This is a genomic window from Stenotrophomonas sp. YJH_SMC_110 (assembly GCF_059369255.1).
The window spans coordinates 1-55,751 of the sequence record NZ_JCAFSM010000002.1 but is presented as its reverse complement, the minus strand read 5'-3'; the positions used below and the strand labels follow the sequence as shown (position 1 = coordinate 55,751).

General features: G+C 67.4%; 51 protein-coding genes and 1 pseudogene (1 of these 52 running past the window's edge). 24 read left to right on the top strand and 28 right to left on the bottom strand.

Annotation, left to right across the window (positions count from 1 at the left end):
* Nucleotides 1-118, bottom strand: partial view of an RNA polymerase sigma factor gene (locus AC5P6H_RS04885; RefSeq protein WP_032958649.1) — the 5' end (the start) only. The gene continues 461 nt to the left of window position 1, outside the view; the window shows 118 of its 579 coding nt (coding positions 1-118); its start codon is at nt 116-118; its stop codon lies off the left edge, out of view.
* A 126-nt stretch (nt 119-244) separates the two neighbouring features.
* On the opposite strand from AC5P6H_RS04885, the gene AC5P6H_RS04880 reads away from it, so the two are divergent.
* Both AC5P6H_RS04880 and AC5P6H_RS04875 read left to right on the top strand, forming a co-directional pair.
* On the top strand, nt 245-424 hold the full coding sequence (locus tag AC5P6H_RS04880; RefSeq protein WP_262093176.1) for a hypothetical protein: 180 nt from the start codon (nt 245-247) through the stop codon (nt 422-424).
* Nucleotides 425-459: 35 nt separating this feature from the next.
* Nucleotides 460-1,053: a mechanosensitive ion channel family protein gene (locus AC5P6H_RS04875; protein ID WP_014647973.1), complete on the top strand. Its 594-nt coding sequence runs from the start codon at nt 460-462 to the stop codon at nt 1,051-1,053.
* Between the two features lie 429 nt (nt 1,054-1,482).
* On the opposite strand, the gene AC5P6H_RS04870 is transcribed toward AC5P6H_RS04875, so the two are convergent.
* Nucleotides 1,483-1,749, bottom strand: a complete 267-nt coding sequence (locus AC5P6H_RS04870) for a DksA/TraR family C4-type zinc finger protein (protein ID WP_014647974.1) — start codon at nt 1,747-1,749, stop codon at nt 1,483-1,485.
* 170 nt (nt 1,750-1,919) lie between these two features.
* The gene (locus AC5P6H_RS04865; RefSeq protein ID WP_014647975.1) at nt 1,920-2,477 is read right to left on the bottom strand and encodes a DUF2058 domain-containing protein; all 558 of its coding nucleotides are present in this window, start codon (nt 2,475-2,477) and stop codon (nt 1,920-1,922) included.
* 62 nt (nt 2,478-2,539) lie between these two features.
* Between AC5P6H_RS04865 and AC5P6H_RS04860 the strand changes: the two genes are divergently transcribed.
* From AC5P6H_RS04860 to AC5P6H_RS04850, 3 genes are all read left to right on the top strand, one after another.
* The gene (locus tag AC5P6H_RS04860) at nt 2,540-3,040 is read left to right on the top strand and encodes a M48 metallopeptidase family protein (protein ID WP_014647976.1); all 501 of its coding nucleotides are present in this window, start codon (nt 2,540-2,542) and stop codon (nt 3,038-3,040) included.
* Nucleotides 3,041-3,087: 47 nt separating this feature from the next.
* Nucleotides 3,088-3,786 (top strand): RNA pseudouridine synthase, encoded by a 699-nt coding sequence (locus tag AC5P6H_RS04855; protein ID WP_495202359.1) that lies wholly within the window; start codon nt 3,088-3,090, stop codon nt 3,784-3,786.
* Nucleotides 3,787-3,894: 108 nt separating this feature from the next.
* Nucleotides 3,895-5,487 carry a phospholipase D family protein gene (locus AC5P6H_RS04850; protein ID WP_495202358.1) on the top strand — a complete coding sequence of 531 codons (1,593 nt, stop codon included), beginning with the start codon at nt 3,895-3,897 and terminating at the stop codon, nt 5,485-5,487.
* A gap of 3 nt (nt 5,488-5,490) precedes the next feature.
* Here AC5P6H_RS04850 and AC5P6H_RS04845 read toward each other — a convergent pair whose 3' ends face one another.
* On the bottom strand, nt 5,491-6,567 hold the full coding sequence (locus tag AC5P6H_RS04845; RefSeq protein WP_262088033.1) for an HDOD domain-containing protein: 1,077 nt from the start codon (nt 6,565-6,567) through the stop codon (nt 5,491-5,493).
* 278 nt (nt 6,568-6,845) lie between these two features.
* On the opposite strand from AC5P6H_RS04845, the gene AC5P6H_RS04840 reads away from it, so the two are divergent.
* Nucleotides 6,846-7,943 carry a Glu/Leu/Phe/Val dehydrogenase dimerization domain-containing protein gene (locus tag AC5P6H_RS04840; protein WP_008264553.1) on the top strand — a complete coding sequence of 366 codons (1,098 nt, stop codon included), beginning with the start codon at nt 6,846-6,848 and terminating at the stop codon, nt 7,941-7,943.
* Nucleotides 7,944-7,990: 47 nt separating this feature from the next.
* Here AC5P6H_RS04840 and AC5P6H_RS04835 read toward each other — a convergent pair whose 3' ends face one another.
* Complete coding sequence (locus AC5P6H_RS04835; protein ID WP_495202357.1) at nt 7,991-10,834, bottom strand: S8 family serine peptidase; 2,844 nt, start codon at nt 10,832-10,834, stop codon at nt 7,991-7,993.
* Between the two features lie 182 nt (nt 10,835-11,016).
* Between AC5P6H_RS04835 and AC5P6H_RS04830 the strand changes: the two genes are divergently transcribed.
* The 3 genes from AC5P6H_RS04830 to AC5P6H_RS04820 all read left to right on the top strand — a co-directional run bounded on the left by AC5P6H_RS04830 (nt 11,017) and on the right by AC5P6H_RS04820 (nt 13,225).
* Nucleotides 11,017-12,192, top strand: coding sequence for a thiolase family protein (locus tag AC5P6H_RS04830; protein WP_495202356.1), 1,176 nt, complete (start codon nt 11,017-11,019; stop codon nt 12,190-12,192).
* Nucleotides 12,193-12,316: 124 nt separating this feature from the next.
* Entirely contained in the window at nt 12,317-12,658 is a 342-nt protein-coding gene (locus AC5P6H_RS04825) for a hypothetical protein (protein WP_005418203.1), read from the top strand.
* A 156-nt stretch (nt 12,659-12,814) separates the two neighbouring features.
* Nucleotides 12,815-13,225 carry a hypothetical protein gene (locus tag AC5P6H_RS04820; protein WP_014647982.1) on the top strand — a complete coding sequence of 137 codons (411 nt, stop codon included), beginning with the start codon at nt 12,815-12,817 and terminating at the stop codon, nt 13,223-13,225.
* Nucleotides 13,226-13,337: 112 nt separating this feature from the next.
* On the opposite strand, the gene AC5P6H_RS04815 is transcribed toward AC5P6H_RS04820, so the two are convergent.
* Nucleotides 13,338-14,975 carry an acyl-CoA dehydrogenase family protein gene (locus tag AC5P6H_RS04815; RefSeq protein WP_046431928.1) on the bottom strand — a complete coding sequence of 546 codons (1,638 nt, stop codon included), beginning with the start codon at nt 14,973-14,975 and terminating at the stop codon, nt 13,338-13,340.
* 113 nt (nt 14,976-15,088) lie between these two features.
* Here AC5P6H_RS04815 and AC5P6H_RS04810 point away from each other — a divergent pair, with 113 nt between their 5' ends.
* From AC5P6H_RS04810 to pdeM, 4 genes are read left to right on the top strand one after another with little or no spacing between them, the layout of a single operon-like run.
* Nucleotides 15,089-16,087 (top strand): ligase-associated DNA damage response exonuclease, encoded by a 999-nt coding sequence (locus AC5P6H_RS04810; RefSeq protein WP_046431930.1) that lies wholly within the window; start codon nt 15,089-15,091, stop codon nt 16,085-16,087.
* The gene (locus tag AC5P6H_RS04805) at nt 16,084-17,691 is read left to right on the top strand and encodes an ATP-dependent DNA ligase (protein WP_014647985.1); all 1,608 of its coding nucleotides are present in this window, start codon (nt 16,084-16,086) and stop codon (nt 17,689-17,691) included. The genes AC5P6H_RS04810 and AC5P6H_RS04805 overlap by 4 nt, the downstream gene beginning before the upstream one ends.
* Nucleotides 17,688-20,147, top strand: a complete 2,460-nt coding sequence (locus AC5P6H_RS04800; RefSeq protein ID WP_495202355.1) for a ligase-associated DNA damage response DEXH box helicase — start codon at nt 17,688-17,690, stop codon at nt 20,145-20,147. Before AC5P6H_RS04805 ends, AC5P6H_RS04800 begins: the two co-directional genes overlap by 4 nt.
* A complete protein-coding gene (pdeM, locus tag AC5P6H_RS04795) occupies nt 20,137-20,778 on the top strand; it encodes a ligase-associated DNA damage response endonuclease PdeM (RefSeq protein WP_014647987.1) in 642 nt (213 codons plus the stop codon). The genes AC5P6H_RS04800 and pdeM overlap by 11 nt, the downstream gene beginning before the upstream one ends.
* 1 nt (nt 20,779) lies before the next feature.
* On the opposite strand, the gene AC5P6H_RS04790 is transcribed toward pdeM, so the two are convergent.
* The 9 genes from AC5P6H_RS04790 to rlmD all read right to left on the bottom strand — a co-directional run bounded on the left by AC5P6H_RS04790 (nt 20,780) and on the right by rlmD (nt 28,135).
* The gene (locus AC5P6H_RS04790) at nt 20,780-21,049 is read right to left on the bottom strand and encodes a hypothetical protein (protein ID WP_014647988.1); all 270 of its coding nucleotides are present in this window, start codon (nt 21,047-21,049) and stop codon (nt 20,780-20,782) included.
* A 180-nt stretch (nt 21,050-21,229) separates the two neighbouring features.
* Nucleotides 21,230-22,498: an FAD-dependent oxidoreductase gene (locus AC5P6H_RS04785; protein WP_014647989.1), complete on the bottom strand. Its 1,269-nt coding sequence runs from the start codon at nt 22,496-22,498 to the stop codon at nt 21,230-21,232.
* A 125-nt stretch (nt 22,499-22,623) separates the two neighbouring features.
* Complete coding sequence (locus AC5P6H_RS04780; protein WP_005410590.1) at nt 22,624-22,830, bottom strand: cold-shock protein; 207 nt, start codon at nt 22,828-22,830, stop codon at nt 22,624-22,626.
* Nucleotides 22,831-22,918: 88 nt separating this feature from the next.
* Nucleotides 22,919-23,665 (bottom strand): S-methyl-5'-thioinosine phosphorylase, encoded by a 747-nt coding sequence (locus AC5P6H_RS04775; RefSeq protein ID WP_006461208.1) that lies wholly within the window; start codon nt 23,663-23,665, stop codon nt 22,919-22,921.
* An 82-nt stretch (nt 23,666-23,747) separates the two neighbouring features.
* On the bottom strand, nt 23,748-24,302 hold the full coding sequence (locus AC5P6H_RS04770) for a hypoxanthine-guanine phosphoribosyltransferase (protein WP_014038078.1): 555 nt from the start codon (nt 24,300-24,302) through the stop codon (nt 23,748-23,750).
* Nucleotides 24,302-25,309 carry a beta-N-acetylhexosaminidase gene (gene nagZ / locus AC5P6H_RS04765; protein ID WP_075077049.1) on the bottom strand — a complete coding sequence of 336 codons (1,008 nt, stop codon included), beginning with the start codon at nt 25,307-25,309 and terminating at the stop codon, nt 24,302-24,304. The genes AC5P6H_RS04770 and nagZ overlap by 1 nt, the downstream gene beginning before the upstream one ends.
* 160 nt (nt 25,310-25,469) lie before the next feature.
* Nucleotides 25,470-26,165, bottom strand: a complete 696-nt coding sequence (locus tag AC5P6H_RS04760; RefSeq protein ID WP_049442334.1) for a DsbA family oxidoreductase — start codon at nt 26,163-26,165, stop codon at nt 25,470-25,472.
* A 115-nt stretch (nt 26,166-26,280) separates the two neighbouring features.
* Nucleotides 26,281-26,766, bottom strand: coding sequence for a CYTH domain-containing protein (locus tag AC5P6H_RS04755; protein WP_042359274.1), 486 nt, complete (start codon nt 26,764-26,766; stop codon nt 26,281-26,283).
* A 34-nt stretch (nt 26,767-26,800) separates the two neighbouring features.
* On the bottom strand, nt 26,801-28,135 hold the full coding sequence (rlmD, locus tag AC5P6H_RS04750) for a 23S rRNA (uracil(1939)-C(5))-methyltransferase RlmD (protein ID WP_032959001.1): 1,335 nt from the start codon (nt 28,133-28,135) through the stop codon (nt 26,801-26,803).
* 127 nt (nt 28,136-28,262) lie between these two features.
* On the opposite strand from rlmD, the gene AC5P6H_RS04745 reads away from it, so the two are divergent.
* Nucleotides 28,263-28,991 carry a response regulator gene (locus AC5P6H_RS04745; protein ID WP_014647994.1) on the top strand — a complete coding sequence of 243 codons (729 nt, stop codon included), beginning with the start codon at nt 28,263-28,265 and terminating at the stop codon, nt 28,989-28,991.
* Between the two features lie 521 nt (nt 28,992-29,512).
* Here AC5P6H_RS04745 and recO read toward each other — a convergent pair.
* From recO to rpoE, 9 genes are all read right to left on the bottom strand, one after another.
* Nucleotides 29,513-30,232 carry a DNA repair protein RecO gene (gene recO / locus AC5P6H_RS04740; protein ID WP_014647995.1) on the bottom strand — a complete coding sequence of 240 codons (720 nt, stop codon included), beginning with the start codon at nt 30,230-30,232 and terminating at the stop codon, nt 29,513-29,515.
* A gap of 18 nt (nt 30,233-30,250) precedes the next feature.
* Nucleotides 30,251-31,147, bottom strand: coding sequence for a GTPase Era (gene era, locus AC5P6H_RS04735; protein WP_005410599.1), 897 nt, complete (start codon nt 31,145-31,147; stop codon nt 30,251-30,253).
* Entirely contained in the window at nt 31,144-31,824 is a 681-nt protein-coding gene (gene rnc / locus AC5P6H_RS04730) for a ribonuclease III (protein ID WP_046431951.1), read from the bottom strand. The genes era and rnc overlap by 4 nt, the downstream gene beginning before the upstream one ends.
* Nucleotides 31,814-32,197: a DUF4845 domain-containing protein gene (locus AC5P6H_RS04725; RefSeq protein ID WP_014647998.1), complete on the bottom strand. Its 384-nt coding sequence runs from the start codon at nt 32,195-32,197 to the stop codon at nt 31,814-31,816. Before AC5P6H_RS04725 ends, rnc begins: the two co-directional genes overlap by 11 nt.
* Nucleotides 32,198-32,249: 52 nt before the next feature.
* A complete protein-coding gene (lepB, locus tag AC5P6H_RS04720; protein WP_014038087.1) occupies nt 32,250-33,044 on the bottom strand; it encodes a signal peptidase I in 795 nt (264 codons plus the stop codon).
* Between the two features lie 55 nt (nt 33,045-33,099).
* Nucleotides 33,100-34,893: a translation elongation factor 4 gene (lepA, locus tag AC5P6H_RS04715; protein WP_032958997.1), complete on the bottom strand. Its 1,794-nt coding sequence runs from the start codon at nt 34,891-34,893 to the stop codon at nt 33,100-33,102.
* A gap of 180 nt (nt 34,894-35,073) precedes the next feature.
* Nucleotides 35,074-36,606 (bottom strand): DegQ family serine endoprotease, encoded by a 1,533-nt coding sequence (locus AC5P6H_RS04710; RefSeq protein WP_014648000.1) that lies wholly within the window; start codon nt 36,604-36,606, stop codon nt 35,074-35,076.
* 74 nt (nt 36,607-36,680) lie between these two features.
* Entirely contained in the window at nt 36,681-37,556 is an 876-nt protein-coding gene (locus AC5P6H_RS04705; protein ID WP_495202354.1) for a sigma-E factor negative regulatory protein, read from the bottom strand.
* A complete protein-coding gene (gene rpoE / locus AC5P6H_RS04700) occupies nt 37,553-38,173 on the bottom strand; it encodes an RNA polymerase sigma factor RpoE (protein ID WP_014038091.1) in 621 nt (206 codons plus the stop codon). Before rpoE ends, AC5P6H_RS04705 begins: the two co-directional genes overlap by 4 nt.
* 235 nt (nt 38,174-38,408) lie before the next feature.
* Between rpoE and AC5P6H_RS04695 the strand changes: the two genes are divergently transcribed.
* The 4 genes from AC5P6H_RS04695 to AC5P6H_RS04680 all read left to right on the top strand — a co-directional run bounded on the left by AC5P6H_RS04695 (nt 38,409) and on the right by AC5P6H_RS04680 (nt 43,427).
* Nucleotides 38,409-40,472 carry a 3-hydroxyacyl-CoA dehydrogenase NAD-binding domain-containing protein gene (locus AC5P6H_RS04695; protein WP_014648002.1) on the top strand — a complete coding sequence of 688 codons (2,064 nt, stop codon included), beginning with the start codon at nt 38,409-38,411 and terminating at the stop codon, nt 40,470-40,472.
* Nucleotides 40,473-41,064: 592 nt separating this feature from the next.
* Nucleotides 41,065-41,928: a pirin family protein gene (locus tag AC5P6H_RS04690; RefSeq protein WP_005410608.1), complete on the top strand. Its 864-nt coding sequence runs from the start codon at nt 41,065-41,067 to the stop codon at nt 41,926-41,928.
* Nucleotides 41,929-42,049: 121 nt separating this feature from the next.
* Entirely contained in the window at nt 42,050-42,769 is a 720-nt protein-coding gene (gene aqpZ, locus AC5P6H_RS04685; protein WP_142235301.1) for an aquaporin Z, read from the top strand.
* A 199-nt stretch (nt 42,770-42,968) separates the two neighbouring features.
* Nucleotides 42,969-43,427, top strand: coding sequence for a hypothetical protein (locus AC5P6H_RS04680; RefSeq protein WP_049441929.1), 459 nt, complete (start codon nt 42,969-42,971; stop codon nt 43,425-43,427).
* A 128-nt stretch (nt 43,428-43,555) separates the two neighbouring features.
* Here AC5P6H_RS04680 and AC5P6H_RS04675 read toward each other — a convergent pair whose 3' ends face one another.
* Nucleotides 43,556-44,407, bottom strand: coding sequence for a pirin family protein (locus AC5P6H_RS04675; protein WP_014648005.1), 852 nt, complete (start codon nt 44,405-44,407; stop codon nt 43,556-43,558).
* A 215-nt stretch (nt 44,408-44,622) separates the two neighbouring features.
* On the opposite strand from AC5P6H_RS04675, the gene AC5P6H_RS04670 reads away from it, so the two are divergent.
* Both AC5P6H_RS04670 and AC5P6H_RS04665 read left to right on the top strand, forming a co-directional pair.
* A complete protein-coding gene (locus AC5P6H_RS04670; protein ID WP_014648006.1) occupies nt 44,623-46,704 on the top strand; it encodes a carbon starvation CstA family protein in 2,082 nt (693 codons plus the stop codon).
* Nucleotides 46,704-46,928 carry a YbdD/YjiX family protein gene (locus AC5P6H_RS04665; RefSeq protein ID WP_032958992.1) on the top strand — a complete coding sequence of 75 codons (225 nt, stop codon included), beginning with the start codon at nt 46,704-46,706 and terminating at the stop codon, nt 46,926-46,928. Before AC5P6H_RS04670 ends, AC5P6H_RS04665 begins: the two co-directional genes overlap by 1 nt.
* A 117-nt stretch (nt 46,929-47,045) precedes the next feature.
* Here the strand turns inward: AC5P6H_RS04665 and AC5P6H_RS04660 are convergent, their stop codons facing one another.
* Nucleotides 47,046-48,296: a DUF819 family protein gene (locus tag AC5P6H_RS04660; protein WP_014648008.1), complete on the bottom strand. Its 1,251-nt coding sequence runs from the start codon at nt 48,294-48,296 to the stop codon at nt 47,046-47,048.
* A 158-nt stretch (nt 48,297-48,454) separates the two neighbouring features.
* Here AC5P6H_RS04660 and AC5P6H_RS04655 point away from each other — a divergent pair, with 158 nt between their 5' ends.
* Nucleotides 48,455-48,844 (top strand): VOC family protein, encoded by a 390-nt coding sequence (locus AC5P6H_RS04655; RefSeq protein ID WP_014648009.1) that lies wholly within the window; start codon nt 48,455-48,457, stop codon nt 48,842-48,844.
* Nucleotides 48,845-48,930: 86 nt separating this feature from the next.
* Here AC5P6H_RS04655 and AC5P6H_RS04650 read toward each other — a convergent pair whose 3' ends face one another.
* Nucleotides 48,931-50,217 carry a sensor histidine kinase gene (locus AC5P6H_RS04650; RefSeq protein WP_014648010.1) on the bottom strand — a complete coding sequence of 429 codons (1,287 nt, stop codon included), beginning with the start codon at nt 50,215-50,217 and terminating at the stop codon, nt 48,931-48,933.
* A complete protein-coding gene (locus AC5P6H_RS04645) occupies nt 50,204-50,917 on the bottom strand; it encodes a response regulator transcription factor (RefSeq protein ID WP_014648011.1) in 714 nt (237 codons plus the stop codon). Before AC5P6H_RS04645 ends, AC5P6H_RS04650 begins: the two co-directional genes overlap by 14 nt.
* A gap of 113 nt (nt 50,918-51,030) precedes the next feature.
* On the opposite strand from AC5P6H_RS04645, the pseudogene AC5P6H_RS04640 reads away from it, so the two are divergent.
* The 3 genes and pseudogenes from AC5P6H_RS04640 to AC5P6H_RS04630 all read left to right on the top strand — a co-directional run bounded on the left by AC5P6H_RS04640 (nt 51,031) and on the right by AC5P6H_RS04630 (nt 55,277).
* Nucleotides 51,031-52,752, top strand: a pseudogene (locus AC5P6H_RS04640) (ArnT family glycosyltransferase).
* A 111-nt stretch (nt 52,753-52,863) separates the two neighbouring features.
* Nucleotides 52,864-53,631: a phosphatase PAP2 family protein gene (locus AC5P6H_RS04635; RefSeq protein ID WP_032960034.1), complete on the top strand. Its 768-nt coding sequence runs from the start codon at nt 52,864-52,866 to the stop codon at nt 53,629-53,631.
* Nucleotides 53,628-55,277, top strand: coding sequence for a phosphoethanolamine transferase (locus AC5P6H_RS04630; RefSeq protein WP_014648014.1), 1,650 nt, complete (start codon nt 53,628-53,630; stop codon nt 55,275-55,277). The genes AC5P6H_RS04635 and AC5P6H_RS04630 overlap by 4 nt, the downstream gene beginning before the upstream one ends.
* Nucleotides 55,278-55,751: the final 474 nt, after the last annotated feature.

Here is a 55,751-nt window from a genome sequence, read left to right as displayed (position 1 = left end):
GCCGCCGGTACAGCAGTTCATAGGCCGAGGTATCGCCGGCGGCGGCCGCCCGCACCAGGGCGGGTTCATCGACGGCGTCGTGGGCGGCAGGCGGCGCGGGCATGGTGGTGTCGAGCATATCGCTTGGATGCGGCGGCCCGGGAAAAGGTTTAGAGCCGGACGACGTTCACTGCCGTGCAACCTTTTCGACACCTGCTGCATCCATGCAAGGTCCTTCGCGAAATTGCCGTCCAGGAGTCCTGCCATGTCCAGCCCAACCTGCGCCGCCCTGCTGGTGATCGCCGCCTGCGTCGTGCTGCAGGCACTGGGCCTGTCGCTGCAGCTGCACCCCGGTAACGGCCGTGCCTGCCTGCAACAGCATCGCCAGGCGCTGATGTGCCTGGCCTGGGCCCCGGCGGTCGAATCCCCGGCACGCGCCGGGTAACATCGAAGGTCGTTATTGCCACCTGTTGTCGCCCCATGATGTTGTCGCTGAAGGATCACCTGCCGCCCTGGACCCACCCGTGGTTGAACTACGCCGGCGTCGCCCTGCAGATCGTAGGGGTGCTTCTGGTCGCGTGGCTCCTGCGCGTGCTCGCCCGGCGCCTGATCCGCCGCTTCGCCGAGCACTACACGTTGCCGCCCGAGATGGTGATGGGCGCGCGCCGGATCACCAGTTTCGTGGTCTATTTCAGTGCCCTGCTGTACATCCTCAGCCTGCTCGGCGCGAAGCCCTCGGTGCTGTGGACCGCGTTCACCGGCTTCGCGGCCGTGGGCGCGGTGGCCTTCTTCGCGGCCTGGAGCGTGCTGTCCAACATCTTCTGCACGCTGCTGATCTTCACCACCCGCCCGTTCCGCCTGCACGACTACATCGAGGTGCTGGAGAACGGCGAGAAGCCGGGCCTGAAGGGCCGGGTGATCGACGTGAACCTGATCTACACCACGCTGCAGGAGACCGGCGAGGGCCACGAGGGCACGGTGCTGCAGCTGCCGAACAACCTGTTCTTCCAGCGCACGGTACGGCGCTGGCGTGACCCGGCGCAGGCCCCCGGCGGCATCCAGGGCGACGGTTGAGGGTGGAGTTTTCGGCAGGGCTGCACCCTGCACCTGCAGAGGCCGAAGCCGAAGCCGAAGCAAGATCAAGAGCGGCATTCCGTGGGATGGCGGGGCGGTGTGGGTGGTCAGGACCGTTGGCGCCATCCATGGCGCCAACGGTCCTGACCACCCCCCCCCACCTCTGACAGATTCCGCGCGCTGTTGGTGGGTGCCGACCGTTGGTCGGCACATCTGTCAGATATCGATAGTCAAAATTGGATCCGACCCCGTGCCGACCAACGGTCGGCACCCACCATCAGCAGCAGGTTCCAACAGATCGCGGAAATCTGTCGAAGGCGGGGTGGGTCCGGTTGAGGGGGGCCAGATCAGTGAGCGCCATGGATGGCGCCTTTGATGTTGACGTTGCTTCTGCAGGTGCAGGGCGCAGCCCTGCAATAAAACACCCCTTTACCTCAGCTGGCTGTCCTTGCTGCCACGCCGGTTGTACCCGGCATGCGCCTGGTCTTCGTCGTCCCGCGCCTGCTGGCACGCAACGCACAACCGCACACCAGGCACAGCCTGGCGCCGCGCCAACGGGATCGGCGCGTCGCATTCCTCACAGTGTTCCAGACCGGGTCCCTCGCGCAGCTGGCGCCGCGCGCGGGCGATCGCGTCGTCGACGGTGGCGTCGATCTGGTCCTGGACCGCGCCGTCTCCTGCCCAACCGGTGGCCATGGCTATCCTCCGCAGGTGTGTCGCCCGATATGGGGACGATACACCCCGGCAAAAAGGAAGGCCTTCATGTAGAGCCGAGCCATGCTCGGCTGCTCTTCAGGATGCCAAACAGAACGCCGACGGATCCGATCAGGCCGATTGCGGCTTAATCCCCTCCGTCCCCTTTTTGCTTACCAGACCAGGTCGTCGGGCACCTGGAACTGCGCGTAATAGGCGTCGTCTTCTGCGTTGCCGGTGGAGATCTCGGCGGTCGAGCCCGGCTGGCCGTGGTCGACGATGATTGCTTCGGGTGCGCGTTCACGCACCTTTTCGGCGGCGGCGCGGGGCAGCAACGCATAGCCCTCGCCGTGGGCGACGATGACCAGCACGCCCACCGACAGCGCCTTGCGCAGCTTGGGGTCGATCAGCAGGGTACGGATCGCTGCGCCATCGCTGAAGCGGTACTCGTCGTCGCCCTTGTGGGGTACGGCATGGGCCGTGATGATCTGCCTGGCCTGGGCCTTCTGTTCAGCCTGCCTGGCCTGGGCATTGCGTTCGGCGGCCAGTGCGCGGTCGCGCTCGACCTTCTCGGCGCGGGCACGTTCAGCCTCGCGCTGGACCTCGGCCGAGGTCGATTCGGCCTTGCCCTGGCGGGCCTTGGCCTGCTCGCGTGCGGCGGCGCTGGCCTGCGACTTCTTGGCCAGGCCGGCCTTGAGCAATTGTTCCTGCAGCGCGTTGGGCTTTGCCATGGTCGGTGCGTACCGCGTGTAATCTTGGATGCCCCATTCTACCGACGCCCCGCCGGCCCTGCATGGCAGTCCTGAAGTACCTCACCGGTTATCCCGAACCCCTGGTTGCCCAGGTCAGCGAGCTGCTGGCGCAGGGCAGGCTCGGCCCCTGGCTGCAGCAGCGCTACCCCGACCCGCACGAGGTGCGCAGCGACCGCCAGCTGTACGACTACACCCAGGAGCTGAAGGACCGTTACCTGCGCAAGTCGGTGCCGCTCAACAAGGTCTGCTACGACAATACGCTGGAAGTGATCAAGCACGCGCTGGGCACCCACACCGCCATCTCCCGCGTGCACGGCGGCCGCCTCAAGGCCAGCCGCGAGATCCGCATCGCGACCGTGTTCCGCCAGGCACCCGCGGCATTCCTGCGCATGATCGTGGTGCATGAGCTGGCCCACCTGAAGGAAGCCGACCACAACAAGGCCTTCTACCAGCTGTGCCAGCACATGGAGCCGGACTACCTGCAGCTGGAGTTCGATACCCGCCTGTACCTGACCGAGCTGGCCAACCGCGGCCAGCGCTGACCGGCCGCAGCAGCTACACTGCGCGCCCCCTGCCCGACCTGCCTGCCATGGAACCGATCCGTCTCGACAAACGCCTGTCCGCCCTGCTCGGCATCCCGCGCGGCGAAGCGCGGCGCTACATCGAAGGCGGCTGGGTCACGGTCAACGGCGACGTGGTGGAGCAGCCGCAGCGCCCGGTCGATGGCAGCGCGTTGATCGTGGTGGCCGAACAGGCCAGCGATGAAAAGGCCGAGCGGGTCAGCATGCTGCTGCACAAGCCGGCCGGTGTCGCCGCCGAAACCCTGTGTGCCCTGGTCAGCAGTGACAGCCGCAGCGAACTTGATGCCAGCGACATCCGCCCGTTGCAGCGTCACTTCCACGGCCTGCAGCTGGCCGCCTCGCTGCCGGCCAGCGACAGCGGGCTGGTGGTGGTCAGCCAGGATCCGGCCACGCTGGCCCACCTGCAGCGCAACCTGGGCCGTACCGAGCAGGAATACCTGATCGAAGTGGCCGAAGGCGGTCCCGAGCGCGGGCCGTGGCTGATGGCGCGGCTGCAGCAGGAATCGGGCGGCGCCAAGGTCAGCTGGCAGAGCGAGCAGCGCCTGCGCTTCGCCGGCAAGGGCCTGACGGCCAAGGGGCTGCGTGTGGCGGTCAGCGCCGCCGGCCTGCAGGTCACGGCCGTGCGCCGCCTGCGTATCGGACGCGTGGCGCTGGGGCCGCTGCCGCCGGGGCAGTGGCGCTACCTGGGCAGCGACGAGCGGTTCTGAGGTGTGCGGGTCAGGGCCCTTTCCCGTGGAGAGGGATCCGGGGGTCGGATCCCGTGCCGAAGGCAGGGGCTCTGACCCCCTGTCGATCCTGCAGGCATTCCTTCACGCATGGCGTGGCTCTACCATCGGGGCATGAGCCTGCCCAAGCCGCTGTGGCGACGCCTGCTGCGTGTTGCCGCGATCATCCTCGCCGTGCTGGTGCTGCTGGTCCTGTCCGGGCTGCTGCTGGCCGACCATCTCACGCCGCAGGCGCATGGCGCGCCTTCGCACGTGCTGCCGCTGCAGCCGGCACAGACCCGCATCGACCAGCAGATCGTGCCGCTGCAGGCGGCCCATCCCGGCCAGTCGGGCGTGGCCTTCCTCAGCGATGGCATGGATGCCTTCGCCGCCCGCGCGATGATCACCACCCAGGCCGGCCGCAGCCTGGACCTGCAGTACTACATCTGGCAAGACGACCTGATCGGCCACCTGATGGCCAAGGCGCTGTACGACGCCGCCGAGCGCGGCGTGCGCGTGCGCATCCTGCTCGATGACATGAATGCCAAGGACAAGGACGCGCTGATGATGGCGCTCGATGCCCATCCGAACATCGAGATCCGCCTGTACAACCCGTTCCGCAACCGGACCGGCATCCTGCGCATGGTGGAGATGGTGCAGCGCTTCTTCAGCGTGAACCACCGCATGCACAACAAGAGCTGGATCGCCGATGGCCGCGTCGCAATCGTCGGTGGCCGCAACATCGGCGAGGAGTACTTCAGCGCGCGCACCGACGTGAACTTCCAGGATCTGGACCTGCTGGTCGCCGGCCCCGCCGTGGAGCAGGCCAACCGGATCTTCGACGACTACTGGAACAGCGAAACCGCCATCCCGGTATCCGCGCTTGCCTTCCATACCGACGCACAACTGCGCCTGCTGGTGCGCGAATCGGACCACGAGGCGCAGCGGGACGTGGCCCGCCCCTACCTTGCGCGCGTGGCCGAATCACGCCAGCGGCAGCGCCCGAGCCCCGAGCCGTTGCACTGGAGCGGTGCCGTGCGCATCGTGTCGGACCCGCCGATGAAGCACCGCAGGGATGATCGCGCCACCTGGCTGGTGTCGACCCTGATCAGCGAGCTGCAGGCCGCCCGGCACAAGGCCCTGTTGATCTCGCCCTACTTCGTGCCCGGCAACGAGGGCCTCGATGGCTTTTCGGCAATGGCCGGGCGGGGCGTGCAGGTGGGCGTGGTCACCAACTCGCTGGCCGCCAACGACGTCGCCGCCGTGCACGGGGGCTACATGGGCTACCGCGTGCCACTGCTGGAAGCCGGCGTCCACCTGTACGAGCTGAAGGCACAGGGTCAGTCGGGCGATGCCGGCGTGTTCGGCAGCAGCGGCGCGAGCCTGCACACCAAGGCATTCCTGATCGATGACCGCCGCGGTTTCGTCGGCTCCTTCAACCTGGACCCGCGCTCGGCCTACCTGAACACTGAAATGGGTGTGCTGTTCGACGATCCGGTGCTGGGTACACAGCTGCGGGACGAATACCTGCGCCTGGCTGACCCCAGGCACAGCTGGTGGCTGGCACTGGACGACCACCGCCGGTTGCGCTGGCTGGAGCGCGAACCGCCACCGCACTGGGTGGAGGCCGAGCCAGGGGCAACGGCGCGCAAGCGCTGGTTGTCGCGGGTGATCAGCTGGCTGCCGGTGGAATCGCAGCTGTAGCGCTCAGGACGCCGGAGTGGCCTCATCCTGTCCGGCCTCGTCCAGCGTTTCCACGTTGCGCCCATGCAGGCGCCGCCAGATCCAGCGCAATGCATGCGGCGGTGCCGAAGGCAGCTGCTCCAGCAGGGCCAGCATGCGGCTCTGGCTGGCATGCCCATGGCGGCACAACAGGCTGGCCGCTGCGGCCGCGCTGGCCAGGCGCAGGCTGTCGGCCAACGGTCCTTCCGCATCCACCGCCAAGGCCTGGTGAACCGGCTCAGGCAACTCCCATGCGGCAGCGACCCGCTGCGCAAGTGGCAACGACCACTGCTGCAACAGCTGCAGGGCCAACGCCGGCTCCACGGGCTCGCCACGGGCCTGTGCCTCCTGCAGCAACTGGCGCATCACCAGCGCCGCACCCAGCCCCTGCACCAGGCCCAGCCACTGCGCGGCGAAGGCATCGCCGAAGGTGACCGTGCGTGCGTGGTCGGCCGCTGCACGCGATGCCAGCAGTGCGTGCTCCCAGATGATCGCGCTGAACTGCGGGAACACCTCGCATTGCACCTGCATCACCGGCTGCACCAGTACCGCACTGATGATCTGGCGCACGCCCTCGGTGCCGACCAGGGTCACCGCCCGCTGCAGGCTCTCTACCGGGCGCTCGTGGACCTTGTAGGCCGGGCTGTTGGCGATGCGCAGCAGGTTGCCGGTCAGCACCGGGTCCTGGCCGATGATCGCGGCCATCACCCGGGCCGAGGCGGCATCGTCGTTGACGGTCTGGATCAGCTGCGGCAGCAGCTGCGGCCGGCGGGGCAGCTGCCTGGCCGCCCAGTCGCGGTCCTGCAGCGCGCGCGCCACCGCCTCGCCCAGGCCTGGGTCCTGCACCGGCGTTGGCTCGCCGGCCAGCCGTGGGTACAACGCAAGCGCATGCAGCCCGCGTTGCAGGTGAGCGGCGATCTCCGGCGACGGCAGCGCCTCGCCCTGCAGGCTTGCGGCTGCGGCGGCCACCGCCTGGCGGGATGCGGCAACCAGCCGCGCCGGTGCCGCCCCGGTCGAACGTGTCAGCCAGCCGCGCAGCGATCGCCACCATGCCGCTGTCATCGCCGCCCGTCCTGTCGTTGTGATGCCCTTGCCGTCACTGACCGCCCTGCCTCTTCACGCCCATCCGGCCACCCGCCGTCGTCGCAGCATCGGCCGCACTTTCATCTTCTTTAACCTGCCGGCCGCCGACGTCGACGGCAACGGCCGGGCGAATGGACTAGAATGGCGCCGCGCGACCCGTCCCCCAGCCATGACGACGTCGCTTTTTTTGTTTTGGGACCTTACCGTTCACTGGCCGTTCGCTGCAGTTCGCCGCTGTTCGCGCCATCGGAGACGCCATGCTATTCGAAACCCTCGCCACCACCGGCCACGAACAAGTGGTGTTCTGCCACAACCACGATGCCGGCCTGAAGGCGATCATCGCCATTCACAACACCACCCTGGGCCCGGCCCTGGGCGGCGTGCGCATGCGCCCCTACGCCAGCACCGACGAGGCACTGGCCGACGTGCTGCGGCTGAGCCGGACGATGACCTACAAGAATGCGCTGGCCGGCCTCAACGTCGGTGGCGGCAAGGCGGTGATCATCGGCGACCCGAAGGTGGACAAGACCGAGGTGCTGTTCCGCGCCTTCGGCCGTTACGTCGACTCGCTGGGCGGCCGCTACATCACCGCCGAAGACGTCGGCACCGACGTCAACGACATGGAGAACATCTACCTGGAGAGCCAGTTCGTGACCGGCGTGCACCAGGTCCATGGCGGCTCCGGCGATCCGGCCCCGTTCACCGCCTACGGTGCGCTGCAGGCGCTGATGGCGGCGATGCGCTTCAAGTTCGGCCACGAGGAAGTGGGCAAGACCAGCATCGCGGTGCAGGGCCTGGGCCACATCGGCATGGAGCTGGTGAAACTGCTGCGCGACCGCGGTGCCAAGCTGTATGTCACCGACCTGGACAGCGCACTGGTTGATCGCGCGGTCAGCGATTTCGGCGCCGAAGCGGTCAAGCCCGACGAGATCCACGAAGTGAACGCCGACGTGTTCGCACCGTGCGCGCTGGAAGGCGCCATCAACGCCGACACCCTGCCGCGGATCAAGGCCAAGATCATCTGCGGTACCGCCAACAACCAGCTGTCGAGCCTGGAAATCGGCGATGAACTGCACGCGCGCGGCATCCTGTATGCGCCGGACTATGCGGTCAACGCTGGCGGCGTGATGAACGTGTCGCTGGAGATCGATGGCTACAACCGCGAACGCGCGATGCGCCTGATCCGCAGCATCTATCACAACCTCACCCGCATCTTCGAACTGTCGCAGCGCGAGAACATCGCGCCGCAGCGTGCGGCCGACCGCATCGCCGAAAGCCGCATCCTGTCGATCGGCAAGCTGAAGATGCCGCTGGGCCGCAGCACCCCGCGCCTGGGCAACCTGCGCGGCGGCTGAGCCTGCCGATGTCGCGCCGGAGCTGACGTCCCGGCGCGACCTCCCGCTCAGAACCCGGTGCTGTAGCGCAGCGCCGCCTGGCGCGCGCCCTCGCCACCGACGCGCTGGTCGAAGCCCAGGCTCAGGCGGCCATTGCGGCCCCACCACGACTCCAGCGCCACGCCGAACAGCGCACTGCCACGCGGTGCGTCCCATCCCGCCAGGGGTGCCCAGGCATCGACACCAACGAAGCTGGCCTGCCAGTCCGCATCGGCACCGTCGAGCCGTTGCTGCCACTCGGCGTGCCCGCGCAGCGTCCAGCGCCCCCAGCCGCGCTCGCCGCGGATACCGGCCAGCATCTTGCTGCGCTGCACGCGGTTGGCGTCGCCACGCAGGCCGAAGCCGAAACCACCCAGCTCATTGAAGGCATCGGTATCCACGCGCGTGGTGCTGGCACCCAGATACGGTGTCAACGACGCGCCCGCGCGGCCAAAACGATAGCCGCCTTCGACGCTGGCACTGCTGAAGCGTCCGCCGTAACGTGCGGAAACACCATAGGCACCGGCACCCAGCAGCAACTGGCGATCCAGCGCACGGGTGAACTGGCCGCTGCCGACCTGCGCCAGCGCATAGCCCCGGCCCAGGTTCCAACCGGCGTACAACTGTGCCTGCGCCTGGCGATCACGCCCACGATCGCCGCCGAAGCTGCTGCCACCATTGCTGCGGGTCTCGCCAAAGGCCACGCCCATCAGCCCATTGCTGCCCAGCGGCAGGTCCTGGCCGGCCATCCAGCCACGGCTGTCGGCGGCATTGCCGGCAAAACTGCCCTGCCCGGCCTCACCGAGCGCGCTCTGCCAGGCCCCGCGCAGGCGCGGCGCCGCCTGCACGCGATCGAAGCGCTCGGCGATCGCACGGCGCGACATGTCGATGCTGTCGAAGGTGGCCGACTCGGCCCGCGCATGCGCCTGCCCGGACAGGCTCTGCAGGCTGGCTGCCAGGCCCTCGCTGCCACCGCCGGTCCACTGCAGCGCACCGGCCGCCGTGCCGAAGGCCGAGCCCTGCAGCGCAGGACTGCCATCGAGTGCGCTGAACGCACCTTCCAGTCGTTGCGCCGCGGACTGCGCCGAGGCCGCGAGCCCGGTCGCCGCCGCCGTCACGCTCACCTGGGTCAGGTTCAACCAGGCAGTGTTGCTGTCATAGCCATAGCTGCTCTGCAGCAGCGACAGGCCCTGCAGGCCGCTGGAGGAGGCCGGGCTGCTGAAGGTGCCGCTCAGGCCACCGGCCGCATGGACCAGGTCCTGGCGGCTGCCGTTCTGCGGCACGTAGCCGGAGACGAAGCCATGCACGCGCACGCCACCATTGATCGAGGCCGTGCCGGTCACCTGCAGCGCATTGGCACCGAGCGCGATCATCAACTGGCCACCCGCCTGCTGCGTGTAGTTGCCCTCGATGGTGCCGGTGGTGCTGCCGGTGGTCAGGAACACGCTGCTGCCGTTGACCACGTTGCCGATCACGCGCGGCGTGCCGCCATTGAACTGCAGGCCGGTCGAATCCGGGTCGGGCTGGCCGAGGATGGTCACGTTGGAACGGATGACACCGCCGTTCTGCAGCGACAGGATGCCGCGTTCGATGCGGGTGGCGCCGCTGTAGCTGTTGTTGCCTGCGAGCACCAGGGTGCCCCCGCCCTGCTTGACCAGGCCGCCGCTGCCGACGATGTCGTTGCTCCACAGCGAGCCGCTCGATGGCGCATCGACATTGGCCACTACATCACCCCAGTCGAAGCGGCCCGGGCCCTTGATCGCCCGCGAGATGTCGAGCAGGCCGTAGCCGAACACCGCATCCACGCCGGGCGCGCCGATGTCCTTGGCCGTGCCCAGCAGGGTCTGCCGCACCAGGTTGTTGTCGAAGTACGGGTAGCGCTGCCAGACCAGCGCGGCGGCGCCGGAGATCAACGGGGCGGCGAAGGACGTCCCGTAGTTCCAGTAGTAGGTGCTGCCATTGGCATCGGGATAGACCGCGCTGCCCGGCGCCGCCAGGCAATAGCGCGCCGCCTGCCCGCAGGCATTGGCGTAGCTGGCCAGCGTGCCCGGTGCATAGGGATCCACTGCGGTCGCCACCAGCCAACCGCGCTCCAGGTCGGCCGCCGGCAGCGAGCCGGCAACGCCCAGCTGGCTGGGCAGGGCGGCCAGGCTGCTCGGTTCGGTGCGCGCATCGTTGCCGGCCGCGAACACCACCAGGCCGCCATGGTTGATGACGAACGGACGGTACTCGGCCGCCACCTGCGCGGTGGTCGGCAGGTCGGTCCAGTACAGGCCGCCCCACGAGTTGTTCATCACCTTCACGTTGTAGCTGATCAGGTCCTGGTGGACCTGCGCCACGCCCAGCGGACCGCTGAAGGAATTGCCCTTGCCGCTGCCGTCATCGACCGGCGGCTTGTCGGCGATGATCCGCGCCGAAACGATCTGCGCACCGGGGGCGATGCCGCCCGGCCAGGTTCCCACCGGCGCGCCGGCGGCCAGGCTGGCTACCGCCGTGCCGTGGCCCACCACGTCGTCCACCAGCAGGTTGTTGCGCGCCGGATCAATGTAGTTGAGGTTGCCCACCACCCGCCCGTTCAATGCCGCTGCGTTGCGCTGCACGCCCGAGTCGACGATGCCGATGCGCACGCCCTGCCCGGTCAGGCCGACGGCCTGTGCGGCACGCGCATTGGTCACTGACAGGTGCGCGTCGAAGGCCGGTTCCTGCGGCTTGGCCGGAGGCGGTGCCGTCGGAGGGGGCGTCGTTGGGGGTGTGGGGGTGGTCGGAGGGGGATCGATGCGGACGTTGCCGCCGCCTCCGCCGCCGCCACATGCCGTCATTGCCATCGCCAGCGCCGTTGCCAGCGCGGACCTAACCATCGTCGTGCGTTCCATCGATTCCTTCCCATGAACGTTGACCTGCCTACATCCCGGCAGGCGTGCGGTGCCGCCCAGCGGCGGCCCTCCCCGACCCTCTATACTTGGGCCGACCCCCACGCAGTCTGCCGGGAAACCGGGGCGCTTCCAACGTCCGCGGTCTCCTTTCCGAACATTGCTTACGCATCAACGAGATTGCCATGTCCAACATCGTCATCGCCGCCGCCAAGCGCACCGCCATCGGCTCCTTCCTCGGCCAGTTCAACGGCGTGCCGACCCCCACCCTCGGCGCGGCCGCCATCGCTGCCGCCCTGGAACAGTCGGGCGTACCGGCCAGCGACGTCTCCGAGGTCCTCATGGGCTGCGTGCTGCCGGCCAACCTCGGCCAGGCGCCCGCCCGCCAGGCGGCGATCGCCGCCGGCATTCCGCTGTCGACCGGCGCCACCACCCTCAACAAGGTGTGCGGCTCGGGCATGAAGACCATCATGCTCGGCCATGACCTGATCAAGGCCGGTTCGGCCAGCATCGTGGTCGCCGGTGGCATGGAATCGATGTCCAACGCCCCGCACCTGCTGCCGAACTCGCGTACCGGCAACCGCTTCGGCAACTTCCAGGCGGTCGACCACATGGCCCACGACGGCCTGGTCAACGCCTATGACGGCAAGGCCATGGGCGAATTCGCCGAATGCGCCGTGGACAAGTACCAGTTCAGCCGCGAGGAGCAGGACGCCTACGCGATCGAATCGGTCAAGCGCGCGCAGGCCGCACAGGCCAACGGTGCGTTCGCCGACGAGATCGTCGCGGTGAAGGTAGCCACCCGCAAGGGTGACGTCGAGGTCGCCACCGACGAGCAGCCGGGGCGCTCGGATATCGCCAAGATCCCGACCCTGCGTCCGGCCTTCAAGAAGGACGGCAGCGTCACCGCCGCCAGTTCCTCCAGCATCTCCGACGGCGCCGCCGCGGTGGTCCTGCTGACCCAGGAAGACGCGGCCGCCCGTGGCATCACTCCGCTGGCCCGCATCGTCGGCCACGCCACCCATTCGCAGGAACCGGAGTGGTTCACCACCGCCCCGATCGGCGCGATCCACACGCTGCTGGCCAAGACCGGCTGGTCGCTGGACCAGATCGACCTGTTCGAGATCAACGAGGCCTTTGCCGTGGTGGCAATGGCGCCGATGCGTGAGCTGGGCATCCCGCACGACAAGCTGAACGTGAATGGCGGTGCCTGCGCGCTGGGTCATCCCATCGGTGCCTCCGGTGCACGCCTGGTGGTGACCCTGGTCAACGCCCTGCGCACGCGCGGTGGCAAGCGCGGCATTGCCACCCTGTGCATCGGTGGCGGCGAAGCAACGGCAATCGCCATCGAATTGATTTAAAAAGATTTAACGATGATTTCGCAAAAATGAATGCGGGATCGCTTGACACCCAATCTTGGCTTGTCATCATGTTGTCGGCGCGCAGCATGCGCGTTGCCTAATTCTAACGACGAGGATTTACACAATGAGCATCAACAAGCTGCTGGTCGCGATGTCCCTGGCTCTGGCCCTGGCCGCCTGCTCGAAGCAGGAAGCTGCCCAGGACGCCGCTGCTTCGGCCAACGAAGCCGCCACCGAAGCCCAGGCTGCTGCCGACCAGGCCGCCGCTGCCGGCGCCCAGACCGCCGACGCTGCCCAGCAGGCTGCCAACACCGCCGCCACCGCTGCTGACGCTGCGACCGACGCTGCTGCCAACACCGCTGCTGCCGCGACCGACGCTGCTGCTGGCGAAGCCAAGGACGCTGCCAAGGCTGCCGAAGCTACCGCTGAGCAGGCCAAGGACGCTGCTGAAGAAGCCAAGAAGTAATAACTTCTTTCTTCACGCTGTTCCGGAAAAGCCGCTGGTTCGCCAGCGGCTTTTTCTTTGCGCCACTGCGACCTCGCGGCGCGGGCATCGCGACCCCGCCTTCACAACGGCATGAATAGGCTGGCGTCCCCATCCATTGCAGTACCGGAGACCGCCATGAAGATTCGCCCGATCACCACCACCCTGCTGGCCGCCTCCCTGCTGCTGGCCCTGGCCGCCTGCAAGGGCCCGGAAGCCGAACAGGCCAAGCAGGACGCGCAGCAGGCCGCTGACAGCGCCGGCGCGGCTGCCCGCGATGCCGTCGACAAGGCGGCAGAAGCTACCCGTGACGCCGCCGACAAGACCGCTGCAGCCTCCGAGCAGGCCGCCGCCGATACCCAGCAGGCGCTGGACAAGGCTGCAGACGCCACCGCCAACGCTGCCGACAAGGCCAAGGACGCCGCAACCGACGCCGCCGCACACGCCAGCGATGCGACCGCCAACGCCGCACAGAAGGTGGCCGACAAGGCCCGTGATGTCGCCAATGACGCGAAGGCGAACGCCGCCAAGGAAGAAGCCAAGCACTGAGGCGTACCGGCAGCCAGGCATGGGCCCGGCGCTACAGGAAAAGCCGCGGCACTGCCGCGGCTTTTCTGCTTTTCGCTTTGCGTTTTTTCCGTTGATTCCGTGGTGGGCGCTCCTACGGCAGCGCGCGCACCAGCATCGCCGACAGATCCACGCCCGTCGGCAGGGTCCCGAACACCAGCCCATGCTCCGCTTGCAGCCGGCTGCGCACGAACGCCTCTGCCATCGGACTTTGCGCACGCAACAGCAGCGCGGCCTGCAACAACAGCACTGTGCGCTCGCAGAACAGCCTCGCCTGCGACTCATCCGGTGGCGGTGCTGCTGCCCACCGCTGCAAAGCCGCTGCGTAGCGCGCATCACGATCGGCCACCGCCGCCAGTTCAGCGCGCAGCGCCGCCAGCGCCTCCGGTTCGCGCGCCAGCGCGCGCAGCACGTCCAGACACTGGATGTTGCCGCTTCCTTCCCAGATCGAATTCAACGGTGCCTGCCGGTACAGCCGCGGCAGCATCGATTCCTCCACATAGCCCGCGCCGCCCAGGCATTCCTGTGCTTCATTGACGAAGGCCGGCGCGCGCTTGCACAACCAGTACTTGCCCAGCGCCGTCCCCACACGCGCCAACGCGGCTTCGTTGGCATCCACGCCGGCCCGGTCCACCGCACGCGCGATGCGCATCGACAGCACTGTGGCCGCTTCCGACTCCAGTGCCAGGTCGGCCAGCACATTGGTCATCAACGGGTGCTCGACCAGCAGCTTGCCGAACGTGCGGCGATGACGTGCGTGATGCAGCGCCTGCGCCAGCGCCATGCGCATTTCCGCCGCCGCGCCCAGCATGCAGTCCAGGCGGGTCATCATCACCATGCCGATGATGGTGGCCACGCCCCGCCCCTCCTCGCCCACGCGCCACGCCTGTGCCCCGCAGAACTCGACTTCGCTGGAGGCATTGGCCCAATCGCCAAGCTTGTCCTTCAAGCGCATCAACCGGAATGCGTTGCGGTCGCCGTCGGCCAGCCGGCGCGGCATCAGCAGGCAGGTCAGTCCTCCCGGCGCCTGCGCCAGAACCAGGAAGCCATCGCACATCGGTGCGGAAAAGAACCACTTGTGACCGACCAGGCGATAGCGCTCGCCATCGATCGGTTCAGCGCGCGTGCTGTTGGCACGCACATCCGAGCCTCCCTGCTTCTCGGTCATGCCCATGCCCAGCGTGATGCCGGCCTTGTCCGCCACCGGTACATCGCGCGGGTCATAGACCGGCGCTGCGGCCTTGCGCGCCCACTCGGCCAGGTGCGGCTGCGTGTGCAGCACTGCAACTGCCGCATGGGTCATCGTCAACGGGCAACTGGTGCCAGCCTCGGCCTGGTGGTGCAGGTAGCTCAACACCGCGCGCGCGACATGCCCGCCCGGTTGCGGCTCGTGCCAGGACAACCCGGCGACCCCGTGCGATTTCGCTGTGCCCATCAACTGGTGATAGGCCGGATGGAACTCCACCGTATCGATGCGATGGCCCTGCGCATCATGCGTGCGCAGGCGCGGCCGATCGCGGTTGGCATCGAAGCCGAGCCGGTACAGTTCGTCACCCGCCAGCGCACCATAGACCGCCAGCCGCGGCGCAAAGCCGCCAGCGCCTTCGCGCTGCACCGCCTCCATCAGCGCCACGTCATCGGTCCACAACTGGCGCCCCGCGAACGACGGCGGCTGGTTCAGCACCACATGGGTTTCGTAGGGCGCATTGCTGCTGAAGCTGGGTCCACTCATCCGGTCCGTCCTGGCGGCAAGAGATCTGCGGTTCGATTGTGCCGCATCGCCTGCCAAGCCCGTGTTCAGGCCGATTCTCACCCTGTGCACGAGCGGCCGGCCACAGTGACCGCATGGCAGTCAATGACGATCTGGTGGTCCTGCGCCCCGAAGGGCTGTACTGCGCCGCCGGTGATTTCCACATCGATCCCTGGCGACCGGTCCCGCGCGCGGTCATCACCCATGGCCACGGCGATCACGCACGCCCGGGCATGGGCGAATACCACTGCAGCGACGGCAGCCTGCCGATCCTGCGCTGGCGCCTGGGCGATGTGCCGGTGCAGGCGCATGCCGAGGGCGTGCCGTTCCGCCTGGGCCGGGTGCAGGTATCGCTGCATCCCGCCGGCCATGTACTGGGGTCTTCGCAGGTGCGCATCGACGACGGGCAGCAGGTCTGGGTGGCGTCCGGCGACTACAAGCGCCAGCCTGATCCAACCTGTGCGCCGTTCGAAGTGGTGCCCTGCGATACCTTCATCACCGAGGCCACCTTTGCCCTGCCGATCTATCGTTGGCCGGACACGCCCACCGTCGCTGCGGAGATCGTGGCGTGGCGACGCGAATGCGAACAGCGCGGCGAAGCTGCCATCCTGCTGTGCTATGCACTGGGCAAGGCGCAGCGGGTACTGGCCGAACTGCTGCCGCTGGACGATCGCCCGGCCTGGCTGCACGGTGCCATCGCCAATGGTGTGGAGGTGTATCGGCAGGCCAACGTGCCAATGCTGGAGACGCTGGCGGTGGCCGAGCAGGGTCGCCAGCCGGATGCCGCCGGCCAGTTGATCCTCGCCCCGCCCTCGGCCGCCGGCACGCCGTGGATGCGCCGCTTCGGCCGCTACCAGCTGGGCTTCGCCTCGGGCTGGATGCAGCTGCGCGGCAACCGGCGTCGCCGCAACGTCGATCGTGGCTTCGTCATTTCCGATCACGCCGATTGGCCCGCACTGCTGCAGACCATCGAACAGACCGGCGCGCAGCGGGTGATCGCCACCCATGGCAATACCGATGCGTTGATTCCCTTCCTGCGCGAGCGCGGCGTAGCGGCTGAAGCCTTCCGTACCGATTTCGGGAGCGAGGAATGAAGGCCTTCGCGGCGCTCTACCAGCGCCTGGACCGCAGCACCGCCACGCTGGACAAGCGTGCGGCATTGATCGATTACTTCCGCCAGGCAGGCGCGCACGATGCGGCGTGGGCGCTGTACCTGCTCAGCGGTGGCAAGGTGGGCGGCGCACGCCGCAAGATCGCCGCCAGTGGCGAACTGCGCGCCTGGATTGCCGAAGAATCCGGCTTGCCGCCATGGCTGGTGGAAGACAGCTATGCGCAGGTCGGTGACCTGGCCGAAACGTTGACCCTGCTGCTGGATGATCCATCCCAGCCCGCCGCCGACCGTGCGTTGGCGGATTGGATCGAACAGCATCTGCTGGCGGTGGCCAACCAGCCCGAAGCGGTACGCCGTGCGGCGGTCGTCGCGGGCTGGCAGCAGCTGTGCAGCAGCGAACGCCTGGTGTTCAACAAGCTGCTGACCGGCGCCCTGCGCGTTGGCGTCTCGCAGCGGCTGGTGCAGCAGGCACTGGCGGAGTGGTCCGGGCTGGACATCGCGCGCATCGCCCAGCGCATGCTTGGCGAGTGGGTGCCCTCGCCCGCACTGCTGGGCCAGCTGCTGTCGCCGGATGAGCTGCCACTGGACCGGCAGCAACCCTACCCGTTCTTTCTCGCCTCACCACTGGAAGGCGATCCTGCCGAACGCCTCGGCTCCATCGAAGATTGGCTGCTGGAATGGAAGTGGGATGGCATCCGCCTGCAGCTGCTGCGCCGGCGCGGCGAGGTCGCATTGTGGTCACGCGGCGAAGAGCGGCTGGATGGTCGCTTCCCCGAAATCGAACAGGCGGCGATGGCGCTTCCCGATGGCTGCGTGCTGGACGGAGAGCTGCTGGCCTGGGACGAAGCCACGGACCTGCCGCGTGCATTCACCGCGCTGCAGACCCGCATCCAGCGCCGCAAGCCCGGTGCGGCTACCCTGCGCAACACGCCGGTGCGCGTGCTCGCCTATGACCTGCTGGAACACGATGGCGCGGACCTGCGTGAGTTGCCGTTGCGGGAACGGCGTGCACGGCTTGCCGACGTCGTCGGTGCCCTGGGTGATGCACGGATCCAGCTCTCACCCGACGTTGCCGCCGAAGACTGGCCGCAGGCGGCGGCGATGCGCGATGTGGCACGCGAACGTGGCGTGGAAGGGCTGATGCTGAAACGTCGTGCCTCACCCTACCAGGCCGGGCGACGCCGCGGTGACTGGTGGAAATGGAAGGTCGATCCGCTCACCATCGATGCAGTGCTCCTGTACGCGCAGGCTGGCCATGGGCGGCGCAGCACGTTGTACACCGACTACACCTTCGGCGTCTGGGACGGCGACACGCTGGTACCGGTGGCCAAGGCCTATTCGGGCCTGGATGACAAGGAGATCCTCGCGCTTGATCGCTGGATCCGCGCCAATACCCGCGAGCGCTTTGGCCCGGTGCGCAGCGTACGCCCCGAACACGTCTTCGAACTGGGCTTCGAGGCGGTCAACCGCAGCAGCCGGCACAAGTCCGGTATCGCCGTACGCTTTCCACGCATCCTGCGCTGGCGCCACGACAAGCCAGCCAGCGAGGCCGATCAGCTGGCTACCCTGCAGGCGCTGGCGCGATGAACCGCAGCCAGGCACTACGCCGGCTGGAAGACTGGTTCGCGTCGAAAGGCTGGCGCTCGTTGCCGTTCCAGCGCGCGATGTGGCGGCACTATCTCGCCGGCGGATCCGGGTTGCTGCACACGCCCACAGGCAGCGGCAAGACACTGGCGATGTTCGGGGGACCGCTGCTGCAGGCCATGATCGACCCACCGCCTTCGCCCCGCCGCGCCGGTGCGGTACGCCCGCTGCAGGTGCTGTGGCTGACGCCCTTGCGCGCGTTGGCCAGCGACACCGCGCGTGCGCTGCAGGCCGTGGTCGATGGGTTGCAGCTTGGATGGCGTGTCGGCCTGCGCAGCGGTGACGCCAGCAACCGCGAACGACGACAGGCACGCGAGGGCCGCATCGACGTACTGGTCACGACGCCGGAATCGCTGGCGCTGCTGTTGAGCTATCCGGATACGCTGCCGCGCATGCGCCAGCTGCGCTGCGTGGTGGTGGACGAATGGCACGAACTGCTGGGCAACAAGCGCGGTGTCCTGCTGCAGTTGAATCTGGCCGTGCTGCGCGATGCCGCGCCGGCATTGCAGCTGTGGGGGCTGTCGGCCACGCTGGGCAATCTGGATGAGGCGCGCGACGTGCTGCTGCCCGGACAGCCCGACGCGCCGATCGTGCAGGGCGTGCGCCCGCGTGCGACCACGGTGCGCAGCCTGCTGCCCGAACCCGGTGAACGCTTTCCCTGGGCCGGGCACCTGGGCCTGGCCCAACTGCCGCGGGTGCTGGACGCATTGATGCAGGCACGCAGCAGCCTGCTCTTCACCAACACCCGTGCACAGGCAGAACTGTGGCATCAGGCGCTGGCGTCGGTTTGGCCCGAGGAACACGACACGCTCGCGCTGCACCACGGTTCGCTGGATCCGGCGCTGCGCCAGCAGGTGGAGGACGGGCTGCGTGCAGGAACGCTGCGCTGCGTGGTCGCCACCTCCAGCCTCGACCTCGGCGTGGACTTTCCCGAGGTCGAACAGGTACTGCAGCTGGGCAGCCCGAAGGGCGTCGCCCGCCTGCGCCAGCGCGCCGGACGTGCGCGCCATCGTCCCGGTGCCAGTGGCGCGATCCTCTGCGTGCCGAGCCATGCGCTGGAACTGGCCGAGTACGCAGCCGTGCGTCGCGCACTGGCCGAAGGCGTGGTCGAAGCACGCAGGCCACCGATGCTGTCGCTGGACGTTCTGGCCCAGCATGCGGTCAGCCGTGCCCTGGCCGGTGGCTTCCACGGTGATGCGCTGCTGGCGCAGGTCCGGCGCACCCATGCGTTCGCATCCCTGGCCGAGGACCAGTGGCAGGCCGTGCTGACTTTCATCGTGCAGGGGGGCCAGGCCCTGGCCCAGTACCCTGACTTCCACAAGGTCGTGCAGGACGCCGATGGCCGCTACCGGATGCACGACCGGCGCCAGGCACTACGCCACCGGCTGTCGATCGGCACCATCAGCAGCGATGGTAGCGTGCGCGTGCAGTTCCTGCGCGGGGCCGGCCTCGGCGCCGTGGAGGAACAGTTCGCCAGCCGCCTGCGCCGCGGAGACCGCTTCCAGTTCGCCGGGCGCCTGCTGGAGCTGGTGCAGCTGCGCGACATGACCGCCTTCGTGCGGCTGGCACGAGGGCGCGGTGAAGGTGTCGTGCCCCGCTGGCAGGGAGGCCAGCTGCCGCTGTCGATGGCACTCGGCGGCGAACTGGAGTCGGTGCTGTCAGGCGCCGACGACAGTGCGGAAGCGCGCTGGCTGGCACCGCTGCTGGCACTTCAGCAGCAGGTGTCGGCGCTTCCCGGCCCGGACCACGTGCTGCTGGAGGACGTACGCCGCCGCGAAGGCCAGTTCCTCTTCGTCTATCCCTTCGCCGGACGCCACGTGCACGAGGCGCTGGCCGCCCTGTTGGCACTGCGCTGCACCCGCCAGCAACGCAACAGCATCGGCTATGCCGTGAATGATCACGGCCTGGTGCTGGCACCGGCGCAGGCGATCGACCTGGACGCGGCGCAATGGCATGCGTTGTTCACCACCGATCAGCTGCTGGACGATCTGCGTGCGGCGGTGAACCTGGGCGAGCTTGCGCGGCGCCAGTTCCGTGGCATCGCGCGCGTCGCAGGCCTGCTGGTACCCAGCCTGCCGGGGGGCATGCCGCGATCGCTGCGCCAGCTGCAGGCCTCGGCGGGCCTGCTGTACGACGTATTGCGCGAGCATGACCCCGAGCACCTGCTGCTGGCGCTGGCCGAACGCGAAGTGCTGCACGACAGCCTTGACCTGCCGGGGCTACGCCAGGTGCTGGTCCGGATCGGCGCGCGACGCATGTCGATGCAGCGCCCTGCATCGCTGACGCCCCTGGGCTTTCCACTGTGGGCCGAACGCCTGCGCGGGCAGTTCAGCAACGAGGACTGGCGTACCCGCGTGCAACGCGCGGCCCAGCAGCTGGAACGTCGCCATGGCCGATGAAATACCACTGCTGCTTGCCGGCGAACCGGTGACCCTGGCGGGCGCACGCGCACTCTACTGGCCGGCGCGGCAGGCGCTGCTGATCGCGGACCTGCACCTGGGCAAGGCCGATGTGTTCCGCCGCGCCGGCATCGCGCTGCCCAGCGGCGGAACCGGCGAAGACCTGCAACGCCTGCAGGGTCTGCTGGACAGGCACGCCTGCCGCGAACTGTGGATCCTGGGCGACATCCTGCATGGGCCGGCGCATCGCGCCGCCTGGTACCAGCAATGGCTCGGCTGGCGCGAACGCAACACCGCACTGGACGTTCATGTCCTGCGCGGAAATCATGACCGGCAGCTACCGCATGCCCAGCTGCAGGTGCAGATCCACGAGGAGGTGCGGCTGGCGCCGTTCCTGCTGCGCCATGAACCGTGCGCAGATCCGGCGTGGCACGTGCTCGCAGGCCACCTGCATCCGCAGGTCGCACTGCCCGCATTGCGCCGGCGCTTCCCGGCCTTCTGGCTGCGCGAGCGGATGACGGTCCTGCCGGCCTTTTCCGGGTTCACCGCCGGAATCGTGCCTGCTCCCGCCAGCGGCGAACAGATGATCGCCTGCGTGGAAAACGGCCTGGTGGAACTGCCAGTGGCTTGAATCAGGCCGGACGAATGTCCAGCTGCGGCATCAACTGGAACTCAGGCGTGTCAACTTCACGTCGCCGCGGCAAGGCCTGGATTGCCGCCAGCATCTCCTGTGCGCAGGCGCGGATGCGTCCGTGGTGCTCCGGCGATGCATGACTGATCAAGCTGCCCACATGGAATTCGAACACGTCCTCCAGTACGTCGGGCTGGTCCTCGTGCAGCATCTGCAACAGTCCGCGCAGCTTGCAGATTTCCGATTCCAGCTCCTCGACCGCGAACCACATGGCGTCCTCCTCTTCAACAACAGGCGGCACGTCCGGGCCGCGACAGGCCGCAACGGCAGCGCCGCCCGGGCCACGCGCGATGTCAATCACGGAAAGGAAAACGGGCGACGCGCAATCGCGTGCAACCTACTTCTCGCATATACACGGTGAGGCAACCGTTAATTCGCGTGACAGCGCGCTTCACGCATTCGCAGTGATCGCGCTGATGCCAGGCATCTGCGCCCCTGCAGCCAACGCGTCGACAAATGCCGGATCCAGCGCAAGCGAACCGAACCAGCCATGCTGGGTACCGCTGAGCACGCGCAGCATGTGGCCACGCCCACCCGGCAGGCGCCCCATCGGCCCGAGCAGCACGTCGCGTGCCTTTGCCCAGGCATCGCGATCAGACTGGAACAGCGGCGTCAGCCAACGGCTCCAGCGCTGGTAGACCGCAACGTGCGCCCTGCGCTGCGCCTGGTAGGCCTGCAATGCAGCGCCTCCCCCGCCATGTGCGCGCACGGCATCGCGCAATGCCAGCGCATCGAGCAGCGCCATGTTCACCCCCTGCCCCAGCTGCGGGCTCATCGCATGTGCGGCATCGCCGGCCAGCACCATGCGGCCGCAATGCCAGCGCGTCATCACGGCGTCACGGTAGACCGCGCGCGCCAGCTGGCCGGCATCATGCAGATGCGCAAAGCGCGCGCTGGCCTGCGGCCACAGCGCGTGCAGCTCGTCCAGCCAGGGCGTCATGCCATCGGCCTGCCATCGTTCGAAGTCGGCGCGTGGCAGGCTCCAGAAGAAGCTCAGGCGCGGCGTGTCATCACCGGGCCGCGTACCGACCGGCAGCAGCCCGATCATCTTGCGCGCGGCCACGTAGCGCTGCCGCAGCTCCTGCAGGTGCGGCCAGTCCTCGGCCGGCAGCAGGCACCACAGTGCGCCCCAGGGATACACGCGGTCCAGCCCGGTGCCGCCTTCGATCGAGCCGCGCAGCGTCGAAGCCGCACCATCGGCGGCCACCACCAGGTCGAACGGCCCATGCATGCGGCCCTCACTGTCATGCAGGCGGCCCTGTGCGGCATCCACTGCGGCGATGGTGACGCCGGCATGCAGCTGGCCCGCACCCGCACGCGCCCCGTCCAGCAGCGAGAACAGCGCCCCACGCTGCATGCCGAGGCCGTGCAGGCGCGCGTCCAGGCCGTCATAGCGCATGTCCATCACCGTGCGCTCGCACGGTGTATCGCCATACAGACGGTGCACCGGCGCCGCATGCGCGCGCACGGCATCAAGCAGGCCCATCTGCCACAGCACCTGCAGGCCGCTGGGCTGCAGCAGGAAGCCGGCGCCAACCGGCCCCGGCGAGGGCACGCGTTCGAAGATCTCCACCTCGTGGCCATCACGAGAGAGCAGGATGGACAATGCCTGTCCAGCGGTGCCGTAGCCGATCACGGCGATGCGCAGTCGTTCCTTCATCGGCGCATTGTGCCCGAGCGCAAATCCGGATGGCCACCTGGAACCCTGTCCACAGCGCCGCAATGCCCGTCGCGACGCAAAAAAAACCCCGCCGAAGCGGGGTTTTCAACGCACTGTCGAGTGGATCACTCGGCCGGCGTGATGTTCGAAGCCTGGGCACCCTTCGGGCCCTGGGTCACGTCATAGGTGACACGCTGGCCTTCCTGCAGGCTGCGGAAGCCCTTGGAGTTGATGGCGGAGAAGTGCGCGAACACGTCGGCGCTGCCATCCTCCGGCGAGATGAAGCCAAATCCCTTGGCGTCGTTGAACCACTTGACGGTACCGTTCGGCATGGTGATGCGAGACCTTATGCAATGAATGGGTGGTGTACGCTGAACCCGCGCACAAGCTGAGTATGCAAAGCTTGCTCGGGGAAGACAATCACCCCCGCGCCAATTCGCCCACCAGTTCCGGAAGTCCGTTGCTGGCCGCCTGCACGTTCGCCAGTACTTCGGCCATCGTAATCTCCTCGCCATCACCGCAGCCGGCGGCCCAGTTGGCGATGATTGCCAGGCAGGCGTAATCCAGCCCCAGCTCGCGTGCCAGCGCGGCCTCCGGCATGCCGGTCATGCCTACCAGGTCGCAGCCGTCACGGCGCATGCGGGCGATCTCGGCGATGGTCTCCAGGCGCGGGCCCTGCGTCGCGCCGTAGCAGCCACCGTCATGGACCGTGACGCCGGTCACTTTCGCTGCCGCCAGGATCTTGCTGCGCAGCATCGGCGTATAGGGGTGGCCGAAATCGACGTGGACCACGTCGGTGCCTTCTTCTTCACAGATCGTGCTGATGCGGCCCCAGGTGTAGTCGATGATCTGGTCCGGGCAGGCCAGCACGCGCGGGCCGAAGTCTTCGGTGATGCCACCCACCGTGTTCAATGCCAGCACGCGCTGCGCGCCCAGCTGCTGCAGCGCGGCCAGGTTGGCGCGGTAGTTGATCTTGTGCGGCGGCAGTGAGTGCCCCTCGCCATGCCGCGCCAGGAACGCCACGCGATGGCCGAGCAGCGTGCCCACGCGCACCGGGCCGGACGGGCGGCCAAAGCGGGTGTCGACCTCGTGGGTCTGCACGTCGTCGAGCTTGGCCAGGTTGTAGACACCGGTACCACCAATCACGGCCAGGGCGATCTGTTGCATTCAAAGCACTCCATGGAAAGACGAACGCCGGCACCCGAGGATGCCGGCGGTGGAAGAAGACGCGCCGCAGGCAGCTGCGCCGTTACTCCTTCATTGCGTAGATCGCCGGCACGCAGCGCAGGGTCTCGTTGACGTCCATGCCGAAGCCGAACACGTAGCGGTCCGGCAGCTCGATGCCGGCGTAGTCGGCGGTCACGTCCGGCAGTGCGCGGTCGTGCTTCTTCACGGTCATCGCGGCGATGCGCACGTCGGTCGCGCCCTGCTCCAGGCACCAGGTGCGGACGCCCTGCAGGGTGTAGCCCTCGTCGAGGATGTCGTCGATCAGCAGCACGCGGCGGCCGAACAGCGAGGTGGCCGGCTTGTGCTTCCAGACCAGGTCTCCGCCGGTGGTTTCACCGCGGTAGCGGGTCGCGTGCAGGTAATCGAACTGCACGTCCTGGCCGCGCGCGCCCAGTTCCAGCGCCAGCTGGCCGGCGAACGGCAGCGCACCATGCATGATGGACAGGAACAGCGGCACCTCGCCCTTGTAATCGCGCGCGATGGCGTCGGCGATACCAGCGATGGCCTTGTCGATGGTGGGGCGGTCGACCAGCAGGTCAGCCTGGGCCAGGGCCTGGGAAATGGTGAGGTTGGGCATCAGACGGTTCTTCCAAGGGTTTCAAGCAGACGGGATTGGGTGTCGCCATGGCGGGCGTCGGCCAGCAGGCCGTCCCAGCCGAGCGCGCCGCGACCAAGCAGGCCCAGCAGCGCAGCAGTATTGAGGGAGCGTCCCTGCACCGCGTGCAGGGCTTCATCGACCAGTTCCGGGTGGCAGACCAGCACCACGTCGCAGCCGGCATCCAGGTGCGCGTGCACGCGTGCCGGCACGCCACCGGCGCTGTGCGAGGCGGCCATGCCGATGTCATCGGAGAACACCACGCCACGGAAGCCGAGCTCGCCACGCAGGATGTCCTGGATCCAGCGCGGGGAATAGCCGGCCGGCTCCGGCGCCACCTGCGGATAGATCACGTGCGCCATCATCACCGCATCGGCACCGGCGGCGATGCCGGCCTGGAACGGCACCAGGTCCTGGGCGCGCAGTTCGTCCAGCGCGCGCGGGTCGATCGCGGTATCGACGTGGGTGTCTTCCAGCACGGTGCCGTGGCCGGGGAAATGCTTGAGCGTGGCGGCCATGCCGACCGCATGCATGCCGCGCACATAGGCGTCGGTGAACGCGGCCACCACCTGCGGGTCTTCACTGAAGGCACGGTTGCCGATGGCGCGGTTGCCGCGGCCAAGGTCGACCACCGGCGCGAAACTCAGGTCGAGGCCGCTGGCACGTACTTCGCTGGCCATCAGCCAGGCATGCTGTTCGGCCAGGGCCAGCGCCTGCTGCGGGTCGGCGGCGTACAGCGCGCCGATGTCCTGCAGCGGCGGCAGCGCGCTGTAGCCCTCGCGGAAACGCTGCACACGGCCGCCTTCCTGGTCCACGCAGATCAGCTGCGGGCGCGGGGCGGCGGCACGGATCGCCGCACTCAGATCGGTCACCTGCTGGCGCGAGGCGAAGTTGCGCTTGAACAGCACCACCCCGGCCACGGCGTCGTGCTGCAGCCAGTCACGTTCCTGGGCGGTCAGTTCGGTGCCGGCAACGCCGATCAGCAGCATGGTCGATCTCCACAACGCGCGCCCGCATGGCGCAGTGCCGCATTGTCGCAGAACCGGCCGACAGGCGCAGGGGTCAGACGAAGGGGAGTGTGGGGTCAGAGCCCCTGCGGGGATCTGACCCCGGGGTCGGATCCCCGCAGGGGCTCTGACCCCGATCTGCTCAGACCTTGCAGCCGTCCGGGCCGCAGGCCTCGTCGCCGTCAGCCGAAGCTGCCGGGGCGCCCTGTTCGGCTGCGATCTGGCGAAGGGCGTTGGCGAAGGCCTCTGGCGGCTGGGCCCCGGAAATGGCCCACTTCCCATCGATGACGAAAGTCGGCACCGAGGAAATGCCCAGTGCATGGGCCTGCGCCAGCCTGGCTTCGACCTCGGCCAGGCCGCGGTCGGAGCCCAGCATCTGCGCGATTTCAGCACCGTCCAGGCCGCCAGCCACGCCGGCCTTCACCAGCACTGCAGTATCGGCCAGATTCTGGCCATGCTCGAAGTGGGCACGGAAAAGTGCTTCGCCGACCGAATCCTGCACGCCGTGCTGGCCGGCCAGCCACAACACCCGATGGGCCGGCAGCGTGGTCACCCGCACCTGGCCCTGGCTGAAATCCATCGGCAGGCCCTCGGCCCGCGCGGTGGTCTGGGTCTGGCCGAGGATCTGCTCGGTGCGCTCGACGCCACCGAACTTGCGCACATAGGCCTCGCGCAGCGGCACCGGGGTGGCGTCCGCGTCCGGGTCCAGCTGGAACGGCTGCCAGTGGATATCGAGTTCAGGCGCATTGGCGCCGAGCAACTGCACACCCTGCTGGAAGCGATGCTTGCCGATCCAGCACCAGGGGCAGACCACGTCGGAGTAGATGTCGATTCTCATCCCCACCACATGGGGCCCGCCTCCCTCGAAAAAAGGGGACGGAGGGGATTAAGTCGTTTCCAGCACAGCTGGGGTAAAGACGACTTAATCCCCTCCGTCCCCTTTTTTGGGGGCTTCACCACTGTGAATAGGGGTGACTGGCCAGTGCGACGTTGTAGTAGCGCGCGTCGTCGGTGACTTCGGCACCCACCCAGTCCGGCAGGTCGATCGCCTGGTCGGCGCTGTCCAGCTCGACTTCGGCCACGACCAGGCCGGCGTTGTCGCCGAGGAACTCGTCCACCTCCCAGGTCAGGCCGGCGTGTTCGACCAGGTGGCGGCGCTTGTCGATCAGGCCACCGACGCACAGCGCCAACAGGGCGCGCGCATCCTCCACCGGGATCGGGTAGTCGAACTCCTGGCGGGTATGGCCGATGGTGCGCGACTTCAGGTTCAGCGCGGCGTGGTCGCCTTCGATGCGCACGCGCACCGAGGCGTTCTGGGTGCCGCGGTCGAGCGCGCCCATGTCGTTGATGTAGCCCTGCGCCATCGGGATCACCCGATGCGCGGCGGTGCGCCAGCCATCACTGCTGACGAGGAATTTGCGTTCGATTTCGATGCCCATCGCGCCATTATGCGCGATGGGTGATGACAACCTGTCAGCGCTTCTCGAACACCGCGATGCTTTCCACGTGCGCGGTATGCGGGAACATGTCCATGGCACCGGCGCTGACCAGGGTGAAGCCCTGTTCGTTGACCAGATAGCCGGCATCGCGCGCCAGCGAGCCCGGGTGGCAGCTGACGTAGACAATGCGCTTGAACTGCTTCAGCGGCAGCTGCTGCAGCACTTCGATCGCACCCGAGCGCGGCGGGTCCAGCAGCAGCTTGTCAAAGCCCTGGCGCATCCACGGGGTGCTGCGCTGGTCCTGGGTCAGGTCGGCGCTGAAGAACTGCGCGTTGGCCAGGCCGTTGCGCTCGGCGTTCTCACGCGCACGCGCCACCAGGCCGGCATCGCCTTCCACGCCAACCACCTCGCGCACGCGGCGCGCCAGCGGCAGGGTGAAGTTGCCCAGGCCGCAGAACAGGTCCAGTACACGCTCGTCCTCACCCGGTTCCAGCAGGTCCAGGGCGTGGGCGATCATCTTCTCGTTGAGCTTGGCATTGACCTGGATGAAGTCCAGCGGGCGGAACGCCAGCTCGACATCCCACGGCGCCAGACGGAACGACAGCGGCACACCCTGCCCGTCCAGCGGCTGCACGGTATCCACGCCGCCGGACTGCAGGTAGATCACGAAGCCATGCTGCTGGCCGAAAGCCGCCCAGGCCGCGCGGTCGGCATCGCTGAGCGGCTGCAGATGGCGAACGGTCAGGACCACGGCCTGGTCACCGGCGATGAATTCGATCTGCGGGATGTCACGCTTGCCATCGAGTGACTCGATGAAGGTGGACAGCGCCTCGACCTTGGTGCCGATCTCGGGGATCACGGTCAGGCACTGGCTGAGGTCGGCGACGAAGCGCGGATCCTGTTCACGGAAGCCGACCAGGGTCTTGTCCTTCTTTTCGACCCGGCGCACCGAGAAGCGGCCCTTGCGGCGGTAGCCCCAGCTCTCGCCGACCAGCGGCGCGAGCACGGTGCCCGGCTTCACATGGCCGATCCGCTCCAGGTTGTCCATCAGCACGCGCTGCTTGGCCACGATCTGCTGGTCTTCGTCCAGGTGCTGCAGCACGCAGCCGGCGCAGGTGCCGAAATGGGGGCACTTGGGGGTCACCCGCTGCGGCGAGGCCTGCAGCACCTCCAGGGTGCGCGCCTCGTCGAAATGGCGGCTGCGGGCAGTCTGTTCAGCCATCACCACCTCGCCGGGCAGCGCGCCGCTGACGAAGGTGACCTTGCCGCCCTCGCCTTCACGGCGGGCGACACCGCGACCATCATGGCTGAGGTCGAGGATCTCGGTCTGGAATGGGGTACGGTCAGTGCGGGAACGGGATCGGGCCACGTGGCAACAGGCTGCGGGCAAAAATGGGGGCGTATTGTCGCAGATCCTGACCGACGGGGCCTGGACCCGCTTGCGCCCGTGGCCGTCGTGCTTGATGATTGGGCCAGCTGACATGGAGGCAGCCCTGATGCAGATGACCCCGCGGGCCGCACGGCCCCGCTTCCTGCTTGTCGAGGACGACATCATCAGCCGCGGTTTTTTCAAGGCGGCGTTGGAAACGTTACCGGCGGATGTGGATACCGCAGATTCGCTGGCCAGTGCCCTGGCCAGTGCCGAACCCGGCGCGCATGATCTGTGGCTGATCGACGTCAACCTGCCGGATGGCAATGGCGCGCAACTGCTGCGTGAGCTACGCCGCTCACATCCCGACACACCGGCGCTGGCACATACGGCCGACGGCGATACCTCCATCCACGCCCGCCTGCGCGAAGCCGGTTTCAGCGACACCCTGGTCAAGCCGCTGGGCCGCGACCAGCTGCTGAAGGCCGTGCGCCGTGCGCTGGTCAACAGCCCGGCGGGAATCTTCGTGGCACAGGCCCCGGCCGCGGTCGAGCTGGCCGTTCAGGACTGGGACGAGACTGCGGCATTGGCCGCGCTCAATGGCCAGCGCAACCACCTGATCGCACTGCGCGAGCTGTTCCTGGCCGAGTTGCCCGGTGTGCGCGACGCGGTCGAGCAGGCGGTGGACCAGCACGACGAGCGCCAGCTGCGCAGCCAGCTGCACCGGTTGCAGGCGAGCTGTGGCTTCGTGGGGGCGGCACGGTTGGGCCGGGCGGTGCGCCAGCTGCATCATGCACCCGAGTCCGGGCAGGCCCAGGACGGGTTCCGCGCCGCGGTAGCTGCCCTGCTGCATTGAGGGTTTTTCGGCAAGGCTGCGCCCTGCACCCGCAGAGGCTTCAAGCCAAGCCAAGGCAACAGCAACAGCAACGGCATGCATTCCGTGGGTTGGCGGTGCGGTATCGGAGGGCGGGGACGCCGTAAACCCGTCCTTGGGGGCTTGGCAGCCGCATCCATGCGGCTGACACCCCGCCCTCCGATACCGCCCCACCTCTTACAGTTTTCCGCGATCGGGTAGATCCACGCCATGCGTGGATGAATTTCTGTCAGATATCGAAATCAATCTGGGGTCAGATCCGTTTTCCTGCGGAAAACGGATCTGACCCCAAGAGCAATCCCGACAGCTCGCGGGAAACTGTCGAAGGCGGGGCGGGTCCGGTTGCGGGAGTGTCCGCGGCATGGATGCCGCGGCCAAGCCCCCAGGGACGGGTTTACGGCGTCTCCCGCAACCGGACCCACCCCGCCTACCCACGGATAGCCAGCTTTTGCCGTTGACGTTGATTCGGCAGGTGCAGGGCTGCAAGCCCTGCCGCCCCCCCCCTACCTGCGCGGCGCAAGCTGCTCGAGCATTTCCCAGGACTTCAGCCCGCGCGCGCCCAGGTGATGGGCCAGCACCCGCCGCATCGGCAGGCGCAGGCTGGCCAGATCGGCGGCATCCGGTTCTTCGTCGGCCGCAAGGGCCAGCAGCGCCGAGCCAGTGGCCGCCGCCCGGCGCTCCCCGCCACGCTCGCTCAGCAGGCGCTGCGCCCCTTCCTGCGGGTCCAGCTCGTAGCGCGCCGCCGGGTCGATCGGCTGGCCATCACTGGCACTGTCCAGCTCGAAACCCAGGCCCAGCGCGGACAGCAGTTCGCGCTCGAAACGGCGCAGGGTCCAGGCCAGGCCGGCACCGACCGCCAGCCGCGCGCGTGCCTCACCGTAGGCAAGGTACAGCTCCGGCAGCGGGTCCTGGCGCGGAGCCAGGCGCAGGGTCAGTTCACTCAGGTAGAAGCCGGCCAACATCGCCTGGCCGACCAGGCGTGGCGCGGCATCCAGCGCCTCGGCACCCCGCAGCTGGGCCAGTTCACCCCGCTGCTGGGCACTGAAGCGAATCCACTGCAACGGCTGCAGGGCGGCGCGCAGCACCTGGCCCTTGGCGGTGGACACGCCACGCGCCAGCAGGCCGATACGGCCATGCTGCGCGCTCAACACTTCGACCAGCAGGCTGGTCTCGCGGTAGGCCCGTGCGTGCAGCACGAAGCCGGTGTCGTCCTCGATCATCATCGAAGCGACCGTCGCGGCTTATTCGTAGCCGAAGGCCTTCAGCGCGGCCTCGTCGTCGGACCAGCCTTCACGCACGCGCACCCAGGTTTCCAAGAACACCTTGGCCCCGAACAGACGCTCCATCTGCAGGCGGGACTTGGCGCCGATCTCCTTCAGGCGGGCGCCGCCCTTGCCGATCACGATGGCCTTCTGGCCCTCGCGCTCGACCCAGATCACCGCACCGATGCGCAGCAGGTTGCCATCCTCGGTGAAGCGCTCGATCTCGACGGTGGTTGCGTACGGCAGTTCCTCGCCGAGCTGGCGCATCAACTGCTCGCGCACCAGTTCACCGGCCAGGAAACGCTGGCTGCGATCGGTGATCTCGTCCTCGCCGAACATCGGCGGGGCTTCCGGCAGCAGCTTCAGCACGTCGCGCACCAGTGCTTCCAGGCCGTTGCGCTTCTGCGCCGAGATCGGGTGCACGGCGGCGAAATCACGACCTTCGGTCACCTGCTGCAGGAACGGCAGCAGCGCGCCCTTTTCCTTCAGGCGATCGATCTTGTTGACCACCAGCACCACCGGGATGCCGGCGTCGCGCAGCACGTTGAACGCCAGGCTGTCCTCTTCATCCCAGCGACCGGCTTCGATCACCAGCAGCCCTGCATCGACGCCTTCCAGCGAGCCACGCGCGGCGCGGTTCATCACCCGGTTCATCGCCCGCTTCTGCACCTTGTGCAGGCCAGGGGTGTCGACCAGGACCAGCTGGCCTTCCGGATAGGTGGCGATGCCCAGCAGGCGATGGCGCGTGGTCTGCGGACGGTTGGAGACGATGCTGACCTTGGCGCCGACCAGGGCATTGGTCAGGGTCGACTTGCCCACGTTCGGGCGGCCGATGACGGCCACGCTGCCGCAATGATGGGGAGTTTGTTCGCTCACTTGGAATCCAGTTGTTCTAGGACGGCCGCAGCCGCCTGTTGTTCGGCAAGCCGCCGCGAGGCGCCTTCGCCCTCGGTGCTGGCGGCCGGGTCGGCTACGTTGCAGCGTACCCGGAAGTGCTTGGCGTGGTCGTCACCGGATTCTGACACCAGTTCATACTGCGGCAACGCCTTCTGTCGGGCCTGCAGCCATTCCTGCAGGCGGGTCTTGGGGTCCTTCTCGGGCCGGCCGGAGGCCGGCAGTGCCTCGATCGAAGCGCTGAACCAGGGCAGTACCACCGCCCGGCAGGCCTCGAAGCCGGCATCCAGGTAGATCGCAGCCACCACGGCTTCCACCGCGTCGGCCAGGATCGAATCACGACGGTGGCCGCCGGACTTCATTTCTCCCGGGCCCAGGATCAGTCGATCGCCCAGTTCCAGGGTGCGCCCGATCACCGCCAGCGCGCCTTCACGCACCAGCTCGGCGCGGGCACGGGTCATCGCGCCTTCGTCAGCCTTGGGCCAGCGCTGGTACAACGCCTCGGCCGCCATCATGTTGACGATGCTGTCGCCCAGGAACTCCAGGCGCTCGTTGTGTGGCGCACCGGCACTGCGATGCGTCAGCGCCTGCTTCAGCAGCGCCGGGTCGCGGAAGGGATGACCGATCAGGTCACCACGTTGGAAAGGTTTATTCGGCACCGCTTCGGGTCAGGTCCTGGGATGAATCGAATTTGCCAACCACGTCCAGGTTGCCGACCAGCGGACGGCGCACTTCGTAGTTGACCTTGAGGGTCCAGCCATTGTCGCGGCGGTCGAACTTCACGTTGGCCGGCTTCACGTTTTCCGAGTAGTTGATGTACAGCCGCTTGAAGAACAGATCCTGGATCCGGGCCGGTTCCATGCTGCCCACACCCGGCTCGTTGGCCAGGCTCTTCATCGCCGAGCGCACCGCGTAATACTCCTGGTACATCGGGAACAGCTTCATGCCGATGTAAAGGAAGAAACCGACCACGATCAGGACCGCCAGGAACGAGGTCAGGGTCATGCCACGCTGCGTGTTCATCGTCTTCATTGCGTTCTCCCCAGATACGCGTTGGATGTGAAAATACTCGGTTGATGCCCGATCAGTTGATGCTCGAGCCGATCCGCGACGGCTCGAAGCCATCCTTGCAGAACCAGCCCTGGCAGTTCAGCCAGATCAGGAAGGCCTTGCCGCGCAGGTTTTCTTCCGGCAGCAGGCCCCAGAAACGGCCATCGTCGCTGTTGTCACGGTTGTCGCCCATCACCAGGTACTTGCCGGCCGGCACGGTCCACTGGCCCTGGCCACGCGGATAGTCGGTCTCCAGCACGGTGTGGGTACGACCCGGCAGGTGTTCGACCAGCAGGTTGGCACCCTCGCCCTGGCCCTTGTGGCCTGCATAGATGCCCTTGTTGTCGTACTTCAGCGGTTCGCCGTTGAGGATCACGCCGTCGCCTTCGAAGACCACGGTGTCGCCCGGCACGCCGATGACGCGCTTGATGAAGTTCTCACCCTTGGCCGGATCGTTGTCGCTGTGGCCGGGGAAGTGGAACACCACCACGTCGCCGCGCGACGGCTCGCCAAACGGCACGATCTTTGTGTTGCTGATCGGCAGGCGCAGGCCGTAGGAGAACTTGTTGACCAGGATGAAGTCGCCGATCAGCAGGTTCGGCATCATCGAGCTGGACGGGATCTTGTACGGCTCGGCGATGAAACTGCGCACGATCAGCACGATCGCCAGCACCGGGAAGAACGCACGCGAGTAATCCACCAGCACCGGCTCGGAGTCGAGCAGGCCCGCGCGCTGGGCGCGACGCTTGGCGAGGTACAGCTTGTCCGCGAGCAGGATCAGGCCCGAGGCCAGGGTCAGCACGACCAGGAGGATCTCAAACAGTTTCATTCAGGGTCCTTTGCAACGTCACCAGACGACCGGCCCCGCAGGGCCGGTGCGGGCCTTACTTGTTGTCCATCTGCAGGACGGCCAGGAACGCTTCCTGCGGAATCTCCACGCGTCCGACCTGCTTCATGCGCTTCTTGCCTTCCTTCTGCTTTTCCAGAAGCTTCTTCTTGCGCGAAACGTCGCCACCATAGCACTTGGCCAGCACGTTCTTGCGCATGGCCTTGACCGTGGTGCGGGCGATGATCTGCGAGCCGACGGCGGCCTGGATGGCCACGTCGAACATCTGGCGCGGGATCAGGTCCTTCATCTTCTCGCACAGCTCGCGGCCACGTCGGTCAGCGTGGCTGCGGTGCACGATCAACGACAGCGCATCGACCTTGTCACCGTTGATCAGCACGTCCACGCGCACGAACGGGCCTGCGTCGAAGCGCACGAAGTGGTAATCGAGCGAGGCGTAGCCGCGGCTGACCGACTTCAGCTTGTCGAAGAAGTCCAGCACCACCTCGGCCATCGGCAGCTCGTAGCTGATCTGCACCTGGCTGCCCAGGTAGTTGATGCCGATCTGGCTGCCGCGCTTTTCTTCGCACAGCTTGATGATGTTGCCGATGTACTCCTCGGGGGTGAGCACGTTGGCGCGGATGATCGGTTCGCGGATTTCCTCGACCTGGTTCACCGCCGGCAGCTTGGCCGGGTTGTCCATGTTGATGATCGAGCCATCGGTCTTCAGGACCTCATACACCACCGTCGGCGCGGTGCTGATCAGGTCCAGGTTGTATTCGCGCTCCAGGCGCTCCTGCACGATTTCCATGTGCAGCATGCCCAGGAAGCCGCAGCGGAAGCCGAAGCCCATCGCTTCGGAGCTTTCCGGCTCGAAACGCAGCGCGGCATCGTTCAGGCGCAGCTTGTCCAGCGCTTCGCGCAGGTCCGGGTAGTCTTCGGCATCGACCGGGAACAGGCCGGCGAACACGCGCGGCTGCATTTCCTGGAAGCCCGGCAGCGGCTTCGGCGCCGGGTCGCCGGCCAGGGTGAGGGTGTCGCCGACCGGCGCACCATGCACGTCCTTGATGCTGGCGGTGACCCAGCCCACTTCACCGGCACGCAGCGCCGGCAGCACCTTGCGCTTCGGCGTGAACACGCCGACGTTGTCGACCTGGTGGTTGCGGCCGGTCGACATCACCTGCAGCTTGTCACCGGCCTTGATCTCGCCCTGCATCACGCGCACCAGCGACACCACGCCGAGGTAGTTGTCGAACCACGAGTCGATGATCAGCGCCTGCAGCTTGTCGGTGTCGCGCGGCGCCGGCGGCGGAATGCGGTGCACGATCGCTTCCAGCACGTCCTGCACGTTGAGGCCGGTCTTGGCACTGACCGGCACGGCGTCGGAGGCATCGATGCCGATCACGGCCTCGATCTCGGCCTTGGCGCGCTCGATGTCGGCGGTGGGCAGGTCGATCTTGTTGATCACCGGCACCACTTCCAGGCCCTGCTCCACGGCGGTGTAGCAGTTGGCCACCGACTGGGCTTCCACGCCCTGCGCCGCATCGACCACCAGCAGCGCGCCTTCGCAGGCGGCCAGCGAGCGGCTGACTTCATAGGAGAAGTCGACGTGGCCGGGGGTGTCGATGAAGTTCAGGTGGTAGGTCTGCCCGTCCTTGGCCAGGTACGGCAGTGACACCGACTGCGCCTTGATCGTGATGCCACGCTCGCGCTCGATCGGATTGGAATCGAGCACCTGCGCTTCCATCTCGCGGGCCTGCAGGCCACCGCAGAGCTGGATGATGCGGTCGGCCAGCGTGGACTTGCCGTGGTCGACATGGGCGATGATGGAGAAGTTGCGGATGTTCCGCATCGAATCAGAAGACATAGGTGGCGGCGGCGCGCGGCGTCGTCAGGGTAACGGTCGATTATCGCACGCCCAGCGCCCGGCCGCGAAAACCGGCTGCCGGGCACCGGCCCGGAACGACCGAAGCCCCGCCGGGGCGGGGCTTCGGGGGAGGCCCAGGGGCCGCCGGAGCGGCCCCGGCAGGCCCTACTGGCCGGCCTTGACCGCCACGAAGGCGCTGTTGCCGTTGGCCGTGCGGACCAGCAGCATGACCACGTCGTCCTTCTTGAAGCTGGACAGCGCCCGGTTCAGGGCATCCACACTGCCGACCGCGACGCGGCCGACCTGCAGGATCACCATGCCCGGCGACAGGCCAGCATCACGCGCCGCCTGGCCCTTGACCCCGGTGATGCGCACGCCTTCGTTGCCGTTGAGCCCGAACTGCTTGCGCTGAGCCGCGCTCAGGTCGCTCACGTCCAGCCCCAGCAGGGCATTGGCCCCGGTCTGCGGCGCCGCCTCGGCACCGCCGGCCGACGGCCCGCGGGCACTGGCCTGCCCGTCTTCACTCAGGGCGGTCAACGTGGCACTGAGGTCATGCGGCTTGCCGTCGCGGTACACCACCAGGTTCACCTTGCTGCCCGGCGCCATCGCACCGATCAGCGGCGGCAGGTCGGACCAGCTGTTGACCGGGCTGCCGTTGACCGAGCGGATGACGTCGCCCACCTGCACGCCGGCCTTGGCGGCCGCACTGCCGGCCACGATCTGGTTGACCAGGGCGCCACGACTGTCCGGCAGGCCCAGGCCCTGCGCCTTCAGCGAATCGATCGGCTCCACGACCGCGCCGAGCTGGCCGCGGGTGACCTTGCCGCTCTTCTTGATCTGCTCCACCGCGCTCATCGCAAGGTCGATCGGGATCGCGAAGCTGATGCCCATGTAGCCGCCGGACGCGGAGAAGATCTGCGAGTTGATGCCGACCACTTCGCCGCGGGTGTTCAGAAGAGGGCCACCGGAATTGCCCTGGTTGATCGCCACGTCGGTCTGGATGAACGGCACATAGCGCTGGTCGGGGCCGCCCGTACTGCGGCCGACGGCGCTGACCACGCCGGCGGTGACAGAATGGTCGAGGCCGAACGGCGAGCCGATCGCGACAACCCACTGCCCCGGCTTCAGGCTGTTGGAGTCACCCACGCGCACGGTTGGCAGGTTCTTCCCGTCGATCTTCAGCAGGGCGACGTCGTACTGCTGGTCGCTGCCCACCACCTTGGCGGTGAACTCACGGCTGTCGCCCAGCTTGACCTTCACGTCACTGGCGTCGGCCACCACGTGGTAATTGGTCAGCACATAGCCATCGGGCGAGATGATGAAGCCCGAGCCCATGCCACGGCCCTTGATGCTGGGGCCACCGTCTGGCCCACCCGGCCCCTGCCCCGGCATCGGGAAGTCGGGACCAAAGAAGCGGCGGAAGAACTCCGGCATGTCATCGTCGCCCATCGGGCCGCGCGCGGCCTGGCGGTTGTTGCGGACGATGGTGGTATCGACGTTGACCACGCCCGGGCCGACCTGTTCGACCAGGTTGGTGAAGTCGGGCAGGCCACTGACCAGCGGCTGCGCCGGTGCCCGCGCGGCCGCGGCTGGCGCGGGCTGGGTCTGGGCGACGGGCGCCGGCGCCTGTGCGCAGGCCACCAGGGGAAGGGTCAGGGCCAGCAGGCCAATGGCCTGCGTGCGGAGTCGGGGAGTCATCGGACGGCAACCTCCGGGTCGGGTGGAAAGAGGAATACGGGCCCCGCCGACGGCGGGGCGTGAAGGCGCCCGGCTCAGTCGCGCGGGCGCGGCGGCACCGGCAGGTCATCCTGCAGGCGCGGCTCGAACGGATAGAACGCGGCACTACCGGCGTGGGCCGGGAAGCTGGCATTGAGCGCGCCGCCAGCGGCGGGCGCCAGGCTGGAGCGCGGCCATGGCCGGGCCTGCAGCCCGCTGACCTCGCCGAACGGCAGGTTGCGGTTGGCGTTGGCCGGCACGGTCGGGGTCAACGGTGCCTGCACGGCCGCGATGGCGCGCTGCGAAGTGTCGTCGCGCTGGGCGGCACGCGCGGCCTGCTGGCTACGCGTAGCGCTGGCACGGCGGGCGTCCTGGCGGCGGCCCGCCGCGGCCATCGCTACGGCCGGCGCAGCAGCCACGGCCACTGCGGCCGTGTCCACCGAAGCCTCGGTGACTGGGGTGGGCGCGGCCGGTGCCAGTTCCGCCTGGCTGGCGATCACCTGCGGCGCCTGCGGTTCACCCGGCGTCGCCTCCTTCAATTTCTCGCCGCCGATGAACAGGGCGACCGCGGCCACAGATGCGGCCAGCGCAGCACCGCCGCTCCAGGCGCGCCAGCCACTGCGACGCACCTGGCGACGCGGCTCGGCCTGCGGCGTCGGCTCTGCCGCAATGGCGGCCGCAACGGCGGCACTGAAGCCGGCCGGTGCCAACGCCGGGGCCTGCCCGCGCATCACGTCGCCCAGCAGCTGCCAGCGCTCCTGGCAGCCGGCCAGTTCGGGGTCGTGTTCCATCCGGCGCAGCAGGAAGCGCGCTTCATCGGCACCCAGCTCGCCATCGACCAGGGCCGACAGCTGCTCGCGATGGCGCTGGTCCAGGCGCTGCCCGGCGGGCGATTGATGGTTCTGCGATTCGTTGAACGGATTACTGGTCATACGCGGCTCTTCTCACGGGTGGCGCTGCCGATGTCCAACAGCGGCCGGAGTTCGGTGTCGATCGCCTCGCGCGCCCGGAAGATCCGGGAACGCACGGTGCCGATCGGGCACCCCATCTTCTGCGCGATATCCTCGTAGCTCAGGCCTTCCACCTCGCGCAGGGTGATCGCCGACCGGAGTTCCTCCGGCAGCGCGTTGACGGCCTTCATGACCGTCTGTTCCAGCTCCTGGCGCATCAACTCGCGCTCGGGCGTGTCGGTGTCCCGCAGGCGGGTACCGCTGTCGAACTGCTCGGCGTCACCGATGTCGATGTCATCGGTCGGCGGACGACGATTGTGTGAAGCCAGGTAGTTTTTGGCGGTATTCACGGCGATTCGATGCAACCAGGTTGAGAACTGGGCATCGCCACGGAAACTCCCGATCGCGCGGTAGGCACGGATGAAAGTGTCCTGGGCGACGTCCTGACATTCGCTCCAGTCGGCGATGTAGCGACCGACCAGGGCCACGACCCGATGCTGGTACTTGCGCACCAGGACATCGAACGCGGCACTCTCGCCGTGCTGCACGCGCCGGACCAGCTCCAGATCCAGCTCCTGAGGTGTATCAACATCGGCCATGAGGGGCCGCACTCCTGTCAGCCCAACCGACGTCGGGCAATGAGACTGCCAATCCCGGGAAAAGTTCAGTCGCCGATCACCTGGCGCCGCACCAGCTTTTAACCACCATTCGGTTAGCGTCCCGATCCACGGCCATGGATCCGGGGGCGCCACTCCCCTGCTATTGGGATTTGACGCGGGGGAAACAACCTCTGGATCATAGCCGCTTCTCCATACACAACCGGATGGAACGTCCATGCTCTCAGGCTTCGATGGTCTCCGCTTCAGCCACTGGCACCCCGAGATCCGCGACGACGGCGTGGTGGTTCTCTCCCTGGATCGCCAGGACAGCAGCGTCAATGCGATGTCGCAGGACGTGCTGCTGGAACTGGGCGACCTGCTTGAGCGCATTGCCCTGGACCCGCCCAAGGGCGTAGTCATCCAGTCGCTGAAGAAGGCCGGCTTCATTGCCGGTGCCGACCTGAAGGAGTTCCAGGAATTCGACCGTCGCGGCACCGTCAACGACGCGATCCGGCGTGGCCAGGCCACCTACCAGAAGCTGGCCGAGCTGCCCTGCCCGACCGTGGCGGCCATCCACGGCCACTGCCTCGGCGGTGGCACCGAGCTTGCCCTGGCCTGCCGCTATCGCGTGGCCTCCAATGACAGCAGCACCCGCATCGGCCTGCCGGAAACCCAGCTGGGCATCTTCCCGGGGTGGGGTGGCAGCGCCCGCCTGCCGCAACTGGTAGGCGCCCCGGCAGCGATGGACATGATGCTGACCGGCCGCACCCTGTCGGCCTCGGCCGCGCGTGGCATCGGCCTGGTCGACAAGGTGGTGGCACCGGCGGTGGTGCTCGACACGGCCGTTGCACTGGCGCTGTCCGGCACCACCCGCCCGTTCAAGCAGCGCGCCACGGCCTGGGCCACCAACACCTGGCTGGCACGCACGCTGCTGGCACCGCAGATGGTCAAGCAGGTCGCCCGCAAGGCGAAGAAGGACCAGTACCCGGCGCCGTACGCACTGATCAGCACCTGGCAGCGCAGTGGCGGCAAGCCGATCCAGGCCCGCCTGGACGCCGAGCGGCGTGCCGTGGTGAAGCTGGCCAGTACTCCGACCGCGCGCAACCTGATCCGTATCTTCTTCCTCACCGAACGCCTGAAGGGCCTCGGTGGCGGTGATTCCGGCATCCGCCACGTGCACGTGGTCGGCGCCGGCGTGATGGGCGGCGACATCGCCGCGTGGGCCGCCTACAAGGGCTTCGAAGTGACCCTGCAGGACCGCGAGCAGCGCTTCATCGACCCGGCCATGGAACGCGCGCAGGCGCTGTTCGCCAAGAAGGTGCGCGACGAGAGCAAGCGCCCGGCCGTGGCCGCGCGCCTGCGTGCCGACCTGGAAGGCAACGGCGTGGCCGAGGCCGACCTGGTGATCGAGGCAATCATCGAGAACCCCGAAGCCAAGCGTGCGCTGTACCAGACGCTTGAGCCGAAGATGAAGCAGGACGCCCTGCTGACCACCAACACCTCGTCGATTCCGCTGGTGGAACTGCGCGACCACATCCAGCGCCCGGCGCAGTTCGCGGGCCTGCACTACTTCAACCCGGTAGCGCAGATGCCGTTGGTGGAGATCATCCATCACGACGGCATGGCGCCGGAGACCGAGCGTCGCCTGGCCGCGTTCTGCAAGGCGCTGGGCAAGTTCCCGGTGCCGGTGGCAGGCAGCCCGGGCTTCCTGGTCAACCGCGTGCTGTTCCCGTACATGCTGGAAGCGGCCACCGCGTATGCCGAGGGCATTCCGGGCCCGGTGATCGACAAGGCCGCGGTGAAGTTCGGCATGCCGATGGGCCCGATCGAACTGATCGATACCGTGGGCCTGGACGTGGCCGCCGGCGTCGGCCGCGAACTGGCGCCGTTCCTGGGCCTGCAGATCCCGGCCGCACTGCAGACGGTGGAACCGGACAAACGCGGCAAGAAGGATGGCCAGGGCATCTACACCTGGGAGAACGGCAAGCCGAAGAAGCCGGACGTGGCCAGCGACTACCAGGCCCCGGCCGATCTGGAGGACCGCCTGATCCTGCCGCTGTTGAACGAGGCGGTGGCCTGCCTTCACGAGGGCGTGGTGGCCGACGCGGACCTGCTGGATGCCGGCGTGATCTTCGGCACCGGTTTCGCACCGTTCCGCGGCGGTCCGATCCAGCACATCCGTGCGGTCGGTGCCGATGCGATCGTCGAGCGGTTGAAGGCGCTGCAGCAGCGCCATGGCGACCGTTTCGCGCCGCGCCCCGGCTGGGACAACCCCGTCCTGCGCGAACCGGTGGTCTGAGTTCATCGGCCGGGCCTGCGGCCCGGCACCCGCAGAGGCAACCGCCGAAGCCAGAGCCGGAGCAACAGCCGGCTCTGGCTTTTCTGTTAGGCGGGCGGGGCGGTGTGGGCTTGCAGGACACGCCGTAAACCCATCCATGGGGGCTCGATGGCGCCATCCATGGCGCCAACGGTCCTGCAAGCCCACACCGCCCCACCCAGACAGTTTCCCGGTGACGGTTGCTGAACTGCGATGGCTGGTAGGTGTCGACCTTGGTCGACACCAGGAGCGAAGCGACCGGCGTTTGATTTTGATTTTCTTTTTTCTTCTCCGTGGCTGGACGCACACGGAAACTGTCAGAGGCCGGGCGGGGTGGGTCCGCGGGGGTGTCCGCGGCATGGATGCCGCGGCCAAGCCTCCAGGGACGGATTCACGGCGTCCCCCGCGAACCCACCCCGCCCGGCCAAGCGCGGCTTTTGCTTTACGCAACCAACCCCACAGCCACGAGGGGCTGCGCCGTTGGCTGGAACACCCTGTTACCCATACAGGGCATGTGCCCGTCACAGCTGCATGCGATGCTCACCACCTGATCCCTGCCAGCGAGAACGCCCGCATGACCACCATCATCGCCCCGCGCGTGCACGACATCGGCGGCCTCGAAGTCCGTCGCGCCGTCCCCACCCTGCAGGCGCGCAGCATCGGCTCGTTCGTGTTCGTCGACCAGATGGGCCCGGCACTCATGCACCCCGGCACCGCCATCGACGTGCGTCCGCACCCGCACATCGGCCTGGCCACCGTCACCTACCTGTGGTCGGGCGCGATCGGCCACCGCGACACGCTGGGTTCGGATCAGGTGATCCGCCCCGGTGACGTCAACTGGATGACCGCCGGCCGCGGTATCGCCCATTCCGAGCGCACGCCGCAGCCGGACCGCGATCACGACAACCCGATCCACGGCATGCAGACCTGGGTCGCGCTGCCGAAGTCGCATGAAGAGATCGAGCCGGCGTTCTACCACCATGCCGCTGCCACCCTGCCCGAGCAGCGTCGCAACGGCGCGTGGCTGCGGGTGATCGCCGGCCGTGCGTACGGCGAGGAATCGCCGGTGAAGGTGTTCGCCGACACCCTCAACGTGGCAATCGATCTCGACCCCGATGCGGAAATCGATATCGACGACGGCCACCGCGAGCGCGCGTTGTACATCCTCGAGGGCGACGCGCAGCTGGATGGCGTGGATATTCCCGCGCAGCACCTGGTGATCCCCGAAGCCGGTGCACGCGGCCGCCTGCGCGCGAAGACGCCGGTGAAGGCGATGCTGTTCGGTGGCGAGCCGCTGGATGGCCCGCGCCACCTGTGGTGGAACTTCGTGTCGAGCTCGAAGGAGCGCATCGAGCAGGCCAAGCACGACTGGGAAGCCGGCCGCTTCGGCACCATTCCGGGCGACGACAAGGAATTCATCCCACTTCCGCAGTACTGAACATCGCGTGTTGCACACATCTGAAGGTGTATCCCTGCACCCGGCGTTGACGCGACAGTCACCCGCTGATCATTGAAATGTGACATAAATCACACTTTCGACCGTCAAAGGAGTGCAACACATGAGCATGGGTAAACGCTTGTCCGCCGAGTTCCTCGGCACGTTCTGGCTGGTTCTGGGTGGCTGTGGCAGTGCGGTGCTGGCCGCCAAGTTCGGTGGCGACGGCAATCCGCTGGGTATCGGTTTCCTCGGCGTGGCGCTGGCCTTCGGCCTGACCGTGGTGACCGGCGCCTATGCGTTCGGCCATATCTCCGGCGCGCACTTCAACCCGGCAGTCAGCGTCGGGCTGTGGGCCGGTGGTCGTTTCCCGACCAGGGATCTGGTGCCCTACATCATCGCCCAGGTTGCCGGCGGTCTGCTGGCCGGCTTCATCCTGCTGCAGATCGCCTCCGGCGCCAGTGGCTTCGCCATCGATGGCAGCCAGGCGGGTGCGTTCGCCAGCAATGGCTATGGCACGCTGTCGCCCGGCGGCTACAGCGTGGCAGCCGCCTTCCTGTGCGAAGTGGTGCTGACGGCGGTGTTCCTGATCGTGATCATGGGTTCCACCCACGGCAAGGCACCGGCCGGTTTCGCCCCACTGGCGATCGGCCTGTCGCTGACCCTGATCCACCTGATCAGCATTCCGGTCACCAACACCTCGGTTAACCCGGCCCGCTCCACCGCCGTGGCCTTCTTTGCCGGCAGCGGAGCAGTCAGCCAGCTGTGGCTGTTCTGGGTCGCTCCCCTGCTGGGCGGCGCGATCGGCGGCCTGATCTACAAGTGGATCGGCAGCGACCGCTGATCCTCGCGACTCCCATTGCGGCCGACCCTCGGCGGGGCAATGGTTACTTCTGCAACCGCGAATTGTGCGATTGCTCACGTTCCGTTAAGGTTGAGTTGACCGTCCGTGCACATGCCGGATGGGGCGGCATCCGGGGATGGGATGCCATGGCCGCCGGCCCTGCTGGCGGAGCCAAACAACTCATCACCTTGGGGGATGCATGAAGTTCGTGCCTGTCATGTTGTCGAGCCTGCTGTTCGCTGCGGCCCAGGCCGCCGCGCAGGCGCCGTCCGAATGTCCTTCGCTGCCAGCCAGCAGTGGCCTGCAGTGGCAGCAGCAGGTGCAGGCCGATTTCCTGGTCTGCCGCGCCAGCACCCCTGATGGCCGCGAAGTACTGAGCCTGATGCTCAGCGCGCGTGACCCCGCCATTCCGCTGAGCCGCTCGCTGCGCCAGGAAAAAGGCAGCTTCGGCGGTGAATCGCTGTACTGGTACCAGCCCGACCTGGGCGGCCAGCAACCGCCGGGTTACGCCGAACGGCGCATCAGCGTGGTCAAGATCGACAAAGGGCGTTACGCGCAGATTGCGCTGTATCCGGACAGCGCGCAGGAGCTGAGCTCACTGCAGCAGCTGGCGCAGGGCATGAGCCTGACCCCGTCGGCCGTGGCCGCCGGGCGCTGAAGGTGACGGGGATGACTGCCTGGCAGCATCCCCGCAATGCACCTCGATCGGCAGGTAGTGCCGGCCGCCGGCCGGCAAACCCTTCGGTCCTGATCAAAAGCAGGTGCCGGCCGGCGGCCGGCACTACCTCAGAACCTGCCTTCCTGGAAATCGACGAAGGCCTGCATCAGTTCCTGCCGCGTGTTCATCACGAACGGGCCGTGCCGCATCACCGGCTCGCGCAACGGACGGCCGGCCACCAGGATCAGCCGCGCGCCTTCGCTGCCAGCCGAAACATGCAGCTGTTCGCCGCCGCCCAGCACCGCCAGCTCCTGGCGCGCAACATCACGGGCGGCGTCCTGTTCACCCACCGTCAGTCCGCCTTCAAATACATAGGCAAAGGCGTTGTGGCCTTCCGGCAGCGTGTAAGTCCAGGCCCGGTCGGGCGCCAACGTGATGTCGAGATACAGCGGCTCGGTGGCCGGCTGCACGATCGGGCCGCGGGTGCCGTCGACCGAGCCGGCGATCACCTTCACTTCCACGCCGGCTGCCGGCTGCACCACGGGAATGCGCTCGGGCGCGAACTCCTGGTACTTCGGCTCGGTCATCTTCTCCTTCGCCGGCAGGTTCACCCACAGCTGGAATCCACGCATCTGCCCGCTTTCCTGCTCGGGCATCTCCGAGTGCACCAGGCCGCGGCCAGCGGTCATCCACTGCACGCTGCCCGGGGTCAACAGGCCTTCGTTGCCATGGTTGTCGCGATGCCGCATGCGTCCGTCGAGCATGTAGGTGACGGTCTCGAAACCGCGGTGCGGGTGTTCCGGGAAGCCGGCGATGTAGTCCTCGGCCCGGTCGGTGCCGAATTCATCGAGCAGCAGGAACGGGTCCAGGTCCGGCAGCGTCGGGCCGCCGATGACGCGGGTCAGGCGCACGCCGGCACCGTCGGAGGTGGGCATGCCACGGATGGTGCGCAGCACGCGGACCGGTTCGGGAAGGCTCATGGCGACTCCTGTGGGATGGATGCCCCTGAAGATGGACGCCACATGGCCGTACGCCAATGGATGGCACCGCAACCAATTGTTCCATCCCTGATGTTGGCTGCACGTCAGCGCCACCGTCGTACGACCAAAGTACTACCGCCGATTCGTCCTGTGCCAATTGACCCTGTCGTGGGCAAGCAGGACTCTTTGACTGTCTTTCCGGGAGAGAGCACCTCATGAAAGGGTTTTCCAAACTGGGCTGGGCGGCACTCGCCCTGCTCGGCGCATTCTGTCTGGGCACCGTCGCCCTGCGCCGCGGCGAGCACATCAACGCACTGTGGATCGTGGTGGCCGCGGTCTCGCTGTACCTGGTCGCCTACCGCTTCTACAGCCTGTTCATCGCCAACAAGGTGATGCAGCTGGATCCGACCCGGGCCACCCCGGCGGTGATCAACAACGATGGCCTGGACTACGTGCCGACCAACAAGCACGTGCTGTTCGGCCACCACTTCGCCGCCATTGCCGGCGCCGGCCCGCTGGTCGGCCCGGTGCTGGCCGCGCAGATGGGCTACCTGCCCGGCCTGCTGTGGCTGGTGGTGGGCGTGGTGCTGGCCGGCGCAGTGCAGGACTTCATGGTGCTGTTCCTGTCCAGCCGTCGCAACGGCCGCTCGCTGGGTGACCTGGTGCGCGAGGAGATGGGCCAGGTACCCGGCACCATCGCCCTGTTCGGTGCGTTCCTGATCATGATCATCATCCTGGCGGTGCTGGCGATGGTGGTGGTCAAGGCGCTGGCCGAAAGCCCGTGGGGCATGTTCACGGTGATCGCGACGATGCCCATCGCGATCCTGATGGGCGTGTACATGCGCTACATCCGCCCCGGCAGGATCGGCGAGATTTCAGTGGTTGGCCTGATCCTGCTGCTGGCCGCGATCTGGTACGGCGGCAAGGTCGCCGCCGACCCGGTGTGGGGGCCGGCGTTCACCTTCACCGGCACCCAGATCACCTGGATGCTGATCGGCTACGGCTTCGTCGCCTCGGTGCTGCCGGTGTGGCTGCTGCTGGCCCCGCGCGACTACCTGTCGACCTTCCTCAAGATCGGCACCATCATCGCGCTGGCCATCGGCATCCTGGTGGTGATGCCGGAACTGAAGATGCCGGCGCTGACCCAGTTCGCCGCCAGCGGTGATGGCCCGGTGTGGAAGGGCGGCATGTTCCCCTTCCTGTTCATCACCATCGCCTGCGGTGCGGTCTCCGGTTTCCACGCACTGATCTCCTCCGGCACCACGCCGAAGCTGCTGGCCAATGAAGCGCACATGCGCTACATCGGCTACGGCGGCATGCTGATGGAATCGTTCGTGGCGGTGATGGCGCTGGTGGCGGCCTCGATCATCGATCCGGGCATCTACTTCGCGATGAACAGCCCGGCCGCCGTGATCGGTGCCGATGCAGCCTCGGCGGCGCACTACATCACCAACACCTGGGGCTTCACCATTACCCCCGAGCAGTTGACCGCGACCGCGGCCGCCATTGGTGAACCGACCATCCTGCACCGCGCCGGTGGTGCACCGACGCTGGCGGTAGGCATCGCGCAGATCCTGCACGAAGCGATTCCCAGTGGCAGCGACGCGATGATGGCGTTCTGGTACCACTTCGCGATCCTGTTCGAAGCCTTGTTCATCCTGACCGCGGTGGACGCCGGTACCCGCGCCGGGCGCTTCATGCTGCAGGACCTGCTGGGCAACTTCGTGCCGGCCCTGAAGAAGACCGAGTCGTGGACCGCCAACATCATCGGTACCGCCGGCTGCGTGGCGCTGTGGGGCTACCTGCTCTACACCGGCGTGGTCGATCCGTTCGGCGGCATCCAGACGCTGTGGCCGCTGTTCGGCATCTCCAACCAGATGCTGGCTGGCATCGCGCTGATGCTGGGCACGGTGGTGCTGTTCAAGATGAAGCGTGACCGCTATGCGTGGGTCACTGCGGTACCGGCGGTGTGGCTGCTGATCTGCACCACCTACGCCGGCTTCATCAAGATCTTCGACAGCAACCCGGCGCAGGGTTTCCTGGCGCAGGCACACAAGTTCCAGGCCGCGCTCGCCAGCGATACGATCACTGCACCGGCCAAGTCGGTGGCGCAGATGAAGCAGATCGTGGTCAACGCCTACGTCAACACCGGCCTGACCGCGCTGTTCCTGCTGGTGGTCGGCGCGGTGCTGGTGTATTCGATCAAGACCATCCTGGCGGCACGCCGCAACCCGCAGCGCAGCGACCGCGAGACCCCGTACGTGGCGCTGAAGCCGCATGAAATGGTGGATCTGTGATGAGCACGCAACTGGTTCCCGCCGGCCAGTACCAGGCGCACCGCCGCATCTGGCGGCGCCTGGTGCAGACCGCACGACTGTGCTGTGGCATTCCTGATTACGACAATTACGTCCGGCACATGCTGGATAAGCACCCGGACCAGGAGCCGATGGATTACAAGACGTTCTTCCGCGAGCGCCAGGAAGCGCGTTACGGCGGGCGCAACGGCGGGCGCTGCTGCTGAGGGCCAGGCCTGCCTTTCAGCAGGCAAAAGAAAGCCGAGCGCGGGCTCGGCTCTACACGGGCAGAGCGGGTTCGCGGCGCACGCCGCGAACCCGCAACAGGATCGTCCGGCCAGGACTCAGGCGCCGGCCATCCACTTCAGGATCAGGCCGGTGACATACGCCAGCCCGGTGCCGGTGGCATAGCCCACCGTACCCAGCAGCACGCCCACCGGGGCCAGCGTCGGATGGAAGGCTGCGGCCACCACGGGGGCCGAGGCGGCCGCGCCGATGTTGCCCTGCGAACCGATCGCGAAGAAGAACAGCGGCGCGCGCAGCAGCTTGGCTACCACCCACAGCACCAGCACGTGCGTGGCCATCCAGATCGCGCCAAGCAGGAACAGCCACGGCCGATCCAGCAGCGACAGCAGGTTCATCTGCATGCCGATGCAGGCGATCAGGAAGTACAGGAACACCGTGCCCAGCCGCGAAGCGCCTGCGGCTTCCAGCCGGCGCGCACGGGTGAAGCTCAGGCCCAGGCCCATCGCCGTGGACAGCAGGATCACCCAGACGAACTGGCTGTCGAGGCTGAACTGGCTGGCCCAGCTGACATTGGCCTTGAACCAGCCCGACAACGGCGCGGCGATGGCATGGGCCAGGCCGACGCCACCCAATGCCACGCCAACGATCACCATCAGGTCGGTCATGCTGGGAATGCGCGCGTTCTGTGCCTCGTAGGCGCTGATGCGTGCCTTCATCTCGTCGATGGCGCGGGTGTCGGCACCGTTGCGGGTATCGATCTGCTGCGCGCGGTTGGCCAAAAACAGCAGGATCGCCATCCACAGGCTGGCGCAGGCCACGTCGACCACCGCGAACTGGCCAAAGGTGGTGGCATCGGTGCCGAACACCTCGCGCATGGCCACCATGTTGGCGCCGCCACCGATCCAGCTGCCGGCCAGCGCGGCCATGCCGGCCCAGGTATCACCGGCCACCGTTTCCGGATGGATCAGCTTCATCAGCTGGAACGAGACGATGGCGCCGAGCATGATGCCGGCGGTACCGGCACAGAACACGATCAGCAGCTTTGGGCCGAGCTTGATGACGCCTTTCAGGTCGATCGACAGTGTCAGCAGGACCAGCGCAGCGGGCAGCAGCACGTCGCGCGCGACCGGGTTGTAGAGCGAGGTGTTGTGGCCATCGATGACACCGGCGGTGTTGTAGATGGCGGGGATGAAGTAGCACAGCAGCAGTGCCGGCACCCAGGCGAAGATCTTCTTCAACAACGGGGTCGGACCACTGGCGGCCCAGAAGATCAGGGCCAGGGTGGCGGCAATCAGGCCCAGTCCAACGATGTCGTTGCTGATCAGGGCGGTAGCGGGTTCGGTCGGCATGGGATCCTCTGTCGATCGAAAGAGCGGAGAAAAAAAAGCGCCGCATGAAGCGGCGCAGGTCGAGATTAACATTGTCTTCACGCCTGGTCATGCTGCGCTGCTTGTCGCCTTCCCCTGCATTGACGACGATTGCGGCATCACCGTTGTGGAGCAGGCCCATGCAGCTTGGTGCGTTCTCTGTCAGCCTGTCCGTGAAGGACCTGGCCGCCTCCCGCGCGTTCCACGAAGCCCTCGGGTTCTCGGTCACCGGTGGCGATCCCACGCAGAACTGGCTGGTAATGCGCAGCAACGGCACGGTCATCGGGCTGTTCCAGGGCATGTTCGAGGGCAACCTGCTGACCTTCAACCCCGGCTGGGACCAGCACAGGCAGGAGCTGCCCCACTTCCAGGATGTGCGTGAACTGCAGGCGGAACTGGATGCCAAGGGCATCGAACTGGCAGTCCGCACTGACCCCGATGGCCAGGGGACCGGCTACCTGCAGCTGGCCGATCCCGACGGCAACGTGATCCTGATCGACCAGCACGTGGCGCGGCCGAACGGGCGGTAATGCGAACAGCCATTGCGTGGGTAGGCGTCGACCTTGGTCGACGGGCCGCATGCCAACCAAGGTTGGCATCTACCAGGACGGCCGGATCAGGCCGGGCGCGAGGCACTGAAATCGAGCGTTACACGCGTTCCGCGCGGCTCGCAGGGCTGCAGCTGCAGGGTCCAGCCCAGGTGCTCGCACAACCGCGCGATCAGGTCCAGGCCGATGCCGCCGCCACGATCGGCGCGTCCGCCACGGGCCATGCGCGCGTGGATGGCGGCAATCTCCTCCGGGCTCATGCCATGCCCTGGGTCCTGCAGCGTCAGCACCGCCGACGCACTCAACTGCAGCTCGATATGGCCGCGGCCGCTGTTCTCGATGGCATTGCGCAGCAGGTTGCCGATCGCCGCCTGCACCACTGCCATCGGCGCAACGATATCCACCGGCGCCGCCTGGATGCCGATGCTCAGGTCCTTGTCACCGAGCAGGTGGCGATGGTCGTCGACGATCTCCGGCAGCAGCTGGTCCAGGGCGATGCGCTCGGCACGCGCGGCCAGGCGTGCCGGATCACGCGCCAGCACCAGCAGCAGCTCGATCAGCTGCTCCACGCTCTGCGCTGTGCGCAACACCCGCTGCATCTGCTGGCGGGCGCGCTCGGGCAGGCCCGGTTGCTCCAGCGCGAGCTCGGCAGCACCGGTCATCACCGCGATCGGCGTGCGCAGTTCGTGGCTGGCGGTGCTGATGAAGACCCGCTCGCGCTCGACGAACTGCTCGTTGCGGTCCAGGTAGTCGTTCAACGCACCGGCGATGGTATGCAGCTCGGCGCTGCCGCGCGGATCGACTTCGATACGCTGGCCCTGCACGCCCGGCCGCAGCCCGGCAATGTGCTGTGCCAGCAGGCTCAACGGACGCACCATCCGCTCCATGCCGAACGACGCCATCAGCACGGTGACGAAGATCATGATCACCCCGGCCAGCATCACCCAGCGCGTGGCGAACTGTTCCAGGTCATGGAAATCGGAAATGTCAAGCGCCAGCGCCACCCGTCCCATCGACTGCGTTTCACGGACCATCACCGCCGTCTCGCGGCCCTTGACCATCACTCCGTCATGCAACCCAGGATGCAGGGAGCGCAGGCTCTCTGGCAGATTGACTGCGTCAAAGCGGTACAGGCTCAGCGTGTCCGAGTCCTGCCAGCGATAGTGAGGTTCGTGCTCGACATGCTCGACGATGCTGTCCAGTTCGGAATTGAGCAGCGCGCGCCACGCGGCGTGCTCGGCGTGTTCGTGCACGTAGTTGCCGACACTGAATACTGCAATCGACAGCAGTGCCAGGTACCCGAGCAACCACCACACCACCCGCCGGTACAGCGGCCCCGGCTTACGCGCCCTCATCAGCATTCCTGCCTGCGTCGGCAGCGTCCATCAGCGCCAACCGATAGCCCACCCGCGGCAGCGTATGGATCAGCTTGTCGGCAAACGGGCCGTCGACGCTGCGGCGCAGCTCGTAGACATGCGAGCGCAGCAGATCGCCATCCGGTGGCTCGTCGCCCCACAGGGCGAACTCCAGCTGCTGGCGGGTGACCGCACCGGGGCTGGCGCGCATCAGCACTTCCAGCAGCTTGCGGCAGGCCGGGTACAGGTGCAGCACCTGGCCACCACGCTGGGCTTCCAGGGTCGCCAGGTCCAGCACCAGGTCGCCCACCTGCAGGCGCTTGCGCGGATTGCGGCCCTGCGCGCGCAGCAGCAGCGCCTCCAGCCGCACTTCCAGCTCGGGCAGGGCGAACGGCTTGGTCAGGTAGTCGTCGGCACCGGCGCGGAAGCCGGCGATCTTGTCCGGCAGCTCGTCGCGCGCGGTCAGCATGATCACCGGCACCTCCGACGCGTGCTCGGCGCGCAGGCGACGCAGCACCTCCGGCCCCTCCATGCGCGGCAGCATCCAGTCCAGGATCACCGCATCGTAGGGGTGGCTGCCTGCCAGGTGCAGGCCGGTGATGCCATCCGGGGCCACGTCGAGCACGTGCCCGCGCGACTCGAAATAGTCGAACAGGTTGGCCACCAGCTGGCGGTTGTCCTCGATCACCAACAGACGCATGCACGAAAGATCCACGGAAGTTCGTACCATGGTAGCGCCGACCATGTCGGAATGCGGTCGCCCTGCGCCCGCTCCGACGCCTTTCCTACCCCAGCCACGTCAGAGTGGCGGTTTTGCTCCCGGAGCCTGCCGTGCCCGTAGCCCTGCCCCGCCGTTGGCGCCTGCCCCTGTTGTGGCTGCTGATCATCGCCGCGTTGGCCGCCGGTATCGGCCTGCGCCAGCCGCAGCCGCCGGACGAGCCGCGCTTCGTGCTGGCGGCCCGTACCATGGTCGAAAGTGGGGAATGGCTGCTGCCGCACCGGGGCGTGGAGCTGTACGCGGAGAAGCCGCCGGTCTTCATGTGGCTGCAGGCGGCCGCTTACGAGGTGGTCGGTAGCTGGCAATGGTCGTTCCTGCTGCCGTCGCTGCTGGGCGCCCTGCTCAGCCTGTGGCTGGTGTCGGACCTGGCACGGCGGCTGTAGTCGCCGCGGCATTCCCTGTACGCCCTCGCGGCGCTGTTCTGCACCCTGCAGTTCGGCCTGATGGCCAAGCGCGCGCAGATCGACATGGTGCTGGTCGGCATGACCACGGTGGCCCTGTGGGGACTGATGCGCCACCTGTGCGAGCGCCGCAACCTGCCCGCGCTGTGGCTGGCCGGTTTCGCCGCTGGCCTCGGCACGGTGACCAAGGGCGTGGGGTTCCTGCCGCTGCTGATGGTGCTGCCGTGGTTCGGCTGGTGGCTGTACCAGCGCCGCCGCGGGCGCAGCGTGGACGGTCCGCACCCGGCAACGCTGCTGTGGCTGATCCCGGCCTTCCTGCTGGGCGTGGCGGTGTGGCTTGCCCCGCTGGGCTGGGCATTGCTGCATGAGCCCAGCGCGTCCCTGCAGTCCTACGCCCACGAACTGCTGTTCAAGCAGACCGGCACCCGCTACGCCAACGCCTGGCACCACCGCCAGCCGGTCTGGTACTACCTGCAGGTGATCCTGACCTTGTGGCTGCCGGGCAGCCTGTTGCTGCCGATGCTGTTCAAACCCTGGTGGCGCCGCATCCGCCGTGGTGACTGCCGGCAATGGCTGCTGTTGGGCTGGGCGCTGCTGGTGCTGGTGTTCTTCAGTGCCAGCCCCGGCAAGCGCGAGGTCTATGTGCTGCCAATGCTGCCGGCGATGGCGCTGGCGGTGGCCCCGCTGTTGCCTGGCCTGCTGCGACGGCTTTGCGTGCGGCGCTACCTGTTCGGCTACACCGTGGTGCTGATGCTGGCCACCGGTGTGCTCGGGGTGATGCTGATGACCGAACATCCGTGGGCCCTGGCGCAGCTGGAACGGCGGGCGATGCCCGATTCGCTGCTGCCGGTGCTGGGAGATGGCCTGCTGACCTTTGCCATTGCCCTGGCCACGTTGATCGTGTGGCTGCGGGTGCGACGTGCCGCAACGCTGGTGTTGCTGACCCACGGCATGCTGTGGATGCTCTACGGCCTGGTGCTGATCCCGGCGCTGGATCCGTACGCATCAGCGTCGGCGGTGATGCGCCGGGTGGGCGCGCGGATCGGCCCGGATGCGGAGCTGGCACTGGTCGCCTGGCGCGAACAGAACCTGCTGCAGGCAGATCGGCCGGTGCGCGAGTTCGGCTTCAAGCGCCCGTGGGCCGAACAATGGCATGACGCCGGCCCGTGGCTGGCCGAGGCGCCGGGCAAGCGCTGGGTGCTGGTGCTGGACGATGCGATGAGCCCCTGCGTGGACCCGGCCAAGGTGATCGACATCGGCATTGCCAACAGGAATCGTTGGCAACTGCTTCCCGGTACGGCCTGGGACCCGAAGTGCCACGCCGAGCGCACCGGATCGACCGCCGAAGAAGACTGAACGGTGACGCGCGCCGGGGACTCATTAACCCGGCGCGAACGGGCGTCCGACCCTTCTCCGACATCGAGGTGACGAGCATGAGCGCGGATTCCCGAACCGCCCCTTCCCAGCATGCCCGTTCGTCCCATTGATGCGGCAGCGCCGCTTGCGACATCACCACTGGCGTCAAGATTCGCCGTAACTCACTTCTGGCTGCCTGTCGCAATCGGTCTGCCCGTGTTTACGCTGCTGATGGGTTTCGGCGGTGATCAATGGGTGGCCGATCACCTGTTCCGCCTCGAAGGTGGCCACTGGGCGTTGCAGGACGCCTGGGTCACCCGCACGGTGGTGCACAAGGCCGGCAAGTGGCTGAGCACGTCGGCGGCGCTGGTCGCGATCCTGTTGTGCGTGCACCACTGGCGCAAGGGGGGCGATCGCACCCTGCGATGGGCGCTGCTTTATGTCGTAATTGGCATGGCGCTGGGTACGGGCGTGATCTCCCTGCTGAAGACCCTGGTGCCGATGGAATGTCCCTGGGACCTGCTGCGCTACGGTGGCCATCAGCCCTATATCGGGCTTTTCACGCAGCGCCCGGCCGGCATGGCCGCACAGGCCTGCTTCCCTGCCGGCCACGCCAGCGCAGGCTATGCGTGGCTGTGCCTGTACTATTTCGCCCTGCTGTGGCGCCCGTCGTGGCGCTGGGCAGGCTTGTGGATCGGCCTCGGCACCGGCCTGGTGTTCGGCATCAGCCAGCAGCTGCGCGGCGCGCATTTCCTTTCGCATGATGTTGCCACCGCGTTGATATGTTGGCTGCTGTCACTCGGCCTGTACCTGATCGTCAAAGGCATCCTGATCCGCCCTCAGCTGGACCGTCCCAACCGCCAGGAGGCAAACGCATGAGTGCATCGGTCCAACGCCCCGCCCGCCCTTCCGCGCTGGCGGGTCTTCGCCACTGGCGGCCACAGCTGTCCACCGAAGCACTGATCGCGTTCACCAGCCTGTTCTTCGCGGTGGCCGGCAACGGCCTGTTCTGGCACAGCGCGATGGCCAGCCATCCGGGCAGCCTGCGCTACGCGCTGTCGCTGCTGCTGTTGCTGCTGGGTGCGCACGGCGTGCTGCTGGGCATCCTGGTCTGGCGCTGGAACGCCAAAGTGGTGATCAGCCTGCTGCTGCTGGTGACCGCATTCGCCGCACACTACATGAGCCGCTACCACATCTACCTGGATGCGGACATGCTGCGCAACGTGCTGGCGACCGACCCCAAGGAAAGCCGCGAGCTGATGACGGTATCGCTGCTGTGGCCGGTACTGCTGCTGGCAGTGCTGCCGATGGTGGTGCTGTGGCGCGTGCAGCTGCGCCGCCGCAGCTGGGGCCGCAGCCTGCTCTGGCGTGTCGGCTTCCTGGTGGTGGCGGCAGTGACGGCTGTCGGCGGCGCGTTGATCTCGTTCCAGGATGTCTCGGCACTGATGCGCAACCAGCGTGAAGTGCGCTATCTCGCGACACCGGCCAATGTCCTGTTGGGCATGCCGCGTGCATTGCGTGGCGACAATCCGGTGCAGCGCGCGCCGAAGCTGCCGATCGGCACCGATGCCAAGGCCACCCCGCGCGCGCCGGCCAGCAAGCCGCGCCTGCTGGTGATCGTCATGGGCGAGACCGTGCGTGCGCAGAACTGGGGGCTCAACGGTGGCCGCAACACCACCCCGGAACTGGCGCAGGCCAGCGTGATCAATTTCCCGGACATGCATTCGTGCGGCACCAGCACCGAGGTTTCGTTGCCGTGCCTGTTCTCGCCGTGGGGCCGCCATGACTACGACGAGAAGAAGATCCGCGCGCACCAGTCGCTGCTGCACGTATTGAACCGCGCCGGCATCGCACCGTTGTGGCGTGACAACCAGTCCGGCTGCAAGGGCGTGTGCGAAGGCCTGGACTTCCAGTCGCTGTCCGATGCCACCACGCCGGGCCTGTGCGCCGATGGCCGCTGCATGGACGAGATCCTGCTGCAGGACCTGGCCACCCAGGTACGCGCCAGGCCCGGCGACCGGGTGGTGGTGCTGCACCAGCTGGGCAACCACGGTCCGGCCTACTTCGAGCGCTATCCGCCCGCATTCCGCCGTTTCACCCCGACCTGCGATACCCGTGACATTGGCCGTTGCTCGCGCGAAGAGATCACCAACAGCTACGACAATGCCGTGCTGTACACCGATCACTTCCTGACAAAGACCATCGGCACGCTGCAGGGCATGCAGGATTACGACACGGCGATGATCTACCTGTCCGACCACGGCGAGTCGCTGGGCGAGAAGGGCCTGTTCCTGCACGGCGTGCCCTACGCCATCGCCCCGGCCGAGCAGACCCGGGTACCGATGACGATGTGGTTCTCGCCAGGCTTCGCCAGCAGCCGTGGGCTGGACCTGCAGTGCGTGCGCAAGCGTTCGGCGGCGTATACCGACCATGACAACCTGTTCCCGTCGGTGCTGGGCCTGATGCAGGTGAAGACCTCGCTGTACGAACGCGACCGCGACGTGTTCGCCAACTGCGAGAGTTGAGGAGTGTTCGGCAGGGCTTGCAGCCCTGCACCTGCAGGGGCAACGGCCGAAGCAACAGCAACAGCGTGCATTCCGTGGGATGGTGGGGTGGGCCCGGTGGCGGGAGACGCCGTAAACCCATCCTTGGGGGCTTGGCTGCGGCATCCATGCCGCGGACACTCCCGCCACCGGACCCACCCCGCCTTCGACAGTTTTCCGCGATCTGTTGGACATGCCGATGGGGTCGGATCCGTTTTCCGTAGGAAAACGGATCCGACCCCATTTTGATTGTCGATATCTGACAGATGTGTCGACCAAGGTCGACACCTACCGACAGCACACGGAATCTGTCAGAGGTGGGGCGGTGTCGGAGTGCGGGGTGTCAGCCGCATGGATGCGGCTGCCAAGCCTTATCTGATCGGAATCTGGCAGCGTAGGTGTCGAGAGCCGGCGTGGGCCGCCGTGTAAGCCTGGATCTCGACGATCGCCATGTAG

Excerpts from the sequence above, each read along its gene's own strand:
- AC5P6H_RS04850 (WP_495202358.1), top strand. The coding sequence starts at position 3,895 with ATGGCGTGGCTCTACCATCGGGGCATGAGCCTGCCCAAGCCGCTGTGG.
- lepB (WP_014038087.1), bottom strand. The coding sequence starts at position 33,044 with ATGAAACTGTTTGAGATCCTCCTGGTCGTGCTGACCCTGGCCTCGGGC.
- AC5P6H_RS04805 (WP_014647985.1), top strand. The coding sequence starts at position 16,084 with ATGAAGGCCTTCGCGGCGCTCTACCAGCGCCTGGACCGCAGCACCGCC.
- AC5P6H_RS04705 (WP_495202354.1), bottom strand. The coding sequence starts at position 37,556 with ATGACCAGTAATCCGTTCAACGAATCGCAGAACCATCAATCGCCCGCC.
- AC5P6H_RS04790 (WP_014647988.1), bottom strand. The coding sequence starts at position 21,049 with ATGTGGTTCGCGGTCGAGGAGCTGGAATCGGAAATCTGCAAGCTGCGC.
- AC5P6H_RS04755 (WP_042359274.1), bottom strand. The coding sequence starts at position 26,766 with ATGGGCATCGAAATCGAACGCAAATTCCTCGTCAGCAGTGATGGCTGG.
- AC5P6H_RS04710 (WP_014648000.1), bottom strand. The coding sequence starts at position 36,606 with ATGACTCCCCGACTCCGCACGCAGGCCATTGGCCTGCTGGCCCTGACC.
- AC5P6H_RS04770 (WP_014038078.1), bottom strand. The coding sequence starts at position 24,302 with ATGCCCAACCTCACCATTTCCCAGGCCCTGGCCCAGGCTGACCTGCTG.
- AC5P6H_RS04825 (WP_005418203.1), top strand. The coding sequence starts at position 12,317 with ATGAGCATCAACAAGCTGCTGGTCGCGATGTCCCTGGCTCTGGCCCTG.
- AC5P6H_RS04840 (WP_008264553.1), top strand. The coding sequence starts at position 6,846 with ATGCTATTCGAAACCCTCGCCACCACCGGCCACGAACAAGTGGTGTTC.
- AC5P6H_RS04830 (WP_495202356.1), top strand. The coding sequence starts at position 11,017 with ATGTCCAACATCGTCATCGCCGCCGCCAAGCGCACCGCCATCGGCTCC.
- AC5P6H_RS04690 (WP_005410608.1), top strand. The coding sequence starts at position 41,065 with ATGACCACCATCATCGCCCCGCGCGTGCACGACATCGGCGGCCTCGAA.
- AC5P6H_RS04675 (WP_014648005.1), bottom strand. The coding sequence starts at position 44,407 with ATGAGCCTTCCCGAACCGGTCCGCGTGCTGCGCACCATCCGTGGCATG.
- AC5P6H_RS04870 (WP_014647974.1), bottom strand. The coding sequence starts at position 1,749 with ATGGCCACCGGTTGGGCAGGAGACGGCGCGGTCCAGGACCAGATCGAC.
- AC5P6H_RS04845 (WP_262088033.1), bottom strand. The coding sequence starts at position 6,567 with ATGACAGCGGCATGGTGGCGATCGCTGCGCGGCTGGCTGACACGTTCG.
- AC5P6H_RS04635 (WP_032960034.1), top strand. The coding sequence starts at position 52,864 with ATGCCCGTTCGTCCCATTGATGCGGCAGCGCCGCTTGCGACATCACCA.
- AC5P6H_RS04810 (WP_046431930.1), top strand. The coding sequence starts at position 15,089 with ATGGCAGTCAATGACGATCTGGTGGTCCTGCGCCCCGAAGGGCTGTAC.
- AC5P6H_RS04855 (WP_495202359.1), top strand. The coding sequence starts at position 3,088 with ATGGAACCGATCCGTCTCGACAAACGCCTGTCCGCCCTGCTCGGCATC.
- AC5P6H_RS04760 (WP_049442334.1), bottom strand. The coding sequence starts at position 26,165 with ATGAGAATCGACATCTACTCCGACGTGGTCTGCCCCTGGTGCTGGATC.
- AC5P6H_RS04670 (WP_014648006.1), top strand. The coding sequence starts at position 44,623 with ATGAAAGGGTTTTCCAAACTGGGCTGGGCGGCACTCGCCCTGCTCGGC.
- AC5P6H_RS04630 (WP_014648014.1), top strand. The coding sequence starts at position 53,628 with ATGAGTGCATCGGTCCAACGCCCCGCCCGCCCTTCCGCGCTGGCGGGT.
- AC5P6H_RS04875 (WP_014647973.1), top strand. The coding sequence starts at position 460 with ATGATGTTGTCGCTGAAGGATCACCTGCCGCCCTGGACCCACCCGTGG.
- AC5P6H_RS04800 (WP_495202355.1), top strand. The coding sequence starts at position 17,688 with ATGAACCGCAGCCAGGCACTACGCCGGCTGGAAGACTGGTTCGCGTCG.
- AC5P6H_RS04780 (WP_005410590.1), bottom strand. The coding sequence starts at position 22,830 with ATGCCGAACGGTACCGTCAAGTGGTTCAACGACGCCAAGGGATTTGGC.
- lepA (WP_032958997.1), bottom strand. The coding sequence starts at position 34,893 with ATGCGGAACATCCGCAACTTCTCCATCATCGCCCATGTCGACCACGGC.
- recO (WP_014647995.1), bottom strand. The coding sequence starts at position 30,232 with ATGATGATCGAGGACGACACCGGCTTCGTGCTGCACGCACGGGCCTAC.
- AC5P6H_RS04815 (WP_046431928.1), bottom strand. The coding sequence starts at position 14,975 with ATGAGTGGACCCAGCTTCAGCAGCAATGCGCCCTACGAAACCCATGTG.
- AC5P6H_RS04645 (WP_014648011.1), bottom strand. The coding sequence starts at position 50,917 with ATGCGTCTGTTGGTGATCGAGGACAACCGCCAGCTGGTGGCCAACCTG.
- aqpZ (WP_142235301.1), top strand. The coding sequence starts at position 42,050 with ATGAGCATGGGTAAACGCTTGTCCGCCGAGTTCCTCGGCACGTTCTGG.
- rpoE (WP_014038091.1), bottom strand. The coding sequence starts at position 38,173 with ATGGCCGATGTTGATACACCTCAGGAGCTGGATCTGGAGCTGGTCCGG.
- pdeM (WP_014647987.1), top strand. The coding sequence starts at position 20,137 with ATGGCCGATGAAATACCACTGCTGCTTGCCGGCGAACCGGTGACCCTG.
- nagZ (WP_075077049.1), bottom strand. The coding sequence starts at position 25,309 with ATGCTGCTGATCGGCGTTGCCGGCACCGAACTGACCGCCCAGGAACGT.
- AC5P6H_RS04785 (WP_014647989.1), bottom strand. The coding sequence starts at position 22,498 with ATGAAGGAACGACTGCGCATCGCCGTGATCGGCTACGGCACCGCTGGA.
- AC5P6H_RS04660 (WP_014648008.1), bottom strand. The coding sequence starts at position 48,296 with ATGCCGACCGAACCCGCTACCGCCCTGATCAGCAACGACATCGTTGGA.
- AC5P6H_RS04665 (WP_032958992.1), top strand. The coding sequence starts at position 46,704 with ATGAGCACGCAACTGGTTCCCGCCGGCCAGTACCAGGCGCACCGCCGC.
- AC5P6H_RS04820 (WP_014647982.1), top strand. The coding sequence starts at position 12,815 with ATGAAGATTCGCCCGATCACCACCACCCTGCTGGCCGCCTCCCTGCTG.
- AC5P6H_RS04775 (WP_006461208.1), bottom strand. The coding sequence starts at position 23,665 with ATGCAACAGATCGCCCTGGCCGTGATTGGTGGTACCGGTGTCTACAAC.
- AC5P6H_RS04725 (WP_014647998.1), bottom strand. The coding sequence starts at position 32,197 with ATGAAGACGATGAACACGCAGCGTGGCATGACCCTGACCTCGTTCCTG.
- AC5P6H_RS04880 (WP_262093176.1), top strand. The coding sequence starts at position 245 with ATGTCCAGCCCAACCTGCGCCGCCCTGCTGGTGATCGCCGCCTGCGTC.
- AC5P6H_RS04865 (WP_014647975.1), bottom strand. The coding sequence starts at position 2,477 with ATGGCAAAGCCCAACGCGCTGCAGGAACAATTGCTCAAGGCCGGCCTG.
- AC5P6H_RS04650 (WP_014648010.1), bottom strand. The coding sequence starts at position 50,217 with ATGAGGGCGCGTAAGCCGGGGCCGCTGTACCGGCGGGTGGTGTGGTGG.
- AC5P6H_RS04655 (WP_014648009.1), top strand. The coding sequence starts at position 48,455 with ATGCAGCTTGGTGCGTTCTCTGTCAGCCTGTCCGTGAAGGACCTGGCC.
- AC5P6H_RS04745 (WP_014647994.1), top strand. The coding sequence starts at position 28,263 with ATGCAGATGACCCCGCGGGCCGCACGGCCCCGCTTCCTGCTTGTCGAG.
- AC5P6H_RS04695 (WP_014648002.1), top strand. The coding sequence starts at position 38,409 with ATGCTCTCAGGCTTCGATGGTCTCCGCTTCAGCCACTGGCACCCCGAG.
- AC5P6H_RS04860 (WP_014647976.1), top strand. The coding sequence starts at position 2,540 with ATGGCAGTCCTGAAGTACCTCACCGGTTATCCCGAACCCCTGGTTGCC.
- AC5P6H_RS04680 (WP_049441929.1), top strand. The coding sequence starts at position 42,969 with ATGAAGTTCGTGCCTGTCATGTTGTCGAGCCTGCTGTTCGCTGCGGCC.
- AC5P6H_RS04835 (WP_495202357.1), bottom strand. The coding sequence starts at position 10,834 with ATGGAACGCACGACGATGGTTAGGTCCGCGCTGGCAACGGCGCTGGCG.